This is a genomic window from Salibacterium qingdaonense (assembly GCF_900114715.1).
GTDB classification, from domain to species: Bacteria; Bacillota; Bacilli; order Bacillales; family Marinococcaceae; genus Salibacterium; species Salibacterium qingdaonense.
Map to the genome: position 1 here is coordinate 1 of NZ_FOTY01000021.1, position 51,612 is coordinate 51,612.

Consider the following 51,612-nt stretch of genomic DNA (forward strand, 5'->3'; position numbering starts at 1 on the left):
ACATCCGACAACGGTTCCGAATTCAGCGAACTTACCGAAGCCGTTGACTGTGATCAGGTTAGCGTCTATTATACGCACCCCTATACTTCCAGTGAGAGAGGCACGAACGAACGCCATAACGGATTGATCCGACGGTTTATACCCAAAGGACAATCCATCGATGACCTGGACGATACCGTCATTGCCTATGTGGAGAATTGGTGCAACACCCTCCCCCGTAAAATACTGGGATACCAGTCTCCTAACGACCGATTCGAACAGGGGTTGGCATCTGTTCTTTAGTTACAAATAATGGAATTGAGGTGGTTGTTGCATTTATTATTGCAATCTAAGGTTGAAAAATAGTTGAACATTATGTGAAAAAATGAATTGACTGACATACAGAATATTTGAAATAATTTGTACTATAACAACATAAAAAGTGAGGTTGAACAGCACGCCTGTTGATTTACCATATAAAGGAATGGGAAAGGGTTCTATGAGGAGGATGCATCTGTGATCAAAGCATGTATCCCCCCCTTCTTTTTCGTTGGACGGAGCCGTCTGCCCGACTCCAGCGGGAGAAGCGTCAGCCGAAGATCACCGGGTGATTTCCCCGGTAGCTGAGGCGACGCCCGCGGAAAGCGGGCAGGAAAGGCGGAGTCCAACGAAACGCTTCCTATATTTGGATAATCAACAGCCGTGGTTGAACAGGTCATATTACCCGCCTCACAGAGTATCCTGCAGGAAAGGAAGGAGGATGGCGATGGGGATTCTTATTGGATTCTGGATCCTTGCCATTGCGGCAATTATCGGTATGCTGAAATGGAAGAAACCGCTGCTTCTGGCTGTACCATTTGCTGCTATGGGCCTGTATGTAGCTGTTCAAATTATTATGGTACCGCTCCCGTTATGGGAAACGATTGAGATGATCATAGGGATGCGGTAAAAGGCAGAGAAATTTTGAAAGCGATTACATAACAAAGGGGGTGGCAGGGTTGTCTTCAGGAGTAACCATCCATTCAGCACGCGGGACATACTAAACGGAGGTGGATACGTTGCGGAAAGTAGATAAGAAGACAGCAGAGGCATATTTTCGGATGCGCACAAGATTAATTATTATCTTTTTGAGTATAGGTTTTGTCGTATCGTTTGGTGTAGCGGCATTTGCGGAATTCTTTTCCCAATTCAAGTTTCTAGGTGTGGAATTTCACTATTATATGGGGTCGCAGGGAGCAGTCATTGTCTTTATTCTATGCCTGTTTTTGAATGCCATATTCAGTGACCGGATTGACAAAAAGTATGGGATCGATGACACAGCAAACGCTGCTGTCAGTGACCAGAAACATACGCAGGAATAAAACGCGTCACGTTATAGAAGAGAGGGGAATGAATAGATGGATTCGCAGATGCTTGTGTCCCTTGGACTGATTTTAGTTACGTTCGCCCTTTATATCGGTATCTCTATATATAACAGGGCGAGAGCAACATCGGATTTTTATGTCGCGAGCCGTGGTATTCCGCCAATGTGGAACGGTATGGCGATCGGCGGCGACTGGATGAGTGCTGCCTCCTTTATCGGGATGGCCGGAACGGTTATGGCTCTTGGCTACGATGGGCTGCCTTATATTATGGGCTGGACGGGAGGATTTCTGCTTCTCACGTTTCTGCTTGCTCCGCAGCTGCGCAAATACGGGAGGTTCACGGTGCCGGAATTTATCGGGGACCGGTTTGAAAGCAATACCGCCCGGTTAATTGCTGCAATTGCAACCGTTATTATCAGTTTCACTTACATTATCGGACAACTATCCGGTTCCGGTGTCGTCATAGGCAGGCTGTTTAACATACCCGCGGCATATGGAACGATGATCGGTGTTGTCATCATTGCTATCTATGCGACGCTTGGCGGGATGAAAGGGGTAACCTGGACGCAGGTCGCGCAATATATGATTCTGATTGTGGCTTATATCATTCCGATTATTTTTATGTCTTTTCAGGTAACCGGAGGTAATCCACTACCGTGGCTCACCTATGGTGAAATTGTTGATAAGATAGGGCAGATAGACCGGGAGCTCGGGTTATCGGAATACTTTGCTCCATTTACGGAGAGTGATAAAAGCCAGTTTCTTGCTCTGATGTTCACGTTAATGGTAGGTACCTCGGCACTGCCGCACGTTATCGTCCGCTTTTTTACTGTCAGCACGATGAAAGCGGCGCGCTGGAGCGGAGCCTTTGCCCTGCTCTTTATCGGCATTCTTTATTTGTCAGCCCCAGCTTACGCGGCATTTTCCCGTTTCATTCTGATGACGCAGGTAGCCGGCAGTCCGATGGATGAGCTGCCCGCCTGGACCCAAAGCTGGATGGACACCGGTCTCCTAAAGACGGCCGATCAGAACGGAGACGGCATTCTGCAGTGGACCGAACTCTCTGTAGGGGAGGATATCGTTGTGATGGCGACGCCGGAGATCGCCCAGCTCGGATTGTTTGTCATCGGTCTCGTTGCCGCCGGCGCGATGGCGGCTGCGCTATCGACAGCAGGGGGGCTTTTGATTACCATTTCCTCTTCCTTTGCTCATGATATCTATTACCGCTTGATCAAGCCGGATGCATCGGATGCAAAAAGACTCTTGGCAGGACGGATTGCGATTGTCCTTTCGACTGTCATTGCCGGACTTGTGGCACTGGATCCGCCGGGTGTGATTACCCAGATTGTAGCGTGGGCCTTCGCGCTTGCGGGTGGAACATTCTTCCCGGTTCTGTTTCTCGGGATATGGTGGAAGCGGATGAACACTCAAGGGGCTATTGCAGGAATGCTGGCAGGACTGGGGTGTACCCTCGCTTACATTTTCCTTGCGATGAGCGGCATCACCCTTTTGGGGATTCAGGACACCGGTGCCGGTCTTATCGGGGTGCCGATTAACTTCCTCGTCTGTATTCTTGTATCTAAAAACACCCCTGCACCACCGCAGCACCTGCAGGACGATGTCATCGATCTGCGTTACCCCGAACAGATGACATACAAAGACGGGGAAGTATGGATCAATGATGGAACACAAAACTAAAACCTGAATCGTACAGCGTATGGAGGAAAGAGTCCGGGACAATAGAAGACCGATCTACTGATTATCCAGGAGATGGAACAAGCAGCTGCGCTCCGGCATGCTGTTCCATCTCCCGGATTTTTTTGATTGGAAATTTGTCCGTCAGGCAGCAACAGGTTCGTTTGTCTTTCGTCCATCAGCAGATCAGCACCTGAACCTTAACCTAGTGAGCCCTCTTTTCGTTCGTAACGGGTTTTGCCCCAGTCTGTTTTTTATTATTTCCCGGGAAATGATGTTTTTTATCATTGTTTGTCGGAGGGCTCGATGATTTTATGGACGAGCGCAGCACACGTGCCATGGATCTGTTTATGCAGCAGCCGGCATCCCTCCTCTTTTTTCGTGTTCTATCACACTGCATGCGTGTGATTTTCAAATATTCAGAATCGAATATCCGGTTGCAAACCCGCCGGATTCTAGTCCGTCCGCCGCATCTTCACCTCTCTTTAACCCTTGTCCTATCAGACTTTTTGGTATATCCGCCGCTCCTCTTTAATAAACTGTATTAATTCACCAAGATTGCAGTAGGAGGCGAGTGGTGTGCATGATTACATCAAAGAGCGAACGATCAGGATGGCACGGTATGTTGTCGAAACGCGCAAGACAGTGCGGGTGATAGCAAAAGAATTCGGTGTTTCCAAGAGTACGGTCCATAAAGATTTAACCGAAAGGCTGGAAACAATTAACCCGGAACTTGCCGAAGAAGTGAAGTTTGTCCTGGATTATCACAAATCCATTCGTCATCTGCGCGGCGGGGAAGCAACGCGCACGAAATATGAGAACGACCGGAAGAGTATCGAAACGGAACTCACCCTTTAGTCATTTGTTCAAAAGGCTGTCTGAAAAGAACAAGCTCCTCCATTTTTGGGCAGTCTTCGAAAAAACAAATCCCGAAGAAGGTCGAGGATATATTCCGCTTGCTGATAAAATATGATAAAATCATACAATAGAGACTAACGTTTGATATAAAAGAGCATGGATTATCTCTTTAAATGGTATACTAACGGATAAAGATGTCCATTTTTAAAGATCGGCTCAGAATCGACGAGGAGGAATATACGCCATGTTTGGCAGGGATATCGGCATCGACTTGGGAACAGCAAACGTATTGATACATATTAAAGGGCAGGGCATTGTGCTGGATGAGCCTTCGGTCGTAGCCATGGACCGCAGGAGCGGAGATGTGATGGCTGTCGGAGAGGAAGCCTTCCGTATGGTGGGCCGCACCCCGGGGAATATTATCGCAACAAGACCGATGAAAGACGGCGTGATTGCAGACTTTGATCAGACGGAAGCCATGTTAAATCACTTCCTGGTAAAAGTGAACGCTAAAAGCATGATGTCCAAGCCCAGAATATTAATCTGCTGCCCGACCAATATTACATCTGTTGAGCAGAAAGCAATCATTGAAGCTGCCGAAAAAAGCGGCAGTAAGAATGTATTCATTGAAGAAGAACCGAAAGTGGCAGCGGTCGGCGCCGGCATGGATATTTTCCAGCCGAGCGGGAATATGGTTGTCGATATCGGAGGCGGTACGACGGATGTCGCGGTCCTCTCGATGGGATCGGTGGTCACGGCGAATTCCATCAAAACAGCGGGAGATCAATTTGATCTGGATATATTGAATTATATCAAGAAGTCCTACAAGCTTCTGATCGGCGACCGCACCGCAGAAATGGTGAAAAAAGAGGTGGCAACAGTCGCCCCGAACGGAGCCAACCGTGAAATGGAGATCCGCGGACGGGATATGGTGAACGGCCTCCCGCGGACCATCACCATTAATTCACAGGAAATATACGAGGCGTTAACCGAATCGGTGAACCACATTGTTCACGCGGCAAAAAATGTACTCGAACAGACGCCGCCGGAACTGTCAGCGGATATCATTGACCGCGGAGTGATTCTCACCGGCGGAGGCGCCCTTCTGCATGGTATAGATGAACTGCTCGGCGATGAACTCGGAGTACCGGTTATCATCGCGGAAGAACCAATGAATTGTGTGGCGAATGGAACAGGCATTATTCTCGAAAACCTCGACAAGATGGCAAACAAAAAAGTCAAGATCTAGAAAGGAGTTCGAATGATGCTGAGAGGTTTTTACGGCGCAGCGTCCGGCATGCTCGCCCAGCAGCGGAATACACAAATGCTTTCTGAAAATTTGTCGAACCTTAATACTCCCGGATTTAAAGCAGATCAGGGGTCAAACCGCACATTTCCGGAAATGTTAGTCCAGGCTCAGAATGCAGGCAGTACGCCCGGCAGCCGTCCTGCTCCGATTGGGGAGCTTGCAACAGGTGTTTATATGCAGGAGCGGACTCCAAACTTCAGTCAGGGTGATCTCCGTGAGACCGGCAATACAACGGATGCTGCTATCTGGCAGGGCGAAATGCCTGAAGGGGAAGACGGGGAGCAGGGATCATTGTTTTTCACAGTATCCAATGCCGACGGGGAAGAACGTTACACCCGAAATGGTAATTGGACGGTAGACGGCGAAGGTTTTCTGACGACAAGTCAGGGTCATTATGTGCTGGGAGAAGACGGCGGTCCCATTGAAGTTGGTAATGAGAATTTCAACATCAATGAAAATGGGGTTATCACGGATGAAGACGGAGCAGAAGCCGGTCAGTTGGGTGTAGCCTACGCGGAGAATGCCAATGACATGGTGAAAGAAGACAGCGGTATTCTCCGTCTTGAAGCAGAGGACGGGGCAGAGGCGCTTCCAACCGCAATAGGAGCAGATGGAGTCGGCTATACGATAAGCCAGGGCTCTCTGGAACGTTCCAACGTGGATCCAGGGCAGACGATGACAGAACTTATGAATTCCTACCGTATATTCGAATCCAACCAACGCATGCTGCGGACCTATGACCAAAGCATGCAGCGCGCGGCAAATGAAATCGGAAGTCTGAGATAAACGGGTTGAAGGGAGAGAGGCACTATGTACGGATCGGTATTGTCCTCGGCCAATACGATGGGGCAGCTGCAGCAAAAGCTTAACGGTATTTCCAGCAATCTTTCAAACAGTAATACGACCGGTTATAAGCGGAGTGAAACCACGTTTTCAGATATGCTTTATCAACAGACGAACAACCTGCAGGATGAGCGTAATGAAGCCGGCCGTCTGACACCGGCCGGTCTGCGCACCGGGTCTGGAGCAGGAGTTGCCCAGACTGCTCTCCGGATGGAACAGGGCCCGATTGAGAACACCGATCGTGAACTGGACTTTGCGATTACGGAAAAAGATCAGTTTTTCCAGGTGGAATCAATGACAGGCGGAGATCCGGAAACGCAGTATACACGGGATGGTTCGTTTTACCTGTCGGAGAATCCGGAAGAGCCGGACGGATGGACACTTGTTAATAATCAGGGCGATTATCTTCTTGGAGCAGATGGGGAAAGAATGGATGTTCCGGCTGGAGCAGGAAGCTTTACCCTTCAGGAAGACGGAACCCTTGAGGCGGTAAATCAGGCAGGAGAAGAGATTGAAATCGGTGAGATGGAACTGGCCCGCATTACCAAGCCGCAGCTTCTCGACCGGGTGAATGGCAACAACTACGCCCTGCCGGACCTTGGGGAACTTGGACTGGAAGAGGCTGATGTGCTGGAGTTTATACCGGGAGCTGAAGAAGCGGTGAAACAGGGATCGCTTGAGCAGTCTAATGTTGACGTCGGCCAGGCCATGACGGATATGATGACCACGCAGCGTCAGTATTCTTTCAACGCACGTGCGATTTCGCAGGGAGACCAGATGATGGGTCTCATTAACAGCCTGCGCGGCTGATAGGAAGCCGCGCATGGAAGTATAATGTTACGGAGTTAAAATCATGAGTTATAATGAAGATACAACACAAAGTCAATCCAGGCAGGAACGAAGGCTGGAAAAGGAGCAGGAGGAAAAGAATGCTGCCAGTACCTCCAAGAAGGAGCGCCGAAAGGAACGCATCCGGATGGTTCCGATTTGGGCCAGACTTCTGATTGTTCTTGCTGTTCTCATTCTAAGCCTGCTTGGCGGACTTGTCACAGGGTATGCCATCGTAGGAGAAGGAAACGGCCTCGAAGTGCTTAGATGGAGCAGTTGGGAACGGATGTTTGAATTTATCCAGGGAGATTAATCTCCTGCCTTGGATTGTAAAATATTTCTAAGTACAGCCGGCAAGGAGGAAGACATGCTCTCCAGTGAAGAAATCAAAGAAATCATCCCGCACCGCTACCCGTTTCTTTTGGTAGACCGGATTACGGAGCTGCAGGAAGGGGAGCGGGCAGTCGGGTTCAAAAACGTATCAGCGAATGAAGAATTTTTCAACGGCCATTTTCCGGATTACCCTGTGATGCCGGGAGTGTTGATTATCGAAGCACTGGCACAGACCGGTGCGGTTGCTATTTTGAAAAAAGAAGAAAACCAGGGAAAGCTGGCTTTTTTTGCAGGTGTAGAGAACTGCCGCTTTAAATCCCAGGTCAAACCCGGAGACCAGCTCGTTCTTGAAACAGAAATCACCAGATTACGTGGAAAGATTGGAAAAGGAAAAGGCACGGCAAAAGTCGACGACACCGTTGTCTGTGAGTTGGATTTGATGTTTGCTATTCAGGATCCGGAAGAGTAAAGGAGGTCCTTATTGTGAAAGCAGTATGGATTGGAGCCGCCGTGCTGGTCGTCGTTACCCTCGCAGCCTCTATGATTGGAACAACGACAAAGCTTGGCAATATCATAGGACCGGTTGTGGGGAGCATCGTGACCAGTGCGATACTTATTGGACTCATTACATGGGAAAACAAAAAAGAGCTGTCCTGACGAGGACAGCTCTTTTTTTGGATAGCGTGTGGAGAAGAAAGAGCGGTGGGGAGGCCGGTTTCTTGATCGATGCGCAGGATTTCTCGATTGATCCGCCCGTTTCCCGGTTGAATCTCGGGCAAAATGGGAATTTCTCGATTGATACTCGAGATTTCTCGATCGAATCTCCGCCTTTCTCGATTGGTTCTCAGGATTTTCGCATCGATGGAGCGCGGGAAGCATCCCCCTCGCAGCGCAGGGTGGAGAGGCTGTTTTTTTGATCGATGCGCGGGATTTCTCGATTGATCCGCCCGTTTCCCGGTTGATTCTCGGGCGAAATGGAAATTTCTCGATTGGTTCTCAGGATTCCCGCATCGATGGATCGCGGGAAGCATCCCCCCTCGCAGGGCAGGGTGGGGAGGCCGGTTTCTTGATCGATGCGCGGGATTTCTCGATTGATCCGCCCGTTTCTCGGTTGAATCTCGGGCAAAATGGGAATTTCTCGATTGGTTCTCAGGATTCCCGCATCGATGGATCGCGGGAAGCATCCCCCCTCGCAGGGCAGGGTGGGGAGGCCGGTTTCTTGATCGATGCGCGGGATTTCTCGATTGATCGGCCCGTTTCCCGGTTGAATCTCGGGCGAAATGGAATGTTCTCGATTGATTGTCGAGATTTCTCGATCGAATCTCCGCCTTTCTCGATTGGCTCTCAGGATTTTCGCATCGATGGATCGCGGGAAGCATCCCCCGTCGCAGTGGGGGGAAGGGAGGCCGGTTTCTTGATCGATGCGCGGGATTTCTCGATTGATCCGCCCGTTTCCTGGTTGATTGTCGGGCGAAATGGGACTTTCTCGATTGATTGTCGAGATTTCTCGATCGAATCTCCGCCTTTCTCGATTGGTTCTCAGGATTTTCGCATCGATGGAGCGCGGGAAGCATCCCCCTCGCAGCGCAGGGTGGAGAGGCTGTTTTTTTGATCGATGCGCGGGATTTCTCGATTGATCCGCCCGTTTCCCGGTTGATTCTCGGGCGAAATGGAAATTTCTCGATTGATACTCAGCATTTCTCCATCGATTATCCCCATTTCTTGATTAATTCTCGAGATTTCTCAATCGATTCTCCAAATTTCCGCGTCATTCCGTCGCCGGATCCCGTCAAATTGGTCACTGCTACGATTTAAGCAGCCGCATGCTGTTAAGAATCACGAGCAGGGCGGCGCCGGTGTCGCTCAATACGGCCATCCACAGCGTCAAAAATCCTGGAAAGATGAGCACAAGCGCAGCGGCTTTGGTCAGCAGCGAAAACCAGATGTTCTGCTTAATGATAGACAACGCTTTGCGGCTTAGACGGATGGTGCGCGGCAGCTGCTCGAGGTTATCGGCCATCAGCACGATGTCGGCGGTTTCCATCGCGGTATCGGTGCCGGCGCCTCCCATGGCGATGCCAAGATCAGCTGACGCCAGAGCAGGAGCATCATTGATGCCGTCCCCGACCATCGCGACACGTTTTCCCTCCCGCTGCAAGGAGTGAACAGCGCTTACTTTGTCCGCCGGAAGCAGTTCATCAAAGGAGCGGTCGACCCCTGTTTTTTCGGCGATTCGTTTGGCTGTGCCTCGGTTATCCCCGGTCAGCATCGCCGTCTCTGATATCCCGGCTTTTTTCAGTGCCTGAATGGACTGAACCGTCATATCACGAATGGTGTCGCGGACGGCAATGATACCAAGAACGTGTGAACGCGTGCCGACTACAACGAGAGTGCTGCCTTCCTCCTGCATAGTTTGAATATGCTGTCCGGCATTCTCCTCTAGAGATACACCCATCTCCTGAAACCATGCAGGACTTCCTGCAAAATACTCGACATGATCGATAGACGCCTTGGCCCCTTTGCCTGCCACCGACTGAAAATGACTGCCCTGCTTTGCCGGGATTCCCCGTTTTGCCGCGTAGGCCGTCACAGCCTGGGCGATGGGGTGAGTGGAATGCTCTTCAATCGTGCGCGCCGCAGTGATAAGCTCCTCCTCACTGCCGTGAAGAGCCAGGACTTCGGCTACTTTCGGCTTTCCCTCGGTTAATGTTCCTGTTTTATCAAAAGCAATGCTCTCTATGACTCCGGCTTTTTCCAAAAAGGTACCGCCTTTGATTAAAACACCGCTCTTTGCGGCATTTCCGATAGCGGAAACGATTGCCACCGGGGTGGAAATAACGAGGGCGCACGGGCAGGCTACAACGAGCAGCGCCAATCCCTTATAAAGCCATCCCCCCCAGGCGCCCGGTCCGAGGAGTGGGGGAAAAATCATAACAGAGACAGCGAGCGCGAACACAATCGGTGTGTAAACAGCGGCGAATCGGTCGATAAATGCCTCGGTCGGTGCTTTTTTCTCCTGAGCCTCTTCCACAAGGTGAATGATGCCTGCAATGGTCGTATCCTGTACGAGTTTGGTGACTTTGATTTCGAGCGAGCCGCTTTCGTTGATGGTACCGGCGTACACTGTATGTCCCTCCCGTTTGTCCACGGGCAGGGATTCACCAGTGATGGGAGCCTGGTTAATACTGGAGGATCCCGTCACCACCTCGCCGTCGAGGGGAATTTTTTGTCCGGGTTTCACAACGAGAACGTCTCCGACTCCGACTTCTTCCACGGCTTTACGAACCTGCTGCCCGCCGGAGAGAACGACAGCTTCGTCCGGGGCAAGAGCCATCAGGTTGCGGATGGAGGTTCTCGTGCGTTCCATGGAACGGTTTTGCAGCGTATTCCCCAGTGCAAACAGCCACACCACCATTGCTCCTTCAAACCACTCCCCAATCAACGTAGCACCGATCGCAGCCGACGCCATCAGCACATTCATATCGAGGGAACCAGTTTTCACAGCGTAGAACGCACTTTTCGCCGGCTTGTATCCCCCTGCGGCAATGGCAGCGGCATATAAAGCCGTAATAAGAAAAGCAGGAAGGGCCGTAAACGACCCCGCAAAACCAAACATGAGAAAAATTCCGGACAATGTGGTGGTGGAGAGCGGTTTTTTCTGCGTGTTCTCCTTTTCAGCGTCTTTAGATCCATTGTCCAGGGAAGCATCGAAACCAGCTTTTTGTACTTCCTGCATAATATTCTCCGGGCTGGTGGAGTGGTGAATCTGCATCTTTCCGGTGGAGAAATTCACCTGTACGTCCTGTACGTCCGGCACACTGCTGATGTGCTTTTCGATAGTCTTTGCGCATGAGCCGCAGTCCATGCCTTCGACTTTGTACGTTTCCTTGTGTTTATCTTTCTCCAGCGGCTCTGTGTCAAAGCCCAGTTTCCGTACATGCTTTGGAATGTCATCGTAAACGGAATCATATTCGGCGCCGACGGTCATTTTTCCCGTCGCATAATGCACCTGAACGGATTGAACCCCCTCTTTCTTCTTTAAAGCTTTCTCGATGGTCGCCGCGCAGGACGGACAATCCATTCCGTCCACTTTATATTCCAGCATGCTGCTGCTTTCCTTCGTACCGCCGTCTACGCTCGAATCCGGCGTGCTTACGGGGATAATGGAGGACTGCTTATTACTGGAGCAGCAGGCTGTTTGTTTTTCGTTCTCCATCTGACTCATAGGCTCTCCTCCTGTATAGGATATCATTCAAATAATCGTTTGATTGTTATCCCTTAGTGTATGAGGTGAATGCAGAAAAGTCAATATTCAAATGTATATTTGAATGATAGGTATGGAAAAAATGGAGACAGGGCAGCAGAGGGGAAGAGATGCCTGCATAATGGCTGGTAACAAGCCGGCTGCCTGTATAATAAAAAAAGACAGAGCCTGGAATGTGCCGGACTCTGCCTTTTGCAGACAAACGTGAAACGGAAAACGCAAAAAAACCGGCCTCCACGTATGGAGGCCGGTTGAGGAGACCCGCATTATTGAACGGTTTCGAGGTCTCCCTGCTCAATTTCTTCAAAGTCCTGCATCTGTTCTTCCTGCCAGTTCATGAGCTCATCATACGTGATGATGTTCTCTTCGTTTTCCGGAAGACCATATTCAAACGTGACGTCTTCGTTGAAGTTGCTCGACGTCATGCCGTAGTCTACGCCGAAGGACATGTCGCCCTGCTGCTCGTCGGTGTAGCTGACTTCGATCTCGCCGGTGTCATATACGACCTGGTTGTTTTCATTGATGGCTTGATGCATTTTGAAGGTTTCAAGATTCAGGCTTTCGAGAATTTGGTTGATATCCTCTTCGTTCATGCCGCCTTCAGGCATGGTGCCTTCGTCATTCAACGCCTGGAAGCTGGAACCTGTGACGCTGGCAAGAGCCGAAGCGGCACCTGGATTTTCAAGAATCGGTTCAAGTTCCGGGATGACATCTTCTTCGAGAATGGTCATCACGTCGCTGAGGTCCTCATGTGTCAGTTCAAAAGTGAGTACCTGATCGTAGGTCACGTCGTCCGGAATGGAGGCATGGCTTTCTGTGAGCTCAAAGTATTCAGTGCCGAAGTTTTCGATGAATACGTCATAGATTTCCTGAGCCATTTCCTGCTGCTGTTCCATATCGAAAGGAATATCTGACGCTTGGCCGCCCAGAACATCTTCATAGTTCATTTCAATATATTTGTCCTGCCAGTCTTCTGGATATCCCATCATCGCAGCGTCATTGATATATTGATAGCTTGCCTCGTTGGTGGACAGAGAAACCTGCTCCATCGTTTCCTCGAACTGTGGAATGTTCTGCTCAATGACTACCTCTGTAATCATAGGGTCTTTCTGGAATGTACCGCTCATCTCCATGTTCATGTTCATGGATTCTTCCAGAGCCTGCTGCTCTTCTTCCGTAAGTTCCTGATCTCCCATCGGTACATCGATGTTGATACCGATATTGCCGTCAAATGTATAACTTTCAAGGTTCTGCTGGGTTTCCATGACATCTTCGAGCACGGTAGTAATTTCTTCATCCGTCTCTGGTGCTTCCGGAGTTTCTTCAGCGTCTCCGGTCGTGTTCCATAGGAACGTTGCGAACTGGGCTCTTGTGGTTGAAGCGCCCGGCTTAAAGGAACCGTCTTCATATCCGGAGGAAATACCGTTTGCAGCCAGTGCATCGATGTGGTCGTAAGCCCAGAAGTCCTCGCTCACATCAGAGAAATCAGCACTGTTGTCCCCGCTCAGGTCGTATGCTGCTGCCAGCACTTTTGCCATCTGCGCACGGGTCAGGTCTGCGTTAGGTTGAAATTCTTCCTCGTACCCTTCGATAATTCCTTCATCCGCGACAGCAGCTACCGCGTCGGCAAGCTCGGTACCGTCTTCAATATCCGAAAAGTCAGGATCCGGACGATCCGATGTATCAAGATTCAGTGCTGATGACAGCATCAACGCAGCCTGGCCGCGGGTTACTTCATCATTCGGCCCGAAGGAACCGTCTTCGTATCCTGAAATAATGCCTTCTTCCTCAAGATGGCTGATGGCATCCCCGGCCCAGAAATCTTCACCGATATCACTGAAAGAAGACTGTGCCCCAGCTGTGGCTGGTAACGTAAGCGACGCAGCGAGTGTCGCTGATAAAGCAATACTGTAGAACTTTTTCATATGGTACCCTCCTGAAAAATTTGAAATAATGTTGTGTCCCTTGTTAGTATACTATGAAACTCACGATGATTTCCATAAGCTACTAACAAATTCCACAAAAATCATTTACGGAACAGCCCCCGTTTTCGATTCAGCGATTTAAAAATTTTTTCTGTCTGATAGAATAAAAGAAAAAGAGTCATTCTACATAAAGGAGAGGACGATTATTTTTTCTAAACATATCATGGCGCTGACACTCACCGGATTGATGCTGCCGGCGGTGTTTGCCGGAGAGGCGGAAGCGGCGCAGGAGGCAGCAGCGGATTCAGAGGAATATTCGCATTACGTGGATGTGTCGGTTCTGTCCGTCTGGGCGTCCCCGGAAGCGCCGAGAAACATGGACGCACCGGCCCTTCAGAATCCGGTGCAGCCGTGGCAGTGGACCGAATCGATGACGGCCGCGGATAAACGCGGCCTGCTTGGCAACCTTGATACCCAGGCGTTGTACGGCATGGAAGTGGAAGTTCTGGAAGAGGAGGGGAACTGGGCGAAAATTGCAGTGGAAGAACAACAGACACCGCAGCATGAGACCGGTTACCCGGGCTGGGTGCCAAAAGAGCAGATCACCGAGAGTCCGAGATTTGAATTGCTGCAGCATGCCGACACAGCTCAGGTTACCGAGCCGACTGCTTTTCTGCATGAAGACCGGAGTCTGGAAACGAAAAGTCTCGAAATCAGTTTTAATACAAGACTCCCGGTCGTGTTTGAAACAGAAGACAAACTGCTCGTGGCCACGCCCTCGGACGGCAATAAGTGGATAAACGCCGGCGATGTCACTGTTTACGAGGACGAAAACGCCATCCCCGATCCGGAAGCTTCCGACTTGCAGGCCACCGCGGAACAGTTCATGAATCTTCCGTACTTGTGGGCGGGCACGTCCGGGTTCGGGTTTGACTGCTCCGGCTTCACCCATACCATCTATAAAGCCCACGGTATCACCATTCCGCGGGACTCAAAGGATCAGGCGCGAAGCGGGACAGCTGTGGAGCGCAGCAATCTCCAGAAAGGCGACCTTGTCTTTTTCGCCTATAACGGCGGGGCCGGAGAAATACATCACGTCGGCATGTACCTTGGAGACGGGCGCATGATTCACTCCCCGAATTCGGACAGCACGGTTGAAAAAGTGGCGATCTCCGAGTCAGAATACGCAGGAAGCTACCACAGCGCCAGACGCTATCTCAATTAAATCCCCCGTGCATCGCAGCTTTTGAAAGAAAAGCACTGCAGGGACCATGCAATGAAATGATAGGAAACAAAATTCCCGAACCATCATTATATGGTTCGGGAATTTTTATCGCTGCGCCGCTGGACCGGCTCCGTGGATACTAAATCACCGGGCAGCATACGTAGTGTCCATGGAAGTGGAATCAGGGGAAACTAAGACCTGCTGCACCGGCAGATAGTGTCCATTGATTTCAGTCGGGGGACACTAATTTATGATGGCAGCAGTGTAGTGTCCACCAAACAATGATCCATGGAAACTACGTCTTTATGTTTCGATGGCAGTGTCCGCTGGCCGTGCCAAATGCCGGTGTTCCACTCCACTCCCCGCCTGTTATTACAGCATCCTCTTTCATAAAAAAGGAACTGCACCTTTAGATACAGCCCCTTTCGATACAAAAAAGCATTTCTTACACCTGGTACACGTGGTCTTCTCCTTCAAGTTCCACTTCGAAGCGGCGGAGCCGTTCCTGCCAGTAATCATAGTCCCACTGGCTCAATGAATCTTCATCAATGGCTTCTTTCATGTATTCAAAAAACGAGCGCAGATCGTCGTGAACGGTGTCCCGGCCTGTCTGGGCGACGACGGTCAAGGCGTCAATGCATCCGCCGATGATGGATACATCATTTTTACCGTACATCCGGATCTGAAAGAAGTTCCCGTGCAGGTAACTGCGAAACGAGATCGGGTACAAAATGAAACGAAGTTCCCCGTTTTCATCGCTGAAATAAGTCAGGGATTCGTGACGGATGCTGATTTCAGCCAGCAGCGCCGCCAAACGGTTGATACAATTGATCGCGGTATGAGGGTCATTCACGGACGGGGAAATGGCCCGTACCGCAATATCAACCAGCTTCTGCATCGAGAACTCGATATCCTGGGCATTGCTCCGTTCATTGCCTACAAGCAGACACTCCCTCAGCTCCGTTACATCCGGTTCGGCGTCTCCGGGCCAGAAGCGAAATATCGGTTCTCCTTTATGCACGTAATGCCCGACCTGGATCAGGCTTTCCACCTGCACGTCATGACGCGAAGCCCAGTTCACGATGTTCTGGAGTTCTAGCAGCTGCGTGTAACCGGAGCGGTGCGCGTAAATGACGTTCGGCTCTCCCTCTGGAATAGGGTTTTCCCATTCGGAGTAAGCGTTCAGATGAGGAAGGTGATACGCCTCTTCAATCGCCTTGGATGCGTCATTTCGTATTTTTCCAATCAAATGGTTGACCTGGACGTACTTGGTTGAGTGATAAATAAACAGAATGAACGCACCAAGGCAGACAATCGATATCATTACCATGATCACCGGCATAAACAAGTGGTTCGAGTCTGTTGGTGAAAGAAGGATAAGATTCACCAGGGAGAAAATAAAACCAAAAGTAAACACACCGAGTACGTGCTGGGTGGTCCGGCTCTGCATGAAATCCTGCAGTGCACGCGGCGTGAACTGCGTCGAATAGGTGGTCAGAACGACCATTACGGATGAAAAGCTGACACTGGTCATCGTTAGCAGTGCCGTAATGAGAGAACTGTACAGGTAATTGGCAGTTGAGATCGTGATAGGCAGAAAGCCCGGCGCCTGAATATACCACCCAGGCGGTACGAGACTGATAAGGTAAGAGATTAAAGAAATCGCCAGCAGCGAAAAAACGGCATATACGGAAGGGATAAACCAGAATTTTTCCCGTAAATGCACGTACCATTTTGATTGTCTCATAAAAAATTCCTTTCAACGTTATTAGATTACGAACACAACAATACATGATACCTCTTTTTACAACATTTTAATCTTCAAATCACAAAAAGCATGGAAGAATACCAGAGAAGCATGTACAATAAAAAGTAGAAAAGTCTACCGGTATGTCAAGTTATGCAGAAGCAGGAGGGGATCATAGTGTTTGACACGTCAATGGACACGAAAAAGATCGCAGCGGCAACGGTTGCTGCTGCAGGGGCCGTTGCCGCTGTGCCGTCCGTGGCAGACGGCGAGGTCGGCGATACGATGCTGTCCTATGGAATGGAGAACGAGGATGTCCAGGAACTGCAGGAACGCTTAAAGGACCGGGGGCACTATACATATGAAACGGTAAGCGGCCGCTACGACACATCGACGGTCGAGGCAGTGAAATCTTTTCAGCGCGCCCATCAGCTGACGGTCGACGGCATCGCGGGTCCGGAAACGTTCGGCGCCTTGCTGCAGCGCAAAGCAGAACCAACCGCCGAAGCCTCCGGTGCAGTGGACCGGGAAAAAAATAAAGAAGAGCTCGGTTCCAACACAATCATGCGGACCGGAGAAGAAAGCTCCGCGGTTAAAGAACTGCAGCGCCGGCTGGAGAATCTCGGCCTTTTTAAAGGTGAGCAGCACGGATATTACGGACGCCGCACCGCAAGTGCTGTAAAGAGCTTTCAGAAAGACGCCGGCATTGTGGTGGACGGCATTGCCGGACCGCAGACTTTTGCGGCGATGCGGGGTGTTATCGGATCCGCTTCCGCATCTCTTCAGGCAGAGCCGGCACCGCGTCCGGAATCCGGGTCTACCTTCCGGATTCTTGAAAGCGGAGACAAAGGCAGTGAAGTGTCGCTCCTGCAGCGTCAGCTCAAAGACCTCGGTTTTTATAATAAGGATGTAACCGGGGTGTACGGGCCGATGACCGAAGAATCGGTCCGCCGTTTCCAGCAGAAACAGGGCCTTGAGACGGACGGGCTTGCCGGACCGAAGACGTTCAACGCTCTGAAAAACAATCCGGCATCCGCTTCTGACTCCGGAGAAGAAACAAAAACAGAAGCATCCGGCGCCGGATCATCAGAAATGCTTCGTTACGAGGACAGCGGAGAACAGGTGAGTGAACTTCAGGAACGTCTGCGCGGCCTTGATTATATGAAAATGGAGCCTAGCGGCGTATTCGGCGGTGTCACGGAAAAAGCGGTCAAATCTTTTCAAAGTGAACAGGGGCTTGCCGTAGACGGTATCGCCGGGCCAAAAACCCGGGAGAAGATGGACGAGATGCTCGAGTCCGGGGAAGACAGGGAGGAGGCAGACGTTTCGACAGTCTCTCCCGATACGGATTTCAATGCGGTGAATCTTGTCGCCGATGCTTCCGAACATATCGGAACCCCGTACGTATGGGGCGGCACATCGGAATCCGGCTTTGACTGCAGTGGGTTTCTCCAGTACGTCTTCCAGGAAAACGGCGTGGAGCTGCCGCGCACGGTCGCCGATATATACAATCAAGGAGACTCGGTCGAAAAGCCAAAGGTAGGCGACATTGTTTTCTTTAAAACATATAACGACGGCCCTTCCCATGCCGGCATCTACACAGGCAATGACCAGTTCATCCACGCCGGCACATCCACCGGCGTCACGGTCAGCGATAAAACAGATGACTACTGGGAGAAGCGTTATATCGGCGCGAAACACTACTAAAAGATATGATAAAGGAAGAAAGTTTTATAAGATAAAAAAATGCCGAACGATTTGCTGAAATCGTTCGGCATTTTTTGTTGCTGAGATCAACCACTGCGTGAAAGGAGAGATGAATAGTCCGAAGGCAGTTTAGGGAGTTCCGTGTCCCCGTAAACGTCGTTAGAGACGTCGTCTGAGGCACTTTGTAGTAATCGGTGCCCCCATAAACGTCATTAGGAATGATTCAAAAGGCACTTTAGAGGGTTCCGCATTCCCGTAAACGTCCTTTAGGTTTCCTTTTTGTTCGTTAATGTCCAAAGAAACGCTTCCGATTTATGATTTTTACTAATCGGAAGCTTTTTTTCATGCTCAAGAAAGAAAACGGGATAATGATTTCGTTTTTTTAGAAAAATCACTTATTTTTGTGTTTTTTTAGTGAACAATATTATATAATTATAAACAGAAATAAGACTTTCGACGCAGGAGGTAACGATATGACGCCGGATTCCCCGCTTGAACTGGAAGCGCTGGAAGTATATCTGCAGCCGGACTTCATCACGCAGATGGAATGGGCAAAGCTGTACCGGAACATCTGCCGGTACGTACAAACAGTGACGCACCATGATATGGTCCGTTATCCCGAAAAAGCAGAAATTATGCGGAAAATGGAGACTTCTCACTTCCATATTCAGATTAAACGCGCGTTCACAACAGATGTGATCCTGCTGTATCTGGAGTTAGCCTGTTACATAAACCAGGAGGAAGTACTGATTATGCTGGGGGTAAGCAACAATCACGGAAGGATATCCACGCCGCTCATCATCGATTTGATTGTCCTGATTCATACGCAGCAGCCCGGGTTAATACGGGTGAAGGGATATCTCCATCCTGAAGACTGGACTGTCTCTTTGTACCGTCTTCAGGAGAGAGGGTTGTTAATGAAATAATGTTACTGTGAATCAAACGCAGCATAAATGATAGCTATCAATCTATCTTTATCTGCTTCATCCAAAGGGATGTGATCAAGAACAAGTGGTTCGTTGTTCAGCAGATCTCTCAGATTTTTAGGGCGTGGGAAGGATGTCTCGAATGCATGTGGATCATCGGTGGATCCTGCGAGATAATCAGGGGTTACATTAAACAAGGCCGCCAGTTTATAGAGGCTGATGATATCAGGCAGACGGGACGAAGATGTTTGATAACTGCCGGGACGAAGCCACTGTTGCAGGTGATCTTTGTCAATACTGGTCCGAACCGCTAATCCCTCCACCTTCCAGTCACTGCTGCTCATAAGCTCCTCCAGCCTTGAAGCGAACAGATCCAGATGAAGGGTGTCAACCAGATCTTTCGGCCGATGGTCGGGGAGATACCCCCCGAGTCGCAGCATTTCATCCGGAAGAGCCCCTTTCAGCCCGTTGGCGAGAGCCGCCGCTATGTCGCGGGACGGCGTAACCCGGCCACTTTCGATAGCGTGAATATAGGAGTAGCTGATATCTGTTTCGTTGGCAAGATCGCGCAGGGAAAAATTGTTCCGCAGTCGGAGATCTCTAACGTAATTGCCCAATGTTCGCTTTTCCATTGCTGTATCACCTGTTGTTATTTTACATAGTAGAAAAGGATTAGAACAGACAAGGGCTTCATCTTGTTTACATAGAATGAACATTGTCCATTTTTGTTGAACGAAAACAGAAACTGCGATCTACTATTCTCTCTTTTTCGATAAAAAGAATGTATTGACGTTGTATAAACCATCCCGTAGAATACAGATAAACCGGTTTAGATAAAACGGTTTAGTGAAAAGCGGAGAAGGTTTTTCACTTAGGTAAAAGGTGAGTTCAACATGAAACATGACAAAAACGTAACCATTGCCGACGTAGCAAAGCATGCCGGCATTTCAAAAAGTACAGTTTCCCAGTATCTGAACAAACGGTTTGAATACATGGGCGAAGAGACGAAGCAGCGCATCCGGCAGAGTATTGCGGCGCTCGGATATTCCCCCAATGTTCTCGCGAGAAGCTTGAAACAGAAGAAAACATTTACGATAGGCATGATTGTCGCCAACATTCTTCACGGTTTTTCGACGCAGGTCATCCGTACCGTGGAAGACGCCTGCAATGAACAGGACATTCATGTCATTGTCTGTAACACGGATGAAGATCCACAGAAGGAACAGAAATACGTGCAGATGCTCGAGGCGAAGCAGGTAGACGGATTCATCATTTTTCCGGCGGGGGATAATGAAGAGTTATACCGCGAACTTCTTGATAAGAACATTCCCCTCGTGTTCGTCGACCGGATCGTTCCGGACCTGCCGGTGAATACGGTGTTAACAGATAATGAAAAGGCGGCCGCCATGGCAGTGGATTACTTCACTAACTGCGGCCACCGTCGTATCGGTCTTGCCGTCCCTCCACTGAAGCGGGTGATGACACCAAGATCGGAGCGGCTGTCCGGATTTCAGAAGGCAATGGAAAGCCACGAGCTGGAGAAGAGCGGTATGTTTATTTATGAACAGTCTCTCTCCGCTATGGCGGACTACCTGTCGGCGGAATTTCAGAAAGAAGACAAACCGACAGCCCTTCTTGCCAGCAATGATCTGACGTTAATCGAAGTACTGCAGTTCTGCAGGCAGCAGGAGATGGAAATCGGCAGGGATGTAAGCATTATAAGTATTGATGACATGCCGCTTGCCGGTGTCTACAACCCGGCGGTGACATCCATAGAGCAGCCGGCGGCCGCTATCGGCGAAAAAGCCGCGGAGTTGTTATTTGAAGAAATGAATGAAGGAAAAGAGCTGAGCCCGGCTGTGCACCGGTATTCCCCGGTATTTCTGGAGCGGGATTCGGTGGAGACGCGCTGAGCGGCGTTTCTCTGTCGTTTTTGAAACCGCTTACTAAAAAGGGAGAGGAAGGATACGCATGAAAGAACCGATTATTCATATTCATGAACTGGATAACGTGGCGGTGGCAATTGAAGAAGCACCCGGGGGAGAGGAGATCGAGTCCGGCGGCCTTCGGATCACACCGCTTGAACCGATACCGGCCGGCCATAAAGTGGCGCTCCATCCGATTGAAAAGGGAGAAGACATTATCAAATACGGCAACCCGATCGGGCATGCGGAACGGGATATCGAGAAGGGCGAATGGGTGCATTCCCATAACACGAAGACGAACCTAAGCGGCAAACTCGACTACACGTATGAACCGCGGGAAGAGCCTGCCGCCGAAGCACCGGCGGATGAGCTCACATTCCAGGGCTACCGCCGGCCGAACGGGGAAGTCGGCATCCGCAATGAAATCTGGATCATCAATACGGTCGGCTGTATTAACAAATCGGCGGAACTCCTCGCCGATATGGCCTCTAAGGAACTAAACGACAGCGATGAAGTGGATGGTGTGTTCCATTTTCCGCATCCGTTCGGCTGTTCGCAGCTCGGCGATGACCTGACCAACACCCAGCGCGTGCTCTCAAGCCTCGTGCTGCATCCGAATGCGGTCGGTGTCGTCGTCATGGGGCTGGGCTGCGAAAACAACACCATCAAATCATTCCAGGACATGATCGGCGGGAAGGCGAACGGCAAAGTGGTGTACCTCGGCGCGCAGGACGTGGATGATGAGATTGAAGAAGGAATGGAACTCATCGGAGAACTCACCGCTTACGCCAACAGCTTCAAGCGCGAACCAGTCCCGGTCTCCGAACTGAAAGTCGGCTTGAAATGCGGCGGCTCCGACGGCCTTTCCGGCATTACGGGGAATCCGCTCGTGGGCTCATTTTCGAACCGTTTGATTGCCCACGGCGGCACGACGATTCTTACCGAAGTGCCGGAAATGTTCGGTGCGGAGAAACTGCTGATGAGCCGGGCACAGAACGAGCAGGTGTTTGATAACACGGTGAAACTCGTCAATGACTTCAAGCAGTACTTCCTCGACCACGACCAGAACGTCTATGAAAATCCGTCGCCGGGAAACAAAGACGGCGGTATTACAACGCTCGAGGAGAAGTCGCTCGGCTGCGTGCAAAAAGGCGGCAGTGCCACGGTTGTGGATGTGCTTGAATACGCCGGCCGTGCAACAACAAAGGGGCTGAATCTGCTGCAGGGTCCGGGCAACGATCTCGTATCGGTAACCAATCTCGCAGCAGCGGGCGCCCACATTATTCTTTTCACAACAGGACGCGGCACCCCGTTCGGCGGTCCGGTGCCGACGGTGAAAATTTCAACCAACACCGCGCTAGCCGAGAAGAAGAAGCGCTGGATTGACTTTAACGCCGGAGAATTCGTCGAAGGCAAGCCGCTTGAGACGCTGACCGATGAATTCATGGAAGAGATGATTGCCTGGGCATCCGGGACGAAAGAGACGCAGAATGAGAAATACAATTTCAAAGAGATCGCGATTTTCAAAGACGGCGTTATTCTGTAAAGGAGGAAGAAAATGGAGAGATTATCCTATGACTATTTGAGAAAACACGACCCTCATCAAGTGCAGCATAACACCGGTCTCCCTGTGAAAGTGCTGCAGATCGGCGAAGGAAATTTCATGCGCGGTTTTTTGGACTGGATGATGGAGCACATGAACCGGCAGGGGCTGTTCAACGGCAGTGTGGCAGCTCTCCAGCCGACTCCGCACGGCCGCAAACTTCCGGATCTTCACGCCCAGGATAATGCCTACACCGTGCAGCTCCGGGGGCGTCTTGACGGCCAAACGATTGACCGCGCCGATGTCGTGACGTCGATTTCGGCCTCCATCAATCCGTATGAAGAATGGGACCGGGCCGTGGCGGCCGCATGTGAGCCGGCGCTTGAAATCCTGACCTCCAATACGACGGAAGCGGGTCTTGTGTATCAGGAAGAAGACTGGAACCGGGACGCTGCACCGCTTTCTTTTCCGGGAAAAACAACGCAGCTCCTGTATGAACGGTACCAGGCATTTAACGGTGATCCGGATAAAGGCCTTGTTCTTCTGCCGTGTGAACTCGTTGAGCAGAACGGTGACGTGCTGAAAGACATCATTCTCCGCAAAATCGACGACTGGTCACTCGGGGCGGACTTCCGGAAGTGGGTGACAGAACACAATGAGTTCTGTCAGACCCTTGTCGACCGGATTGTGACGGGGTATCCCGCGGATATCGAAGAATTTCAGGAAAAGCTCGGTTACGAGGACCGTCTTTTCACCGTGGCGGAACCGTATCATCTGTTTGTCATTGAAGGAGGGGAGCGGGTACGGCAGGTTCTGCCACTTCAGGATGCCGGCCTGAACGCTGTATACGGCCCCGTTCAGGATTACGCCGAGCTGAAAATCCGCCTCCTGAACGCGCCGCATACGATGATGTTCGCGCCTGCCTTTCTGTACGGCGTGGACACGGTTTATGAAGCGATGCAGAACCACGACATCCGCGCCTTTGTAGAGGGTGCGGTGGATCACGCCATCAAACCGGTCCTGCCGTATAATAAGGAACAAAAAGACCCGTTTGCCAGAGGCGTGCTCGAACGTTTTGAAAATCCGTATCAGCGCCATCTGCTCACCGATCTCGGCCAGAATGGGCTGCAGAAATTCGGCACCCGTGTGCAGCCGTTATGGGAGAAGTGGGGTAGCCGTGATCCGGAGAACCAGTATTTCGCCCTTGCGCTGGCAGCTTTGCTTGTGTATTACCAGCCTCAGGAAAAAGGGCAGGAGAAAGTACAAGGGCACGCACTCGGCCGGAACACGTTGCTGCGCGAATCCGAGGATGTTGTGAATCTGATGCACGACTTGTGGGATGGTTATAACAAGGGTGAACATTCCGCAGCCGGGTTGGTACAGTCCTTTTTAGGAGACGAGGCGGACCCGGTCCGCATTTCGCTTGTCAGCGGCTACGTGGACGCACTGCTGAAAAACGGTGCCGTGTCTGTACTGGAACAGTTTCATCAAGACGTGAAGGAGGAGATCCAATGATTCTTACAACAGAAAAAGGAATCCGTAACACAGTCGAAGAGGCCATTGAAAACCAGGAAATCACCGACATTCATACGCACCTTTTTTCCCCGAACTTCGGTGATATTCTGCTTTGGGATATCGACGAGCTGCTCACCTATCACTATCTCGTCGCTGAAGTCATGCGCTGGACCGACATGGATCCGGCCCTCTTCTGGCGGATGGAGAAAAAAGAACAGGCCGAGCTCATCTGGCAGAAGCTGTTCGTCGAACGCACCCCTGTCAGCGAAGCGGCCCGCGGGGTGCTGACGACGCTGAAAGAAATGGGCATTGACCCGAAAACGAAAAATCTCGATACGTACCGGGCTGAATTTGCCGGACGCACCGCGGAGGCCCAGGTCGGCGCCGTCATGAAGCAGGCGAACGTTTCCAACATTGTCATGACCAACGATCCGTTTGACGAGCAGGAACGCGCTATCTGGTTCGAGGGCACCAGACCGCAGGATGCCTTTCACGCCGTGCTCCGTATCGACCCGCTCTTAAATGATTTTCAAAACACGAAAGAGCAGCTGAAAAAATGGGGATATGATATTCAGGACGACTGGAACGGCCGCACGATCAAGGAAGTGAACCGTTTCCTGGAGGACTGGATTGAAATCATGAACCCGCTGTACATGGCGGTGTCGCTGCCGCCGAGCTTCGCCTATCCGGAAGAAAGCGACCGCGGCCGCGTCATCCGTGACTGCATCCTGCCCGTCACGAAAAAACATAACATTCCATTCGCCCTCATGATCGGCGTGAAAAAACGGGTCAATCCGGATCTGATCGACGCCGGCGACTTCGTCGGAAAAGCCGACATCCGGGCGCTTGAGAACCTGCTCGCCGAAAACCAGGAAAATAAATTTCTCGTCACGATACTCTCACGTGAGAACCAGCATGAACTCGCCGTGCTCGCACGTAAATTCCGGCATCTGATGATATTTGGCTGCTGGTGGTTCATGAACAACCCCGTCATCGTAAACGAAGTCACGAGGATGCGCCTTGAGCTCCTCAACACGAGCTTCATCCCGCAGCACTCCGACGCCCGCGTGCTCGAACAGGTCGTCTACAAATGGCGCCACACGAAAACCGTGCTCAAAGACGTCCTCACCGAAAAATACGAAGACGTCCGCAGCACCGGCTGGCCCGTCACCAAAGAAGATATCCAAAAAGACATCGCCGCCATGTTCCACGAAAATTTCTGGAACTTCCTCGATAAAGATTTCCGGAAATAAAGGGGTACCCCTGCTTCTACTGGAAGCAGGGGTTTTTTTGGGTGCAATGATGCGAGGAAACTGCAGGTTGTGATGCGGAAATGGGGAGAATCGATCGGGAAAATGCCAATGAGCGCGAGAATCGATCAAGAAACGCGCGGATCAATCGATAAATCCGGCGAATCGATCGAGAAACGTGAGCATCCCCGCACCGGCGCCGGCACCTGCCGCGTTGAAGCAGTCACCAGCCGAATCGAAGCAGAAAACCAGAGAATCAATGCAGAAATGGGGAGAATTAATCGAGAAACTCCGAGAATCGATCGAGAAAGGGGGAGAATCAATCGAGAAAATGCCAATGAGCGCGAGAATTGATCAAGAAATGCGCGGATCAATCGATAAATCCGGCGAATCGATCGAGAAACGTGCGCATCCCTGCACCGGCGCCGGCACCTGCCCTGTTGAAGCAGTCACCAGCCGAATCGAAGCAGAAAACCAGAGAATCAATGCAGAAATGGGGAGAATCAATCGAGAAATTCCGAGAATTGATCGAGAAATGGGGAGAATCAATCGAGAAAAACCCAAACAGCGCGAGAATCGATCAAGAAACGCGCGGATCAATCGATAAATCCGGCGAATCGATCGAGAAATGTGCGCATCCCCGCACCGGCGCCGGCACCTGCCCTGTTGAAGCAGTCACCAGCCGAACTAATCGAGAAATCCAGAGAATGAATGCAGAAATGGGGAGAACCAATCGAGAAAAGTTCAAAAATGGCTAAAATCAATCTAGAAAAAGAAGAATCGATTCCATTTTGCGCCGAATCAATCGATAAAACGCCACCCTGGTCAAAAAGGTTTTTTCTAAAATCGAACAATTGTTCTATTATTATGTTATAATGGAAGGGAGCAGTTCACTACAATAGAATAGAGGCGAAGCAGTATGTTGAAGCGGTTGCGTCCGGACGATCTCATGGATTTGAAGATTGATTATGCATTCAAGCAGCTTTTTGGAGTGGAGCGGAACAAAGATCTTACTATCGAATTTCTGAATGCTGTATTGAAGCGGGAGGGAAATGAGGCCATATATGACATTTCATTCGAAAACACCGAATTTGCCGGAGATCAGGAAGAAGACAAGAAATCGAGACTGGATATCATAGCGCTGACCGAAAAAGGGGAATATATTAATATTGAAATCCAGTTCACAAATGAGTATGATATGGTCAAACGCTCGTTATATTATTGGTCCCGTCTCTATCTTTCCCGCATAAAGCAGGGGGAGCCGTACCGGAAGCTCCAGCCCGTTATCATGATCAATATACTGAATTTCCCGCTCCCGGAAGAAAAAGCACCCGACTTTCACCATTCCTACGGCATACAAAACCGGCACCATTTCCATCAACTGACCAACCACCTCGAAATGCACTTTATTGAAATACCAACCCTGATCACTCATTGGAGACAAGGAAAACTGGACACCACCCATCACCTGCTTGCCAAATGGCTTCTGCTTCTCGGCATGGTGGACCGCCGCAATCAACAGATGTACGAAGACATTTATCATGAATTGGAGGAGATCGCAATGAGCGACAAATCACTGAAAGGCGCATTTGAACAGTGGGAACACCTCAGTGACAAGATCGAGAACAGAATGGCGTATGAAAGACGCTGGAAACAAATCAAAGACGACCTTGTCCGGGAAAAAGAAGCAGAGCTTCGTTTGCAGGAGGCTGAAGAAGAAGCTGAAAAGAAAGGTCACCAAAGGGGTCATCAACAAGGCCATGAAAAGGGCCATGCAGAGGGCCATGCAGAGGGCCATGCAGAGGGCCATGCAGAGGGCCGTGCAGAGGGGCGTGCAGAGGGGCGTGAACAGGGTCATCAGGATGTAGCAGAGATCATGCTGAAAAAGGGAATGGAAATCGAAGAAGTCTGCATAATGACCGGGTTAGACGAAGAAACCGTTCGATCAATAAAAGATAACTCATCTTCCTGATCAAACGGCAGAATTTTCTGCAATTTCGAATGCCCCTTGGAATCGATAGAGAAAACAGCTGCTGTCCGTGATAGTTTCCACTACATTCAAGCCATTCTTGTGACAATATTTTCGAAAGGTTCCAAACACGACAGTAATCGTGAAAGGAGGAGGTTGTATTTAGCAGAAAAACACTACAAAGAATTGCGTATGTCAGACGATGGATGCAGATCATGGACGATGCAGCCAAAGATAAAGAATACGAACTCCGTCTTCAGGACGCGGAAAAAAGAGGATTGGAAAAAAGCATGCAAAAAGATATAGAACAAGGCTTTGTTCAAGGAAGGCGAGAGGCTGAACAGGATGTCGCTGCATCGATGCTGGAAAGAGGTTACGATATAGAAACAATCGGCAAACCGGTTTGGATACGGAAACGGTCCACCGGATCAAAGAAAATCAACAATAACGCTGAAACTGCCGGTCATGCCGGCAGTTTTTTCATATCCATACCAGGAATCCATTCACAGCATGGGTCCGATGCTATTTCACGCAAAATCGATGAAACAATTCCGATATACAGCTCGCCGTATCATAAAATTTTCTGACATGTTTCGACATGGAGAAAAGGGGAATAGAAAGAAATATGCACGAAAAAAGACCTATTACACCTACGGCCAAAGAACGTTGAACCGAAATTCTAACGCAGGAAAAGATGCTCTCCCAGGCTTTGAAATAACGCGCGCCTCATCATCGCCGCGTCGTTTTCACTTTTTCCTGAACGGACGAGAAATCACGGTTCCGTAGAGGGTTCATTTTAAAAAAGAGGGAGAGAAGAAACATATGATAGCAGAAGAAAAGCATCACCAGGTTTTAGATCCGTCACAGCTGATCCAGTCGCTGGAGCAGTCACTTGCGATGATTGAATTTGATACAGAAGGCAATGTGCTGTGGGCGAACCATCTGTTTGCCGAAACAATGGGGTACAGGAAGGAAGAAATAACCGGACTGCATCACCGCGTGTTTTGTGACACAGCTTTTACAAACAGCCGGGAATACACCGATTTCTGGCAGTATCTGCGCTCCGGCCGCACCTTTCAAGATAAAGTTGAACGCTGGAACCGGAATGGGGACAAGGTCATGCTGGAAGCAACCTACACGCCGGTTCGGGATGACACCGGCCGGATCCAGGGAATCTTAAAAATCGCAACCGATATCACGAAGCGTGAAGAAAATATAGCGGGCATTTCTGAATCCGTCCAGCAGATGGCCGAAGACCTGCTCGAGCGTGCTGAGAGCGGCATGGAAAAAAGCCGCGGACTCACCGAAAACGCCGAACAGGTAATGGAAGATGCAACGGAAAATTTAAGCAACCTGGAATCGCTCGAAAAGCAGGCCGGCTCCATCCGCGGTATCGTGAAAACGGTGCGCGGCATTGCCGACCAAACGAACCTGCTGGCGATTAATGCCGCCATTGAAGCGGCCAGAGCCGGCGAGCACGGCAGAGGATTCAAAGTAGTTGCCGATGAGGTACGCAAGCTCTCCACCCGCGCCCACGAAGCGATGCAGGACGTAAGTGACCATGTAGAAGGAATTACCGGAGAAGTGAACAAAATCAGTGATCACACCGCCCGTTCCCAGCAGGATATGGAGAACAGCCGGCAGAACATCACAGACGCCGCGGCGGCCTTCGCCTCGATGGAATCCGCCGCCAAAGAACTCGAGCAGAAGGCCACGCAATTCCGCCACATCCTGTAACGAATCGATAGAGTCCAGGCGGGAATCGAAGCATAAACCCGGAGAATCAACAGATAAAAAAGCTGAAAGGGAGAAAATCAATCGAGAAAAAGAAGAACCAATTCAAATCTGCGCCGAATCAATCAGTACAAAAGTTTTTACCAAAATAAGAACAATTGTTCCTTTTGTGATATAATCAAAGGAGGCAATACATTTCAATAGAATAGAGGCGAAGCAGTATGTTGAAGCGGTTGCGTCCGGATCAGTTGATGGATCTGAAGATCGATTATGCATTCAAACAGCTTTTTGGAGTGGAACGGAACAAGGACTTGACGATTGTTTTCCTGAATGCTGTGCTGGACCGGAAAGGAAAGGAGAAAATCCAGCGCATCACATTCAAAAACACAGAATTCTCCGGGGAGCTGGAAGAAGATAAAAAATCCCGGCTACGACATTACGCATCATCTGCTCGCCAGATGGCTCCTGCTTCTTGGAATGGTCGACCGCCGCAATCATGAGATGTATGAAGACATTTACCATGCATTGGAGGAGATCGCTATGAGCGATAAATCATTAAAAGGCGCCTTCGAGCAATGGGAATACCTCAGTGCCAGCGCCGATGAGAAAATAGCCTATGAAAGACGGTTGAAACAGATTATGGATGCCGCCGCCAAAGATAAAGAATACGAACTCCGCGTCCAGGATGCAGAAAAAGAAGGAATGGAAAAGGGAAAGCACGAGAATAAACAGGCTGTCGCTGCATCGATGGTGGAAGAAGATTTCGATATAGAAACAATCGTCAGGCTAACCGGTTTGGATATGGAAACCGTCCAACAGATCAAAGAAAACCAAGAATAATGCTGAAGCTGCCGGTCATGCCGGCAGTTTTTTCATATCCATACCAGGAATCCAATCACAGCACAGGGGAATCGAAGCAGAAAACCAGAGAATCAATGCAGAAATGGGAAGAATCAATCGAGAAATCGGGAGAATCGATTGAGAAACTGCTGCCGTTGATGGACTAGCTGCACCGATTGAAATCTTCTCCAACAAATGCATGAATTCCGGCTTCTTTGGGCATCCCAATACACAGCACCATTCATCCCCGAAGGAGGCACGAATATTATGACATATGACGAGTGTATCCAAGCCTGTCTGGAGTGCATGGAGGCCTGCAACAACTGTTACAGCGCGTGCCTGCAGGAGCAGGACGTGAACATGATGGCCGAGTGCATCCGGCTGGACCGCGAATGTGCGGACATCTGTGGGTATGCCGCACAGTCCATGCAGCGCAGCAGCCGGTTTGCCAAGGAAATCTGCGGCGTCTGCGCAATCATCTGCCAAGCGTGCGGCGACGAATGCGCCAAACACGAACACGACCACTGCCAGCACTGTGCGAAAATATGCCAGCACTGCGCCAATGTATGCCGGGACATGGCATCTTAATCGTGCGGAATTGATTCCATCATCAGGATAAACAATCGAGAAAACCAGAGAATTAACCGAGAAATGAGGAGAAACAATCGAGAAAAACCCGATTCGCTCGAGAATCGATCAAGAAACGCACGGATCGATCGAGAAATCGGGAGAATTGATCGAGAACCTCGCTCTCCCTCTCCCCGGCGCTGGCCCCTGCCGTGTTGAAGCAGTCGCCAGGAGAATTAATCGAGAAATGCCGAGAATCGACCGAGAAATGGAGAGAAACAATCGAGAAAAACCCGATTCGCTCGAGAATCGATCAAGAAACGCGCGGATCGATCGAGAAATCAAAAGAAACAATCGAGAAACCCGCTCTCCTCTCCCTCTCCCCGGCGCTGCACCATGCAGAAATCGACCTGAATCCATACAAAAACGGCCCGGGCCGCCTGCCAGCCAGCAGTGCACCCGGGCCGTTTCATCTTCGCTCTAAGACTCTTTCAAATGCTCACCCAGCTTATACAAAATACTCGCAAACTGGGCGCGCGATAGGGTGGTTTCCGGGTGGAAGGTGCCGTCGTCGTATCCGGTCACGATATCCTGCTCCGCGAGCCAGGCAATCGCGCCGGCACCGGTTGTCGATGCGTCCACATCGCGGAACACAGGTCCGCCGTTTTCTCCGGAAAAATCAAATGCGCGTCCGAGCATCGCCGCCATCTGCCCGCGGGTCACTCCGGCATTGGGACGGAAGGTACCGTCGGAAAATCCGGAAATCACACCGGCATCCACAGCGTCTGCAATGTACCCGGAAGCGAAATAATCCCGGCTGACATCAGAAAACGAAGAGGAGGCCGGATCATCGCTCCATCCGATCACACGTCCGAGCATCGTTACCGCCTGACCGCGCCGTACCGTCTCACCAGGACGAAAATCACGGCCGCTGCCCTGAATCACGCCGCGTGCCTGCAGCTCCCGGACAGCCTCCGCCGCCCAGAACTCATCATGAATATCCTGAAAATCGGCCGGAGCGCTCCCTTCCTCAGGCCACGCAAAACGATCATCTTCAATGACGACCTCGACCGTGCTGCTGCGCCCGGACTCTTCTTCTCCCATCGAGACCGCCGTCACTTCATAGCTGTACGTACCAGGCGCCACATTCTCATCTTTGAAAAGTTTACCGTTGTCGGTCGTACCATAGCTCTCTCCGTCCCGGTAAACCCGGTGCTGCATGACCGGCATCTCCGAGCGGTCCCAAAAGACGTACACATCGCGGGTGCCATCGTCATTTTCAACAACTTCGGTCTCTACACCGGCCGGCGCTTCCGGCGGTTCCTCCGGTGTTTCAATCGGATCATCTTTTACCGGGTTCTCTTCGATGTCCTCTTCCACCGGCTTCTCACGGTTACCTTCACCGAAATCCTCTTTCTCCGGCACGCCGGCATCAGAAAGATCCGGAATCTGGAGCAGCCCGTAGCCGTAGCGCTCATCCCGTCCTTCCGCGCCGAGATCAACTGCCTCATTCTGCAGCATCTCCCGCAGCTCCGGCGCTTCTTTTTCCGGATACGCTTCTTTTAAAAGAGCAAAGGCCCCGGAGACGAACGGGGTCGCCATGGAAGTCCCGCTGAGCGGCCCGTACGAACGGTCTTTGTACGTGCTCACGATATCCTCCCCGGGAGCACTCAGTTCCACTGCTTCACCGGACGCAGAAAAATAGGCGCGTTCGTTCTTTTTATCCACCGCGCCGACAGCAATGACAGACTCATAGCGCGCCGGGAACTCCACGCGGTCCGTATCTTTTTCTTCGCCCTCGCCGCGGTTGCCGGATGCGGCCGTCACAATGATACCGTCCTCGTACGCTTCATCAAGCATCTCTTTCATCGAACTCGAATCCGTTAGCGTACCGAAGCTCATGTTAATCACATCCACATCCTGCTCAATCGCCCATTCCAAGCCGCTCAGCACCTGGGAAAGCGTGCCGCTGCCATTCTCATCAAGCACTTTCACCGCGGAAAGCTCCACGTCAGGCGCTACTCCCATGAGACCCATGCCCGGCTGGTAGGCGCCGATAATGCCGGCCGTATGACTGCCGTGACCGTTGTCATCATTATAGGAATCGGTATAGGACACCGCGGAATACCCGTCCGTGACATCCAGAGAAGGGTGGGACTTACTGATTCCCGTGTCCACCACAGCCACTTCCACATCCGCACCGGTAACGTTGTCATCCCAGGCCGATGGAGCTTGAGTGTTCTCAAGTCCCCAGTTCTCCAGGTCTCCTATTGCCTGAATTTCCACGTCCTGATCCGGCTCGACGTAGGCTATACCGTCTTCTGATGAAAGCCGGGCCGCTTCCCTGTCAGTGAGAATGGCCTCTCCGGCATCAATCCGTTCCCACATATCGCCTGTCTCACCGCCGACGTCCTCGATAAGAGAAGGAGCGGTGTTCTCCTCAAACCCTACCAGATATGTATGCTCCTCCTCTTCAGCCGACACTCCCGCCGGCCACGCTGCCAGCACCACGCAGACCGCTGCAGCCTTTACGATTCTATGTATCATGCTATCCCCACTTTCACTCCAAAAAAATAACTACCACTTTCTTCTATCTTAAAGCAAGAAACCATAGATTGGTAGATATATATAACGAAAACAAGTAAAAAATAGTTTCACCATCCTTCAGAAAAAATTAAAAAAGAATGTTTAACAAGCTGTTGCACCGGTAATACTTATACCAGAAAGATATAATAAAGCCCCCATTTTATGGAGTGCCTGCTTTTCCGACTCACAGAACAGCACTGGAACAAAAAAAGGGAGACGGCAGATAAAGCCCCCAATGGCCACCCCCACCATTGTTTTATTCCCCTGTCTTCCATAAAAAAAGACCCGCCATGCCCCGTGGCGGATCTAACAGATTATTTCATTGTGTGATATTACTGTTCCAGTGCGCTGTCGAGAAAAACGGAGAAGTGGGCACGTGTTGTTTCGCGGCTCGGTTCAAACTCGCCATCCGCGTTTCCAGTTGTAATGCCGGCTCCGGCAAGTGCCTGGATCTGCTTGTGATAACGGTGATTGTTCCCAACATCGACGAAAGAACCGTCATAGCTTGTCCCTTCCAAATCAAAAGCGCGGTAGAATACAACCGCCATCTGCTGGCGTGTCATCGGCTCGTCCGGCATAAATTCATTCTGCTGGTTTCCGTTGATGTAACCTGCTTCACTGACTGCTTTAATGGCCGCAGCGTGGGTACTCTCGGAAGAAACGTCGTTAAATCCGCTGTCGTTTCCGCTGCGTTCAAGATCAAGAGCTTTCGTCAGAATAGTGGCAGCCTGCTCTCTTGTGATGCTGTCCGAAGGTTCGAATGTGCTGTTCTGGTAGCCGCTGACGATGCCTTCTTTGCCAAGCTTCGTGATGCTGCCGTGCGCCCAGTAGTCCTCATTTACATCGTGATACTCCCCGTCAGGAAGTTTTTCAAGAGTCTCTGATTTGACGGCGGAGGCTGTCGCTTTCTCCTCGGATTGGTCGGAAAGAACGCGTTTCGCTCCGACATAACGGTCGCCCCAGTAGTACGGGTCATTGATACTTGAAATCATAATGCCATTGGAGCTGGATGCATGAATGAACTGGTTATTTCCAATGTAAATGCCGTTATGCTGAATGCCGGAACCGTGTGTGAAGAAAACAAGATCGCCTGTCTGCAGGTTTCCTTTGGATACCGATTGGCCGACATTATACTGCGCGGCGGCTGTTCTTGGAAGATCGATTCCGTTCTTACCGAATACATAGCCTGTAAAGCCGGAGCAGTCGAATCCGGCAGGTGTAGTTCCACCGTAACGGTACGGTGTTCCCAGATGATCTCTTGCTTCCGCTTCAATATCTTCCGGCGACGCTGCGTCAGCCGCCCCAGGCTGCACAGCAAAAGCTGATAGTAGCAGCACAGCACTAAGTACTGCTGCCATTGTTTTTCTGACCAAAATGGCCACCCCTCTCATTATGTAAAAATGTTATATGTATTTATGTGGTGTTTTGAGTTGAATGTCGTGGTCTGTCTTGAAAACACAATTCATAGTCTAGCATGTAATGGGGCTTCTTGAGTTTACAGTTCAATAACAACTAAAAGACACAATGATACAAAATAACCGTAAAAGCCCCATTCAAAGCTCCAGCTTTTTTTCTTCTCATTCATTCAATCAAACAAAACCCCTGGCATTAAAGGAAATATTCAGCAGAAACGCCGTTGTAACATTGTTGTAATAGAGATGTTTTTGTCACAACATTTTCACATGATTTTCTGCAACTTTTTAACACAACAAGGTCCAAAGTCCTACATCAGGAATGGGCTTTGCCTTTTGCACGCACCCGCTGTAAAATGAACAGGGAAGCATATCACTAACGAATAACAGGAGACATTACATATGAAAAAATGGAAAAAAGCCGCCGGAGTGGCAGCAGGGTCCGTTCTCCTTCTACTAGCTGCGTGTGGAGAGCGGGAACTGCCGGAAGAAGTGTACGGCGATGCGATGGAGACGATGCAGAATCTCGACAGTGTATATTTCACTGAATCCAACACGCTGAACGCGGAAGAAGAAGGAATCAGTACATTTACAAGAGGGGCGCTTCGTTACGGGGACCCGGTAAAGGGGTATATGGAATCCAACATGAACCTCGTGGAGCTTGAGACGCCGGTCGAACTGGACGTACGGATCGACGGGGAAAACATTCAGACACGCCAGAACGGCGAATGGGAGGAATCCGAGACGAACACCGCGCAGATTCAGTCCATGCTCCGTCCGAACGAAGATCTCACCTTCTTTCTTGAATTTGAAAACGAGTTTCTAATGAAAGAAGTTACAGATGTCGAGGACACACCGGATTATTATGAAGTGTCCTTTAAAGGAACCGAAGAACGGCATAAAGCACTCGCCGAAAAGAAACTAAGCTCCCTCGGTGTTATGCCGGAGGGCGGATTAAGTGAAGAGCAGCTGAACGGGATGACGCTTGACGGGATCGAAATGACCGCGTTCATTGATAAGGAAACGAGACGGTTGAATGGCTATGATACGAGCTTTACGTTTACGGTCGAACTTGGTGGTGAGCTGCGCTCCTTTAATGAACAAACGAACGTCCGGTATGAAGATCACAATAATGTAGAAGGCAATCTCGAAGAATTTATCCAGCAGAAAGTAAAAGAAATCGAACAGCAGCAGATGGAGGAACAGGAATCCGAAAGCGGGTCCGGTTCTTCTTCCGATCCTGCATAACAAAGGACCGGTCCGCGTACACATACGAGGGCCGGTTTTATTACGCTTTTTTTAACAAAAAGGAAATCTTTCCGTGACACGGTTGTAAAATTCATGGTGTATTATGGAAGAAAAACATCAGCAAGTGGTAAGTGAGTCTATAATAAATGCCCGAAACTCCCAGTTCTATTAAAATGAGATTACAAACAATGTTACAGGGTAGCCATTCGGAGGAAATTGTTGTAGAATTCTTGTAGATAGCGTCATAATATGAAGTAGATTAACAGACGCGGCACATTATACTTCCACGTGCAGGAAATGGTCACCCACGAATTGACAGCCTGCGAATTGGTACGTATAATAAATCTTGCAGTTTTTTAGCAGATTTATGAATTCCTAACGGACGGAGGCGCTTTCATCGATGATTCCGATGACCCGATGATAGATCGTCGAGGAACCAGATGACGTGCGATCGTCTCTGAAAGTTAGAAACAAGTATTCTATCAAAACTGAGATAGAGTGCTTCATACAAAAGGAGGAAATATTGCATATGGCTTATCAACCTAAGTCTTACCGCAGATTTCTAGCATCTTCCGTATCTGCAGCAGTCGTAGCGTCTGCAGCAGCAGCGGTACCTGCGGATGTACAGCAAGCGGATGCAGCGGAGTCTTTCACTGATGTATCCAACGATTACTGGGCCTCGGAGTCTATTCAGCGTCTAGCTGACGAAGGTATCATCAACGGGTACCCAGATGGTACATACGGCCCGGGAGAAGACATCAACCGCGGTCAGGTTGCTGAACTTCTTGTTAACGCGTTTGATCTCGAAGTAAATCAAAACGCTGAATCTTCCTTTGACGACCTGAACGATGACAGTTACTACACTCCATTTGCTGAAGCTGTAGAAGAAGCTGGCTACATCACAGGCCGCGAAGACGGCACTATGTTTGCTGCTGGCATGGATCTCAGCCGTGAGCAGATGGCAACTATCCTTGTGCGTGCGTTCAACCTTGAAGCTCAGGAAGACAGCGACGCAAACGTTGCTGACCTTGATGAAGCAAACGCAAGCCACCAGGAAAACATCCAGATTCTTGCGGACTACGACATCACGTCCACTGAGAACGATATGTTCCGTCCGAAAGAAACGGTTAACCGTGCTCAGTTTGCAACTTTCCTTGACCGTGCCCTTGAAGTACAGGAGCCGCAATCCATCTCTAACGTAAGTACTCTTACCGGTGACGGTCACGTACTTTCTGTTGAATTTACTAGACCGTACCGTGAAAATCTTTCCGCGTCAGACATCATGATTGCAGAAAGTGACAGTGGTGAGCGCAAAGGTGTTGAAAGTGTAAGTCTTGCTGCAGACGGCATGTCCGCTCAAATCACACTTTTTGATGACACCAGCGACAACGCTCCTGATGAAATTCAAGAAGGCGTACAGCACGACATTCAAGTTGGCGACCTTTCCACTACGTTCACTCGTGATCAATTCCTTAACGATGATGATAACGCCCGCGTTACATCCGTTAACGACGATGACCGCGAATTCACCGTTACGTATAATGAAGATAACGGAGACGGTGATGAAACAACTGTTACTCTCGATGTTCCGGAAGACAGCGACTTTAACTTCCAGCAGGCGCTTGGTCATGAAATCAGCGTTTGGTATGACGGTGATAACAACCTCACCAATTACGAGTTGATTCAACATGAAGATACGCTGAACACAGCTATCGAAGTGACGGAAAACAACGAAATCGAAACCGTTGAAGGCGGCAATGCTCACGACCTCGCTGAGGATGTAACATTCACCGTAAATGACGGCTCCGATGACGAAATTGTTGCTGAAGGCACTGATGAAGTAGAAGAAGAAGGTCTTGTCGATCAAGAGTATGACTACGCAAAAGTCATCTTCAACGACAACGGCGATGTGCAGCGCGTTTACGCGTACGACTTCAGCAACAACGAACCGATCCTTACTGAGTCTGTAGACGGCAGTGTTGTAATCGGCCGTGACTCTGATGAGTTGGATCTCGAAGATTACAGAATCGTAAAGAATGGTCAGCAAATTGCACCTGAAGATATCCAGGAAGGCGACGTTGTCTTCTATAACGAAGATGCATACGATGGCGATGGCTTTGCAGTAGTCGGCACAAACACCGAAAGCGGAGCTATCGAGAACGTCTACGACGATTCCTTTGACTTTGAGGGTACAACTTACGACTATAACGACGACAGTAACGATCTCGGCACTGTGCAGTATCTTGACGAAGACGGTGAATTCGCTGATCTTGGTGAAGATGAAGCGGAAGCACTCATGGATGCTGGCGATGTTACCCTTTACAAGAACTTCAAAGGTGACCTTGTTTATGTAACAGGTGCCACTGACGGTATTGAGCAAACTTACAATGCGTTCTATCTGCAAGGTATGGCATCTCCTTATGTCAGCAGCACAGGCGATGTAAGTGTAGAGCTTGAAGGTGTTAATTCCGAAGGCAATTCGTATCTCTATGACTTTGCACCTGATTCCCTAGACGAAATCACTGTTCAAACAAGTGACGGCGAAAAAGTATACGAGACAAATCAAACCATTCCAGATGGTGATGAAGAAGACTCAGCGGACGAAATTGACGAATTTGCTCTTGCCGAAGGCAGCAGTGATAATCTTTCACTGATTAGTGCGGACGAGACTGCTGGTCCAATTAGTGGAGATACATTCCTTGTTGCTCTTAACGATTCCGGCGATATTATCAATGACGAAGTTGTTGTTAACCTTTCCGAGTATGGTAGTGATCTTGGTGAAGATTACAGCAACAACGTTATCAATGTAGGCGAAGATTCCGATGGTAATGTTCAAGAACTCGAATTCTTCGATAATGTTTCATCTCTTAATAACAGCATTGATGAGGATTCGGATTATGCTAATGGAAGTCTTCTGGAAGACAGCACCCTCGTTTACGATGTATCTGACGCCGACATGCTTGATCCGGACGAAGAAGATGTAAACATCACAACATGGGGCGACCTTAAAGAAGGCGGCGTTGACATCAATGCTGGTGAGGCTGCCGTTTACTCTGATGAAGATGACCGCGTAACCCATCTTGTAACGTATGAAGATGTTATCAGCAGCGGTGAAGAACACACTGCAGTCATCAAAGATGTTCAAACTTCCGATGACGACATCGTGCGTGTAGACGTTCTTGTGAACGGTGAAGAAAGAACGTACGAAGTTAACGACCTGGACCCTGGTTTTGATGTTAGTGAAGGTAGCGTTGTTGAAATCGAAGTTAATGATGCGGATGATCTTATCACAGGATTTAATGATCTGAATAATGCTGGTGAAAACAATGATGAAGATCGTCTTGTATCAGGCACAGTGATTGAAGACGGTGTGAGCGTTGGAGACGATGAAGTTACGGTAAACATCGATGGTGAAGAGGAAACATTTGAGCTTGCCAATGACGGTGCCGTTTATGATGCATCCGACAACGATGCGGACGACTACTCCGTTGAAAACCTTCGTGATATTGAAGATGGTGACAACGTAACAATTGCTAAACCTTCTGAAGACAGTGGCTTTGCTGATGCCGTTGTTAAGACTGGCGAAGGCAATCAAGAAGATGACCAGCAATCTTCCATTAATGGTGAAACGTATGAAGGATATAGTTCCGCAGATAATGAAGTGATTCTTGATGGTGAAACTTATCCTGTTACGGACTCTGTTGGCTCTTTCTTTGGTAACAATGATTCTGCTCTGAATGGTAATGACATTAGTGTTGACACTTCTACCGATGGAACAGTCACTTCTGTTACTGGTTTAGAAATCAACAATGACAATACAGATATCTCAACAACATCGGACTTTACAATTAATGGCGACGTTGTTGTGAACGGTCAAGATGTATCACTAGATGGATTGACTATCACTGGTGATCTCATTGTTACACAAGATAGTGACTTTGATGCTTCTAATGTAGAGGTGCAAGGTGAAACTAACATTGAGAATGGTGATGGAAGCACTGCAAAATTCACTAATTCCACACTAGCAACTGTTAATGTAAATTATGATGAACATGTATCCCTTCAAGGAACGACTACAGCTGATACTGTTAACCTTGCTTCTGATGGAGCTGATCTTGAGTTGGCAGCTGAGGCTGAGGTTTCCACTACTAATGTAACTGCTGCTAACACTACGATTTCTGGTTCAGGGTCTATTTCGACTCTTAATGAAGAAGATGGCAATGAAACTTCTTTGGACGGTAATGTAACAGTAGATGATGAATCTAGTGAAGATACTCTTGCACCAGAGCCAGTTACCAACCTTTCTTTTGAAGACACAAATTATACTGATGGCGAAGTTAGTGGTGATATTACATTTACAGCTTCGACTTCAGATGAGGTTGATACTACAACAGTTTCTGTTAATGGATCTACAGAAAATGTAAGTGAATCAAGCACAAGCGGTGACGAAGTAACTTATACAGTCTCTGGTCAATCTGTAGAAGAAGGTAGTCAAATTGAAGTTGTAGTTGCAGATGCTGCTGACAATGAAGCATCACAAACACTTGATATCGAAGATCAAACGCCGATTGATGAGTTGAATGCATTCAGCATTGAAGATACTGAAAGTGCTCAAACGGATGCTGAAAATCTTCTTTCTAGTCATAGTGATGATATCGGTGTGGATGTAAGCACTGTAGATAGTGATCATAGCGCTTCGTTCTCTGGTCCTGTAGCAGAAGATGTATTTGAGACAAGACCTGAAGGTGGATTTTCTGACTTTGATGAGGTCCAATCTCACATTAATGCTTCTGCAAATGTAAGAACTGCATTTAAGGATGCAGTAGCAAATAGTGAAGATGTGAAAACAGTAAGTGAGGTTTCCAGCATTATTGAAAATGTTAGAACCACCGTTGAAAATAATAGCGAATATCTTAACGGCTTCCTTACAACATCAGACATGACTACTGATGAGTTCATCACTTATCTAGAGGACTTAGCTTCTGATGTAGAGAATGCACAAGATACTTCAGCTGTTATTTCTGCTGCTACTGAATACAGTGGCTCTAACTTCGGTCCACTACTTACAGAGATTGAAGCAGCTGTTTCTACAGATGATAGTACTGCTGAATAATCAAAACGAAACGTTCCTTTATAAACTAGCAATCTAGTGAAAAAAGGAAAGAAATCCCCGAGTGATAAGTGCCTGACACTCCTCGGGGTTTTTCTTTAACTGTTCTGTTGATGTGAAAGGTGAAAGTCCTTTTCCTGTGAAACAGCCTACATTCGCAGGTGCCTGATCCTCCTGCATCCGGTGATGCCCTGCCGTGGCAGAAAGGGTGAAGTCAGGTGAAGACGTACTCTCGAAAGAGAGGCGGGGCTCCTTCAAAGATGGCTATGGCTAATGACGTGAACCCATGATGATCCAAGTAGAGGTAGTGAATATCAGGTAAAACGCTAGTAGGTTGGTATTTATCCCTGTATCGGCAAGGATGCAGCGGCGATTGGAATAATTCAGGCTGTTACACCAGTCGTTCTCTATCTTGAATAGTGGGGACCTACGGTCATCAAACAAAGGGATAAACAGAACGGAACGTTTGAAGCTTTATAGGAAGAGATGAGGCAGCATCTACGATGCCTATGAAGTGGCAGCGGGTTTGTAGTAGTGATGATAGCTGGCCGATTGTATTGCCCTGGTAACAGGACAAGAGGAGAAAACCAGCAGTAGCGAAGGAACCCAGTCAGTGATTTTCTCACAAGGTTTATTTCCCTAAAAACTATTTTAGCCGTCTCCCATGTGGGAGGCGGCATTTTTTTGATACTAAATGATGAACAGGCAACATAATTTCCATATTTTCTGTTGTTCTGCCGTGACTGCTTGGGTTTGAGACATTTAATATAAATTAGATAGGTCAATCTATCATGATATACCTCAGTTCTTATTCGGAACTGGGGTTATTTTTATTTATCAAGGAGGAATAAGATGAAACGTTATGAAAAGCCAAAGCAGAACGAGCCGGAAGAATTAGAAACCAATTCGGAGCAGGTCCAGGGACAGCATGTAGCCATGCTTACACTTCAGATGGTGAAAACCGGATATTTATGGTACAGCGACACCGCTATTCGTTCGCCGGAAGATGCTTATCAGTTGCTCCGGGACTTTTTAGGCCAGCCGGACAGGGAAAATTTTGTTGTGATGACATTAGATACTAAAAATCAGCCTACATCCATCTATACGGCTCATATAGGTGATCTTAATGGCTCAGTCATTCACCCCAGAGAAATTTTTAAGACTTCGATTATGTCGAACTCGGCATCGATCATTCTTTGTCATAATCACCCCTCCGGTATTCTACAGCCGAGCTCGGAGGACCTTGAAGCGACTAGGCAAGTAATGGAATCTGGAAGCGTATTGAGGATAGATGTGCTGGATCACTTAATTTTGGGGAATCAGGATGATTTTCTATCTCTGAAAGAAAAAGGTTATATGTAACCAGGAAATAAAGAAAGCAACAGAAAACCAAAGGAGGCTCATACATGACGAAAGAACTGATTGGATATCACCGTGTTATGGAAGAAGGAAAAGTATTATACAGGCCGTATTATCATGACTTTACTTTTGGAACACCAATGTCCAGGCAGAAATTATTGATGGAACTACTAAAGGAAATGAAAGCAGAAGAGAAAACAGTTCTCCAGCAGAAAGAAACAGGATGAGAAAGGGGAGACAGGAATGGAGGAAGTAGAATGGTTTATAGATTCTTTAGAGACCACCTTTCAAATATCGGTGGACAGGAAGGAAGTAAGTTATGAGGGAACGGAACTCTATTTAGATGAAATTGACCCTGTTCTCGTGCCAACGGAAATATTGAATCACATGCCCATAGCATTATTATTTGAAACAATGATAGTGGTTGATAAAGAAGGAACAGAATGGCTGGGTGCGATTGCCCTGCATCCAACAACAATGGAGTGGTGCCTGCAGGTGATGTTCAGAGATGGACAGCCTGTCTATCGCCGTACCATGATGAAGGAGGACTAAAAATGATGGTTTACCATGTGATTAAGATAGAAGATGGCACGTATTACCGGGGCTTTGATGAAGCAACGGGATTTTATGATGAAGAACTGTTTACCGAAGATGAACTAAAGACCCTATTATTCGATCAGGTCGTCGATGAGAATGTCGTTATTGATGAACACGAGGCAGCGCGGGCGGTGCGGTGTATTCCCGACCCTGAAGCCCGTGAAAAAGTGAGTAATTATATTACCTATTTGGAAGGCATGGTGGAAAAATGATGCTAGACAAGCGTATAAAATTATTCCGCCCCTTCAGCGAGGATCCCTCCAATGTTGAACCTTCCAATGACTATGCCAATCAATAGAACCCCTCCACAAAGCTTGTCAAAATCCTAGAGAGCGAAAAATAACATGAAGCAGTCCAAATCATCTCCTGAAATAATGAAACCTCTTAAAAACGCTATAAGCTCCTTTAGCTGTTCCTTCTTCCACCTGCCGTTTCCATCAAAAAAAAAAATAAAAAAAAATATCTTCTTAATAAGTAACAAAATATTAAAGAGACGTTGCTGGAGACAGTTGGGTCTCGATATCCCAAGGAGGTGGACGAATTGACCAAATACGTAAAGAAGAAACAATCGAAAAAGCCGGAAAAGCCGGAAATTATGCCGCCCATACAGGTTTTTGATGTCGATGAAGAAGATCGTGGAGAAGCCAAGGAGGATCAGCATGAAACAGAGGAAGAAACGGAAACAGCTGCGCCGGAAGGTGAAACGACTCATCCGTCCGGGAAACAGGAGGAACAAACCACAAAGCCCCCTACCTTCGATGAAAGCCATATTCGGAAGACAATATATTTCACAAATGACAATTGGAGGAAACTACAAGAAGAGAAAACAAAAAATCGTCGAAGCGCTACCAGAATTGTTAACCAAGCATTAGAAAACTATTTTGGTTGAATCGAAAAGCCATCTATGCCTGTAGGTGTAGATGGCTTTTTACTGAACCATTATTTCGATGAATACTGGTTGTATCTACGCTGAAACTCCCTGCAAAACGATCGGCAATCTCCCGACAAAAGGAAAACGACCATTTGATTTTTAAAACAAAGACTGCAACATCAAGGCTTAGAGGGATACCGCCCCCTCTCGGTCTCCCGACAGAAATATAATTCTGCCGGGAGTTTCGATGCGGATGAAACGAAATGAAACAAAGGAGGAAATGCTAATGGATACCCTAACGGCATTTGAACTATGGTTACAGGAAGAAGGACGGGTACGAGGAACGATTGTCTCTTACATCGGCGATGTAAGGGACTATCAAACATTTCTGGAACATCATGCTGCTGAGCAGCCTGACCAGCTGTTGACCCGTTTTTTCGTTATGAGCTTCAAAGATCATTTAATGAATAGAGGATATGCCGTAACAACCATCAACAAGAAGCTAAACAGCCTAAAGGTCTTTAATGATTTTCTCATAGAAAGGGGCATCGTTACGACATCTTTCCTATCGTTGAAACGAGATCAGATTAAAGTGGCAGACGGTACAGGACAAGTTGATGTTTTGACACAGCAACAAGTGGACCAGCTGTTATTTTACCTTGAAACGTCTCCCAAGGTAAGCAAACGAAATAAGCTGGCCTGTTACCTGTTTTTATACACAGGGGTTCGTGCATCTGAGCTGGTGTCTCTCAAGGTATCCGACGTTGATCCAATACTGCGAAATATTACTGTTTATGGAAAGGGGAGCAAATTGAGGGAAATAAATTTGAAACAAGAATTACTGGATGTCCTCCAAGATTACTGCCGTACGGAGCGAAATATGTCGAATTATAGGGACAGTGATTACCTGCTTCTCAGTCAACGTGGCGGGAAACTGGCCAGAGACAGTATCCGGGAATGGATGGCTAATGTATCTAAGGAACTCGGTTTCCCCCTCTATCCGCATCGCCTGCGCCATACGTTTTGTACCAATCTCATTCAAAAAGGGGTAGATTTGGCAACCGTCAGTCAATTAGCAGGGCATAGCAATGTACAAATGACCATCCGGTACTATATTAATATTTCTCAAGAACAGAAGCAGCAGGCCGTAGACTTGTTATAAAAAGGAGCCAAAGGATGTATAAAGTCAGAAGATATAAGGATGTTAAGTATCTCCAACGGATACTGCCGAACGTGCTAGCTGAACCAATAGAAACCCTGTTTCTTCGTATCTATAAATCCCAAGGAGAACCATACTCCTTGGGATCTTTTTGGCTTCCTGCCGAAGAGGCCCTCTTTATTTTGGAAGCAGAGGATGATGTCAAAAATATACTGGATGATCCCTTTGATTTAGAGTACGTCTATAAAATACAGCATAATCCAGGAATATTTGAAGCCTCCCTTCAAAATCAAGCAAAGCATGAAAGGTTTCTTATTGTGGAAGCAACATTGGACCCAGAAGAGAAAGTTTGTATCCAGGATTTAGAGGATTGGACGAAAAGGTGGAAAGACAAGTATCGCCTTTATCATAAGCGAAAGGAGCAATAAACTATGAGCTACACTCATTTTGGATATACAGGGAATCTCTTATTCATTATCAGAATGGCCGCTGAGGTTTTGGTTGTTATTCAGCACCACTTAGAGAATAAATTTATAAAATAAGACAACCTTCGACCATATCACTTGAAATCAAGACGCCGCAGGGGATTTGGAAATATTCTTTTCGGCGTCTCTCTTTTTTTAATAAGAATTCAGTATGATAAAGTATACTAAGATTTACATAAGGGGGTCTTTTGTATTAATAAGATAACCGAGAACAAGATGTAGCAATTGATAGAGCCTGACGATGTGAAAGATGAGTGTCTACCAGGATGTATTTATAAACAATGGATTTCGGCATGATGGATAAAAAATAAGGGGCTTGGAGGGCATCGGTTTTGGTAAAAAAGAATGACAAAAAAGACTACGGTGTTAAAGAATTTTATGAAGGGTTGGGATGGACAAGATCCACATTTTATCGAAAAATATATGATATTTTTGATACATATAACCTTGATGACTGGAAGTTTAGGGAGGCAGGGGAGAGAATGGAGAGTCCCGGGAAGACTGATAAGAAATTTGTTTTTAAAGGAGAATGGAGAGAACTGTTTGAGCTGTTGTGTAACATACACGATGAGAATCCTTATTTTAGAAAAAACACCTCTAATAACAGTCTAACCTTTAAAGACCTCATGGAGTATAATCAAGAGACATTGGAAAAAATTGCGGGCATTTCGGATAAGAACCAACGCCATCAAATAATGGCTCACCCTGCGTATTTAGCATCTGTAGCTGAAAATGAATCTTTAAAGCAAGCGATAGATCGTATGACTATGTTGTTGCGCGCAGTTGAAGATGTTTCCATTGAAACAAGAAGTGCTGTTTGGTCAGATTTTGCGAGTCTACTGAATGATCTTATTATAAGAATGTACCTGTTTGAAAAAGAAACAAAAGAAAAAGTGGAGCAGGAAAAAGGTGCTTTTAAAGATGTACTGTTTGCCGAAATGGAAGTGAATAGTCTAGACTATCTTGTTGCAGAATTTTTGAAAAAGGAAATGGACGAAGATCACGCAGCAAACAAGGAAGATGTAGTAGAGAAATACCGTGAAGCTGAAAAAGAGTTGGATGACATTTCCGCCGCTTCTGATACTCCTGAAGAACAGGATATCATTAATAAAGCGTTTGAGGAAAAGATTGGTGGTGAAGCCTTAAACCAGCTGAACGAAAATGAAATGGAGGCTAAGATAAAAGAAGAATGCCGAGAAGCTGAAAGACAGGGAGCTAGAGTGGAAGAGATCGATAAGCAGATTGAAAACTATATCGCTCAGAGTGAAGAAAACCAAACCCAAGAGGTTACAGAGAAATTAACACAAATTAAGGAACAAGTTAAAAGGTTACAAGAACAAAATGAAAAATATCGTTCAACAGCGGAAACCCTTTTCCGGGACGTAAACGAATCCATTATAGATAGAAGGAAATAGAGAGCTTATCTCTATTTCTTTTTTTTTTGCCAAGATGTTTTTTGTGCTGTCTCACTTTTGATTAGTATGTGATACACCTACTGAATTCGATTTGTTTTCTCTTTAGAATGAAAACTGTATTAAAGAGAAAGGAGATGATTTCTATGGACGCGTTAGCCGTATTACAGGATTCCTTTGATATATCCTTGGATGGTAACGACCTCGTCCTCCACCCAAAAGCAGCATTACCGGAGGACCGTTCCACGATGTATGAGGCTATGGTACAAATCAAACAACACAAAGCCAATGCCGTGTATCGATTAAATGCGCCATCGAACGCATATGCCAACATTGTCGCCTTTGACCTGGAAACCTCGGATCTTGATCCTTTAAAAGGTGAAATCAAACTCATCAGCGTTTGGGGTGACGGGGTGGAAAAGGTGACGTCAGATGTGTATGAGGTAGAAGAGCTGTTAAGAGATCCATCTATTTTGAAGGTCTGCCATAATGCAAGCTTTGACGTTACGTTTCTTCGCACAAAAGGGATCACTATCACATCATACATGGATACCCTGGTGATGGCGCAAGTGTTCCATAACCGTGTGAAAACCGATAACAGCTTGAAAGGATTGGCTGAAAAATATCTAGGCCGAAACCTGAACAAAAACCTCCAGCATGCCGATCACTGGCAGGGGGATCTTACAGAAGACCATTATGCGTATGCACTTTTGGATGCCCAAGTAGCGTTGGAGCTGTATTACTTCTTACAGGAGCAAATCACCCACCTCCATTTAGATGTCGTATTAAAACGAGAAATGGCTGCCATCGATACCATCATTGAACTTAATAGGAATGGCATCGGTTTTGATTACGAGGGATGGGAGCAGGAATTAGAATACATGAACACAGAGAGTCTCCAGTTTCAAGAAACCGTCCGTAATCTTCTAGAAACGCCGACGTTAAATCTCCAATCGCCGGCCCAATTAATGGCTGCTCTGGGGGAACAGGGTATACATGTCGAGGGAACATCGGACGAGGTGCTTGCCAAGTACGAAGGTCAGTACGATGTGATCGATTCTCTCCGCAAGTATAAAAAACGGAGAAAACAAATAAACGCTTATGGCGAGAAATTAAAACAGGCTATTGGCAAAGATGGCAGACTTCGTGGTACATGGAGGTTGATGGGGACGGATACGTTTCGGATGACCTGCAAACAGCCTAATCTTCAGGGGATGCCAGGAAAAGCAAAGCCTTATTTTCGGCCGGAGGAAGGGAAGTCCTTCATTGTAGCCGATTATCGTACGATTGAACTTCGGATATTGGCGGAACTCTCAGGTGATCCTGAATTGAAACAAGCCTTTTACGATAACGAAGACCTTCATACCAAAACCACCGCTGCCATCTTGAATAAGCAAGAAGGTGAGATGGTGACTGCAGAGGAACGGAAAATTGGGAAGGTTGTGAATTTTGGTTTAGTTTATGGAATGACCAAATGGGGCCTTCAGAAAAAAATCCAGGGGGCAACGGGGGCAGCCATTTCTCTACAAGAGGCGGAAACGTTTCGGAATCGTTATTTTGAGCTTTACCCAGGGGTGCTGCGTTATCAAGACCGTATGCTCCAACGTTCCTTTATCCAAACTTTAGGGGGACGGTACTGGTCCGATACCCACCATATGTTGGAGAAGGGCTCTATCGCCAGATACAATTACCCGATCCAGGCAACAAGCACAGAAGGATTAAAGGAAGCCCTGGCTCTGTTTTTGGAAGGAAGACAAAAGACATGGAAATTGGCTGCTGTCGTCCATGATGAGATTATCCTGGAAGTCCCCGACACCAATATAGAAGAAGCTTCTGTGTTTTTAAACAACGTTATGGTAGAGGGTATGAAGACCTTAGTTAAGCAGATTCCTATCGAGGTCGAATTACAAAGCGCGAAGTATTGGTGCAAATAATGGGATGGGAATGGGGGGTGTCTCAACATTATGAAACATGCAGGACACCTGAGGAAATGATGGGGTATCCCTTGTAGGATTGGAACTGTAGCAAAAAGCATTTAAATATTCTTAGGAGGTCGATGAGAAATGAATAACATCTTTAACAGCCCAGAATTTAGGAAAGAGCTACGAGAAACAGAAGAAGCCAAAGCAAAAATGGAATCGAGTGAAATGGTTGGTGAGGCTAAACACCAACCCGATGTGGAGGCAGGGACTTTCCCTGCTGTCACAAAAACCGCTGTGTATTCGCGGAATGTGCAAAGCCCTTTAGGTATCAACGATAAAATTGACATCACTTATACGATCTTTGTCCCCACATCAGAAGGGACACTCCAAAAAATCGAAAAGGACAAATCTTACTGGAAGTCCCCTTCCGAAAAAGCCAAATACACCCGAACATTAAGCGGCCTGCTGAATGCTGACCCGCGGCAGGCATTTCGGTTGGAAGATCTTATGGGTATTCCATGTGAAGTAGAAATCACCCACAAAACAACAGACAAAGGCACCTTTGCTAACATTTCCAAAGTAACCAGGGTAGACATTGAGGCACTACCAGATCAATTCACTCTCTAAAGAGAAAGAGAGCCTGTGGCAAGAAGAATGCTTTTCCTCTTGCCACAGGTTCCACCCTAAAAACAGGAGGATATACGACAATATGGATGTAAAAAGATTTCAAGCTAATCAAAACCGAATGATGGATGTTGTAGAACCAGAACAAGAAGAAACGACTGCTTTTCAAATGACCCGGGACCCCTTTTTCCAATGGGCAGAAGCAGCTAATGCCAAGATGAGTGAGCCTCTCCTCCAAGCTTTAATTTCTAATACCGTTTCCTTGGGACAAGCTGGGGAAGAGTACCGTGAAAGAGTGATAAAGCCGAATCATTCAGAAGATTATCTGGCGGACCTGATGAGCCGCCAGCACGACATGGTACCGACCAGTTATCCTGTTTTAGAGCAATTGGGGTATGACGGTGAAAGAAAAGCAGGAACACCAGCTGGATGTGTCCTGGCTGATGTTAGAGAGGCACAGTTCCAAAAACGTGGTCTTGCTTATAACAAAAACGGGCACCTTGAGCTGAACGCCAACATTTTTGCCTCCTATATCCTGCGACGAATAAGGCTTGTTCAACTAAGCGGCGGACACCTTTTTGTCTATGGTTCATCTGGAGTGTACCAAGAAATAACACAGGATTGGCTGAAAAAGGTGTGCCGGGAGATATTGCATGAAGCAGAAAGCAATATATGGAAAGTAAGGTGGCAAAATGAGTATTATGAAGCATTAAAACGAGAAATCCCATTCGTCGTCCAAATGAACCCTGATACGCAGCGTATCAATATCAAAAACGGGATGTTGGATTTATATCATGAGAAACTCGTTCCCCATGATCCTGGCTATCTATCAACGGTTCAAATCCCGATCACGTACAATGCGGGAGCCTCCTGCCCTCAATTTCGAAAGTTCCTTTTTGATGTTTTTGAAAACGACCAAGAAAGAGTGGATCTGATTCAAGAATTGATGGGATACTGTTTCCTGCCGGAAGTAAAAATTCAAAAAGCCTTTTTCTTTGTGGGGTCCGGTTCCAATGGAAAAAGTGTTTTAGCCGAGATCATTCGTCATCTAATCGGCACAGCCAATGTGTCGAATGTTTCGTTGGACGAATTGAAAAGCCGTTTCGGCATGCAAAACCTACCTGGAAAATTTGTGAATATATCCTCGGAAAATGAGGTTACAAAGAAGTTTAACACCCAAACCTTTAAGATGGTGACAGGTGGAGATGCCGTTAATGTCGAGCGGAAATATCAGGACTCTTTTAACACCCATCTTCCTACCAAACTCCTTATTCTTTTGAACCATATGGTAGACACGGATGACATGACAGAAGGCTTTTATCGAAGACTCCAAATCATTCCTTTTCATAAAGAATACAAAGAGCTTAAAGCAGGCGAAGCTCCCGTAGAAGGTGTTTCCTATATGGACAAAGACTTGACGAACAAACTACTTCAGGAATTGCCTGGTATCCTAAACTTTGCTCTACAAGGCCTCTCACGACTTAGGGCTAATGATTTTAACTTGACGCAAAGCCAAGTAAGTGACGAGGCTTTACGAGACTATAAGGCGTCTCAGAATCCTTTGGTTGAATATTTCAACGAACGCGTTTACAGCAAACCTGAGGCTTCCGTATTACGGTCGGAATTCAAAAAGGATTTTGCTCAATGGGCCAGAGAGAATGGGCGAATAGCTGATGGAAAGATGGGGACAACGAAATTTTGGTCCTTGTTTGATAAAGTGTTGCAGGACCACCATATTACGACTCACACAAAAAAAATTCAGGGCCATTTTTATGTCGAAGGGATCCAATTACAGTTCCATCGGCGTGATGAGAATTATGTAGATCCCTGTTAAAACTTTAGATCTTGATTTAGTGGTGGTTTCGGTGGCGAAGGTGGCATCAAAAGAGGAAAAAAACATCAAGCAATAATCCGGAAATATATTATCTAACCCCTTTTTAAAAAACCCTTGCCACCTAAACCCCCGGGACGTTGTTCCTTTTACCAAATATTAAATGGACAAGAAGGGTACGAAGGGCATCGAGTAAGCAAAACCGCTTTTAATGATTGGTCAAAATTATATTATATATAGGAATAAAAAAGGAGGTGCTAATGTTCCCTGTATTGGGAGTGGCAGGATGATTCTTATAGGCGGAAAAGAAAGGTACTCGATCCACGTAAGCGTCAAATAATCCCCACCTTGATAAAAGGATGGGGATTTGTCGTTTATAAAACAGGGCTATGATTGGACAGGAATGCGGCAGCGTTCTGGAAGCTGCGTAGACCAGGGAAGCCATTCATCCAAGGAAGCATCTTCCTGCTGCTGGGGCAGCGTCTCAAATAAATAGGTTAGATAGGGAAACGGATGGAGATGATTTTCTTTCGCCGTTTCGATAATGCTGTAAATGATGGCGCTCGCTTGAGCGCCGCGGGGTGTTTGGGAAAAAAGCCAATTTTTGCGGCCGATCACAAAAGGTTTCATCGAACGTTCACTGCGATTAT

General features: G+C 48.0%; 50 protein-coding genes. 43 read left to right on the forward strand and 7 right to left on the reverse strand.

What is annotated here, in order from left to right:
* The 14 genes from BM058_RS13545 to BM058_RS18030 form a co-directional block, all read left to right on the forward strand.
* Window positions 1-282 (forward strand): IS30 family transposase (locus BM058_RS13545; RefSeq protein ID WP_143082969.1); only part of this gene is annotated, 282 nt, incomplete at its 5' end.
* A gap of 463 nt (window positions 283-745) precedes the next feature.
* Entirely contained in the window at window positions 746-928 is a 183-nt protein-coding gene (locus BM058_RS13550) for a hypothetical protein (protein WP_090927591.1), read from the forward strand.
* A gap of 109 nt (window positions 929-1,037) precedes the next feature.
* Window positions 1,038-1,340 carry a DUF4212 domain-containing protein gene (locus tag BM058_RS13555; RefSeq protein ID WP_090927592.1) on the forward strand — a complete coding sequence of 101 codons (303 nt, stop codon included), beginning with the start codon at window positions 1,038-1,040 and terminating at the stop codon, window positions 1,338-1,340.
* A 36-nt stretch (window positions 1,341-1,376) separates the two neighbouring features.
* Window positions 1,377-3,041: a sodium:solute symporter family protein gene (locus tag BM058_RS13560; protein WP_090927593.1), complete on the forward strand. Its 1,665-nt coding sequence runs from the start codon at window positions 1,377-1,379 to the stop codon at window positions 3,039-3,041.
* 576 nt (window positions 3,042-3,617) lie between these two features.
* Window positions 3,618-3,896 (forward strand): sporulation transcriptional regulator SpoIIID, encoded by a 279-nt coding sequence (spoIIID, locus tag BM058_RS13570; protein ID WP_143083031.1) that lies wholly within the window; start codon window positions 3,618-3,620, stop codon window positions 3,894-3,896.
* A 244-nt stretch (window positions 3,897-4,140) separates the two neighbouring features.
* Complete coding sequence (mreB, locus tag BM058_RS13575; protein ID WP_090927595.1) at window positions 4,141-5,145, forward strand: rod shape-determining protein MreB; 1,005 nt, start codon at window positions 4,141-4,143, stop codon at window positions 5,143-5,145.
* A gap of 12 nt (window positions 5,146-5,157) precedes the next feature.
* On the forward strand, window positions 5,158-5,991 hold the full coding sequence (locus tag BM058_RS13580) for a flagellar hook-basal body protein (protein WP_322787885.1): 834 nt from the start codon (window positions 5,158-5,160) through the stop codon (window positions 5,989-5,991).
* A 24-nt stretch (window positions 5,992-6,015) separates the two neighbouring features.
* On the forward strand, window positions 6,016-6,858 hold the full coding sequence (locus BM058_RS13585; RefSeq protein WP_090927597.1) for a flagellar hook-basal body protein: 843 nt from the start codon (window positions 6,016-6,018) through the stop codon (window positions 6,856-6,858).
* A 43-nt stretch (window positions 6,859-6,901) separates the two neighbouring features.
* Entirely contained in the window at window positions 6,902-7,189 is a 288-nt protein-coding gene (locus tag BM058_RS13590) for a DNA-directed RNA polymerase subunit beta (protein ID WP_090927598.1), read from the forward strand.
* A 54-nt stretch (window positions 7,190-7,243) separates the two neighbouring features.
* Window positions 7,244-7,678, forward strand: a complete 435-nt coding sequence (gene fabZ / locus BM058_RS13595) for a 3-hydroxyacyl-ACP dehydratase FabZ (RefSeq protein ID WP_090927599.1) — start codon at window positions 7,244-7,246, stop codon at window positions 7,676-7,678.
* A 14-nt stretch (window positions 7,679-7,692) separates the two neighbouring features.
* Window positions 7,693-7,866 carry a hypothetical protein gene (locus BM058_RS18330; RefSeq protein WP_177195563.1) on the forward strand — a complete coding sequence of 58 codons (174 nt, stop codon included), beginning with the start codon at window positions 7,693-7,695 and terminating at the stop codon, window positions 7,864-7,866.
* 62 nt (window positions 7,867-7,928) lie between these two features.
* Complete coding sequence (locus tag BM058_RS13600; RefSeq protein ID WP_090927600.1) at window positions 7,929-8,126, forward strand: hypothetical protein; 198 nt, start codon at window positions 7,929-7,931, stop codon at window positions 8,124-8,126.
* Window positions 8,123-8,821, forward strand: coding sequence for a hypothetical protein (locus BM058_RS13605; protein ID WP_090927601.1), 699 nt, complete (start codon window positions 8,123-8,125; stop codon window positions 8,819-8,821). Before BM058_RS13600 ends, BM058_RS13605 begins: the two co-directional genes overlap by 4 nt.
* Window positions 8,818-9,024: a hypothetical protein gene (locus BM058_RS18030; RefSeq protein ID WP_143083032.1), complete on the forward strand. Its 207-nt coding sequence runs from the start codon at window positions 8,818-8,820 to the stop codon at window positions 9,022-9,024. The genes BM058_RS13605 and BM058_RS18030 overlap by 4 nt, the downstream gene beginning before the upstream one ends.
* Here the strand turns inward: BM058_RS18030 and BM058_RS13610 are convergent.
* Together BM058_RS13610 and BM058_RS13615 are read right to left on the reverse strand one after the other, a co-directional pair.
* Window positions 9,014-11,434, reverse strand: coding sequence for a heavy metal translocating P-type ATPase (locus BM058_RS13610; protein WP_245737005.1), 2,421 nt, complete (start codon window positions 11,432-11,434; stop codon window positions 9,014-9,016). The genes BM058_RS18030 and BM058_RS13610 overlap by 11 nt on opposite strands.
* Before the next feature lie 305 nt (window positions 11,435-11,739).
* Complete coding sequence (locus BM058_RS13615) at window positions 11,740-13,398, reverse strand: S-layer homology domain-containing protein (protein WP_090927603.1); 1,659 nt, start codon at window positions 13,396-13,398, stop codon at window positions 11,740-11,742.
* Between the two features lie 223 nt (window positions 13,399-13,621).
* Between BM058_RS13615 and BM058_RS13620 the strand changes: the two genes are divergently transcribed.
* A complete protein-coding gene (locus BM058_RS13620; protein ID WP_090927604.1) occupies window positions 13,622-14,623 on the forward strand; it encodes a C40 family peptidase in 1,002 nt (333 codons plus the stop codon).
* 445 nt (window positions 14,624-15,068) lie between these two features.
* Here the strand turns inward: BM058_RS13620 and BM058_RS13625 are convergent, their stop codons facing one another.
* Complete coding sequence (locus tag BM058_RS13625) at window positions 15,069-16,370, reverse strand: DUF2254 domain-containing protein (protein WP_090927605.1); 1,302 nt, start codon at window positions 16,368-16,370, stop codon at window positions 15,069-15,071.
* Window positions 16,371-16,547: 177 nt separating this feature from the next.
* Here BM058_RS13625 and BM058_RS13630 point away from each other — a divergent pair, with 177 nt between their 5' ends.
* Both BM058_RS13630 and BM058_RS13635 read left to right on the forward strand, forming a co-directional pair.
* The gene (locus BM058_RS13630) at window positions 16,548-18,077 is read left to right on the forward strand and encodes a C40 family peptidase (RefSeq protein ID WP_177195564.1); all 1,530 of its coding nucleotides are present in this window, start codon (window positions 16,548-16,550) and stop codon (window positions 18,075-18,077) included.
* Between the two features lie 473 nt (window positions 18,078-18,550).
* Complete coding sequence (locus BM058_RS13635) at window positions 18,551-19,003, forward strand: hypothetical protein (protein ID WP_090927607.1); 453 nt, start codon at window positions 18,551-18,553, stop codon at window positions 19,001-19,003.
* 2 nt (window positions 19,004-19,005) lie between these two features.
* Here the strand turns inward: BM058_RS13635 and BM058_RS13640 are convergent, their stop codons facing one another.
* Window positions 19,006-19,635 (reverse strand): helix-turn-helix domain-containing protein, encoded by a 630-nt coding sequence (locus tag BM058_RS13640; RefSeq protein WP_177195565.1) that lies wholly within the window; start codon window positions 19,633-19,635, stop codon window positions 19,006-19,008.
* 261 nt (window positions 19,636-19,896) lie between these two features.
* Between BM058_RS13640 and BM058_RS13645 the strand changes: the two genes are divergently transcribed.
* The 13 genes from BM058_RS13645 (at window position 19,897) to BM058_RS13700 (ending at window position 30,367) form a co-directional block, all read left to right on the forward strand.
* Window positions 19,897-20,916, forward strand: a complete 1,020-nt coding sequence (locus tag BM058_RS13645) for a LacI family DNA-binding transcriptional regulator (RefSeq protein ID WP_090927609.1) — start codon at window positions 19,897-19,899, stop codon at window positions 20,914-20,916.
* A gap of 58 nt (window positions 20,917-20,974) precedes the next feature.
* The gene (locus BM058_RS13650; protein ID WP_090927610.1) at window positions 20,975-22,474 is read left to right on the forward strand and encodes a UxaA family hydrolase; all 1,500 of its coding nucleotides are present in this window, start codon (window positions 20,975-20,977) and stop codon (window positions 22,472-22,474) included.
* Between the two features lie 12 nt (window positions 22,475-22,486).
* The gene (locus BM058_RS13655) at window positions 22,487-23,986 is read left to right on the forward strand and encodes a tagaturonate reductase (RefSeq protein WP_090927611.1); all 1,500 of its coding nucleotides are present in this window, start codon (window positions 22,487-22,489) and stop codon (window positions 23,984-23,986) included.
* Window positions 23,983-25,239, forward strand: coding sequence for a glucuronate isomerase (locus tag BM058_RS13660; protein ID WP_090927612.1), 1,257 nt, complete (start codon window positions 23,983-23,985; stop codon window positions 25,237-25,239). The genes BM058_RS13655 and BM058_RS13660 overlap by 4 nt, the downstream gene beginning before the upstream one ends.
* Window positions 25,240-25,308: 69 nt before the next feature.
* Entirely contained in the window at window positions 25,309-25,590 is a 282-nt protein-coding gene (locus BM058_RS13665; protein ID WP_143083033.1) for a hypothetical protein, read from the forward strand.
* Window positions 25,587-25,994 (forward strand): hypothetical protein, encoded by a 408-nt coding sequence (locus tag BM058_RS13670; protein ID WP_090927614.1) that lies wholly within the window; start codon window positions 25,587-25,589, stop codon window positions 25,992-25,994. The genes BM058_RS13665 and BM058_RS13670 overlap by 4 nt, the downstream gene beginning before the upstream one ends.
* Before the next feature lie 161 nt (window positions 25,995-26,155).
* Window positions 26,156-27,208 carry an Rpn family recombination-promoting nuclease/putative transposase gene (locus BM058_RS13675; RefSeq protein ID WP_090927615.1) on the forward strand — a complete coding sequence of 351 codons (1,053 nt, stop codon included), beginning with the start codon at window positions 26,156-26,158 and terminating at the stop codon, window positions 27,206-27,208.
* Window positions 27,209-27,420: 212 nt separating this feature from the next.
* Entirely contained in the window at window positions 27,421-27,792 is a 372-nt protein-coding gene (locus tag BM058_RS13680; protein WP_090927616.1) for a hypothetical protein, read from the forward strand.
* Between the two features lie 235 nt (window positions 27,793-28,027).
* The gene (locus BM058_RS18755) at window positions 28,028-28,942 is read left to right on the forward strand and encodes a methyl-accepting chemotaxis protein (RefSeq protein WP_090927617.1); all 915 of its coding nucleotides are present in this window, start codon (window positions 28,028-28,030) and stop codon (window positions 28,940-28,942) included.
* Window positions 28,943-29,190: 248 nt separating this feature from the next.
* Window positions 29,191-29,439 carry a PD-(D/E)XK nuclease family transposase gene (locus tag BM058_RS13690; RefSeq protein WP_177195566.1) on the forward strand — a complete coding sequence of 83 codons (249 nt, stop codon included), beginning with the start codon at window positions 29,191-29,193 and terminating at the stop codon, window positions 29,437-29,439.
* Between the two features lie 40 nt (window positions 29,440-29,479).
* Window positions 29,480-29,779: an RpnC/YadD family protein gene (locus BM058_RS13695; protein ID WP_090927619.1), complete on the forward strand. Its 300-nt coding sequence runs from the start codon at window positions 29,480-29,482 to the stop codon at window positions 29,777-29,779.
* A 17-nt stretch (window positions 29,780-29,796) separates the two neighbouring features.
* The gene (locus tag BM058_RS18335) at window positions 29,797-29,946 is read left to right on the forward strand and encodes a hypothetical protein (protein ID WP_177195567.1); all 150 of its coding nucleotides are present in this window, start codon (window positions 29,797-29,799) and stop codon (window positions 29,944-29,946) included.
* A gap of 100 nt (window positions 29,947-30,046) precedes the next feature.
* Window positions 30,047-30,367 (forward strand): four-helix bundle copper-binding protein, encoded by a 321-nt coding sequence (locus tag BM058_RS13700; RefSeq protein WP_090927620.1) that lies wholly within the window; start codon window positions 30,047-30,049, stop codon window positions 30,365-30,367.
* Between the two features lie 459 nt (window positions 30,368-30,826).
* On the opposite strand, the gene BM058_RS13705 is transcribed toward BM058_RS13700, so the two are convergent.
* Together BM058_RS13705 and BM058_RS13710 are read right to left on the reverse strand one after the other, a co-directional pair.
* Window positions 30,827-32,893, reverse strand: a complete 2,067-nt coding sequence (locus BM058_RS13705; RefSeq protein ID WP_090927621.1) for a S8 family peptidase — start codon at window positions 32,891-32,893, stop codon at window positions 30,827-30,829.
* A 371-nt stretch (window positions 32,894-33,264) separates the two neighbouring features.
* Window positions 33,265-34,305 carry a C40 family peptidase gene (locus BM058_RS13710; protein WP_177195568.1) on the reverse strand — a complete coding sequence of 347 codons (1,041 nt, stop codon included), beginning with the start codon at window positions 34,303-34,305 and terminating at the stop codon, window positions 33,265-33,267.
* 441 nt (window positions 34,306-34,746) lie between these two features.
* Between BM058_RS13710 and BM058_RS13715 the strand changes: the two genes are divergently transcribed.
* The 13 genes from BM058_RS13715 to BM058_RS13775 all read left to right on the forward strand — a co-directional run bounded on the left by BM058_RS13715 (window position 34,747) and on the right by BM058_RS13775 (window position 50,965).
* A complete protein-coding gene (locus BM058_RS13715) occupies window positions 34,747-35,592 on the forward strand; it encodes a DUF6612 family protein (RefSeq protein WP_090927623.1) in 846 nt (281 codons plus the stop codon).
* A gap of 529 nt (window positions 35,593-36,121) precedes the next feature.
* Window positions 36,122-40,705 carry an S-layer homology domain-containing protein gene (locus BM058_RS13720; RefSeq protein ID WP_090927624.1) on the forward strand — a complete coding sequence of 1,528 codons (4,584 nt, stop codon included), beginning with the start codon at window positions 36,122-36,124 and terminating at the stop codon, window positions 40,703-40,705.
* An 849-nt stretch (window positions 40,706-41,554) separates the two neighbouring features.
* Window positions 41,555-42,064, forward strand: coding sequence for a JAB domain-containing protein (locus BM058_RS13725; RefSeq protein WP_090927625.1), 510 nt, complete (start codon window positions 41,555-41,557; stop codon window positions 42,062-42,064).
* A gap of 44 nt (window positions 42,065-42,108) precedes the next feature.
* A complete protein-coding gene (locus BM058_RS13730) occupies window positions 42,109-42,288 on the forward strand; it encodes a hypothetical protein (protein WP_090927626.1) in 180 nt (59 codons plus the stop codon).
* Window positions 42,289-42,304: 16 nt separating this feature from the next.
* Window positions 42,305-42,613, forward strand: a complete 309-nt coding sequence (locus BM058_RS13735; protein ID WP_090927627.1) for a hypothetical protein — start codon at window positions 42,305-42,307, stop codon at window positions 42,611-42,613.
* Between the two features lie 2 nt (window positions 42,614-42,615).
* Window positions 42,616-42,870, forward strand: a complete 255-nt coding sequence (locus BM058_RS13740) for a hypothetical protein (RefSeq protein WP_090927628.1) — start codon at window positions 42,616-42,618, stop codon at window positions 42,868-42,870.
* A 329-nt stretch (window positions 42,871-43,199) separates the two neighbouring features.
* Window positions 43,200-43,547 carry a hypothetical protein gene (locus tag BM058_RS13745; RefSeq protein ID WP_090927629.1) on the forward strand — a complete coding sequence of 116 codons (348 nt, stop codon included), beginning with the start codon at window positions 43,200-43,202 and terminating at the stop codon, window positions 43,545-43,547.
* A gap of 268 nt (window positions 43,548-43,815) precedes the next feature.
* Complete coding sequence (locus tag BM058_RS13750; protein WP_090927630.1) at window positions 43,816-44,691, forward strand: tyrosine-type recombinase/integrase; 876 nt, start codon at window positions 43,816-43,818, stop codon at window positions 44,689-44,691.
* Window positions 44,692-44,705: 14 nt separating this feature from the next.
* Window positions 44,706-45,116, forward strand: a complete 411-nt coding sequence (locus tag BM058_RS13755; RefSeq protein WP_090927631.1) for a hypothetical protein — start codon at window positions 44,706-44,708, stop codon at window positions 45,114-45,116.
* Window positions 45,117-45,505: 389 nt separating this feature from the next.
* Window positions 45,506-46,588 carry a hypothetical protein gene (locus BM058_RS13760; protein ID WP_090927632.1) on the forward strand — a complete coding sequence of 361 codons (1,083 nt, stop codon included), beginning with the start codon at window positions 45,506-45,508 and terminating at the stop codon, window positions 46,586-46,588.
* 134 nt (window positions 46,589-46,722) lie between these two features.
* On the forward strand, window positions 46,723-48,519 hold the full coding sequence (locus BM058_RS13765; protein ID WP_177195569.1) for a DNA polymerase: 1,797 nt from the start codon (window positions 46,723-46,725) through the stop codon (window positions 48,517-48,519).
* A gap of 129 nt (window positions 48,520-48,648) precedes the next feature.
* Window positions 48,649-49,134 (forward strand): hypothetical protein, encoded by a 486-nt coding sequence (locus BM058_RS13770; RefSeq protein WP_090927634.1) that lies wholly within the window; start codon window positions 48,649-48,651, stop codon window positions 49,132-49,134.
* 82 nt (window positions 49,135-49,216) lie between these two features.
* On the forward strand, window positions 49,217-50,965 hold the full coding sequence (locus BM058_RS13775) for a DNA primase family protein (RefSeq protein ID WP_090927635.1): 1,749 nt from the start codon (window positions 49,217-49,219) through the stop codon (window positions 50,963-50,965).
* 384 nt (window positions 50,966-51,349) lie between these two features.
* Here the strand turns inward: BM058_RS13775 and BM058_RS13780 are convergent.
* The coding region (locus tag BM058_RS13780) for a transposase domain-containing protein (protein WP_143083035.1) at window positions 51,350-51,612 on the reverse strand (263 nt) is incomplete at its 5' end.

What these genes read in the sequence shown, in the direction of transcription:
- BM058_RS18755 (WP_090927617.1), top strand. Translation starts at nt 28,028, where the DNA reads ATGATAGCAGAAGAAAAGCATCACCAGGTTTTAGATCCGTCACAGCTG.
- BM058_RS13645 (WP_090927609.1), top strand. Translation starts at nt 19,897, where the DNA reads ATGAAACATGACAAAAACGTAACCATTGCCGACGTAGCAAAGCATGCC.
- BM058_RS13725 (WP_090927625.1), top strand. Translation starts at nt 41,555, where the DNA reads ATGAAACGTTATGAAAAGCCAAAGCAGAACGAGCCGGAAGAATTAGAA.
- BM058_RS13705 (WP_090927621.1), bottom strand. Translation starts at nt 32,893, where the DNA reads ATGATACATAGAATCGTAAAGGCTGCAGCGGTCTGCGTGGTGCTGGCA.
- BM058_RS13590 (WP_090927598.1), top strand. Translation starts at nt 6,902, where the DNA reads ATGAGTTATAATGAAGATACAACACAAAGTCAATCCAGGCAGGAACGA.
- BM058_RS13770 (WP_090927634.1), top strand. Translation starts at nt 48,649, where the DNA reads ATGAATAACATCTTTAACAGCCCAGAATTTAGGAAAGAGCTACGAGAA.
- BM058_RS13740 (WP_090927628.1), top strand. Translation starts at nt 42,616, where the DNA reads ATGATGGTTTACCATGTGATTAAGATAGAAGATGGCACGTATTACCGG.
- BM058_RS13620 (WP_090927604.1), top strand. Translation starts at nt 13,622, where the DNA reads ATGGCGCTGACACTCACCGGATTGATGCTGCCGGCGGTGTTTGCCGGA.
- BM058_RS13655 (WP_090927611.1), top strand. Translation starts at nt 22,487, where the DNA reads ATGGAGAGATTATCCTATGACTATTTGAGAAAACACGACCCTCATCAA.
- BM058_RS18335 (WP_177195567.1), top strand. Translation starts at nt 29,797, where the DNA reads ATGCCGGCAGTTTTTTCATATCCATACCAGGAATCCAATCACAGCACA.
- BM058_RS13635 (WP_090927607.1), top strand. Translation starts at nt 18,551, where the DNA reads ATGACGCCGGATTCCCCGCTTGAACTGGAAGCGCTGGAAGTATATCTG.
- BM058_RS13765 (WP_177195569.1), top strand. Translation starts at nt 46,723, where the DNA reads ATGATTTCTATGGACGCGTTAGCCGTATTACAGGATTCCTTTGATATA.
- BM058_RS13660 (WP_090927612.1), top strand. Translation starts at nt 23,983, where the DNA reads ATGATTCTTACAACAGAAAAAGGAATCCGTAACACAGTCGAAGAGGCC.
- BM058_RS13700 (WP_090927620.1), top strand. Translation starts at nt 30,047, where the DNA reads ATGACATATGACGAGTGTATCCAAGCCTGTCTGGAGTGCATGGAGGCC.
- BM058_RS13750 (WP_090927630.1), top strand. Translation starts at nt 43,816, where the DNA reads ATGGATACCCTAACGGCATTTGAACTATGGTTACAGGAAGAAGGACGG.
- BM058_RS13715 (WP_090927623.1), top strand. Translation starts at nt 34,747, where the DNA reads ATGAAAAAATGGAAAAAAGCCGCCGGAGTGGCAGCAGGGTCCGTTCTC.
- BM058_RS13675 (WP_090927615.1), top strand. Translation starts at nt 26,156, where the DNA reads ATGTTGAAGCGGTTGCGTCCGGACGATCTCATGGATTTGAAGATTGAT.
- BM058_RS13560 (WP_090927593.1), top strand. Translation starts at nt 1,377, where the DNA reads ATGGATTCGCAGATGCTTGTGTCCCTTGGACTGATTTTAGTTACGTTC.
- fabZ (WP_090927599.1), top strand. Translation starts at nt 7,244, where the DNA reads ATGCTCTCCAGTGAAGAAATCAAAGAAATCATCCCGCACCGCTACCCG.
- BM058_RS13585 (WP_090927597.1), top strand. Translation starts at nt 6,016, where the DNA reads ATGTACGGATCGGTATTGTCCTCGGCCAATACGATGGGGCAGCTGCAG.
- BM058_RS13650 (WP_090927610.1), top strand. Translation starts at nt 20,975, where the DNA reads ATGAAAGAACCGATTATTCATATTCATGAACTGGATAACGTGGCGGTG.
- BM058_RS13610 (WP_245737005.1), bottom strand. Translation starts at nt 11,434, where the DNA reads ATGAGTCAGATGGAGAACGAAAAACAAACAGCCTGCTGCTCCAGTAAT.
- BM058_RS13730 (WP_090927626.1), top strand. Translation starts at nt 42,109, where the DNA reads ATGACGAAAGAACTGATTGGATATCACCGTGTTATGGAAGAAGGAAAA.
- BM058_RS13680 (WP_090927616.1), top strand. Translation starts at nt 27,421, where the DNA reads ATGGACGATGCAGCCAAAGATAAAGAATACGAACTCCGTCTTCAGGAC.
- BM058_RS13690 (WP_177195566.1), top strand. Translation starts at nt 29,191, where the DNA reads ATGGATCTGAAGATCGATTATGCATTCAAACAGCTTTTTGGAGTGGAA.
- BM058_RS13615 (WP_090927603.1), bottom strand. Translation starts at nt 13,398, where the DNA reads ATGAAAAAGTTCTACAGTATTGCTTTATCAGCGACACTCGCTGCGTCG.
- mreB (WP_090927595.1), top strand. Translation starts at nt 4,141, where the DNA reads ATGTTTGGCAGGGATATCGGCATCGACTTGGGAACAGCAAACGTATTG.
- BM058_RS13775 (WP_090927635.1), top strand. Translation starts at nt 49,217, where the DNA reads ATGGATGTAAAAAGATTTCAAGCTAATCAAAACCGAATGATGGATGTT.
- BM058_RS13625 (WP_090927605.1), bottom strand. Translation starts at nt 16,370, where the DNA reads ATGAGACAATCAAAATGGTACGTGCATTTACGGGAAAAATTCTGGTTT.
- BM058_RS13550 (WP_090927591.1), top strand. Translation starts at nt 746, where the DNA reads ATGGGGATTCTTATTGGATTCTGGATCCTTGCCATTGCGGCAATTATC.
- BM058_RS13735 (WP_090927627.1), top strand. Translation starts at nt 42,305, where the DNA reads ATGGAGGAAGTAGAATGGTTTATAGATTCTTTAGAGACCACCTTTCAA.
- BM058_RS13640 (WP_177195565.1), bottom strand. Translation starts at nt 19,635, where the DNA reads ATGGAAAAGCGAACATTGGGCAATTACGTTAGAGATCTCCGACTGCGG.
- BM058_RS13755 (WP_090927631.1), top strand. Translation starts at nt 44,706, where the DNA reads ATGTATAAAGTCAGAAGATATAAGGATGTTAAGTATCTCCAACGGATA.
- BM058_RS13695 (WP_090927619.1), top strand. Translation starts at nt 29,480, where the DNA reads ATGAGCGATAAATCATTAAAAGGCGCCTTCGAGCAATGGGAATACCTC.
- BM058_RS13580 (WP_322787885.1), top strand. Translation starts at nt 5,158, where the DNA reads ATGATGCTGAGAGGTTTTTACGGCGCAGCGTCCGGCATGCTCGCCCAG.
- BM058_RS13720 (WP_090927624.1), top strand. Translation starts at nt 36,122, where the DNA reads ATGGCTTATCAACCTAAGTCTTACCGCAGATTTCTAGCATCTTCCGTA.